General features: G+C 53.4%; 59 protein-coding genes and 3 pseudogenes (1 of these 62 running past the window's edge). 19 read left to right on the top strand and 43 right to left on the bottom strand.

From position 1 onward, the window contains the following. From KO497_RS10370 to KO497_RS10340, 7 genes are all read left to right on the top strand, one after another. Window positions 1-771 carry the 3' portion of a LysR family transcriptional regulator gene (locus KO497_RS10370; RefSeq protein ID WP_215943900.1) on the top strand. It extends 105 nt beyond the left edge of the window, so 771 of the gene's 876 nt are visible here — the last part of the coding sequence; its start codon lies off the left edge, out of view; it ends in the stop codon at window positions 769-771. A gap of 218 nt (window positions 772-989) precedes the next feature. After that, window positions 990-1,859, top strand: coding sequence for a PhnD/SsuA/transferrin family substrate-binding protein (locus KO497_RS10365; protein WP_252729611.1), 870 nt, complete (start codon window positions 990-992; stop codon window positions 1,857-1,859). Window positions 1,860-1,863: 4 nt separating this feature from the next. After that, a complete protein-coding gene (locus KO497_RS10360; protein WP_215943898.1) occupies window positions 1,864-2,679 on the top strand; it encodes a phosphonate ABC transporter ATP-binding protein in 816 nt (271 codons plus the stop codon). Continuing rightward, window positions 2,672-3,478, top strand: a complete 807-nt coding sequence (gene phnE, locus KO497_RS10355; RefSeq protein WP_215943897.1) for a phosphonate ABC transporter, permease protein PhnE — start codon at window positions 2,672-2,674, stop codon at window positions 3,476-3,478. The genes KO497_RS10360 and phnE (KO497_RS10355) overlap by 8 nt, the downstream gene beginning before the upstream one ends. 52 nt (window positions 3,479-3,530) lie before the next feature. Beyond that, a complete protein-coding gene (locus KO497_RS10350) occupies window positions 3,531-4,742 on the top strand; it encodes an alpha-D-ribose 1-methylphosphonate 5-triphosphate diphosphatase (protein ID WP_215943896.1) in 1,212 nt (403 codons plus the stop codon). Then, window positions 4,736-5,941 carry an MFS transporter gene (locus KO497_RS10345; protein ID WP_215943895.1) on the top strand — a complete coding sequence of 402 codons (1,206 nt, stop codon included), beginning with the start codon at window positions 4,736-4,738 and terminating at the stop codon, window positions 5,939-5,941. Before KO497_RS10350 ends, KO497_RS10345 begins: the two co-directional genes overlap by 7 nt. Beyond that, window positions 5,928-6,743, top strand: a complete 816-nt coding sequence (locus KO497_RS10340) for a sugar phosphate isomerase/epimerase family protein (RefSeq protein ID WP_215943894.1) — start codon at window positions 5,928-5,930, stop codon at window positions 6,741-6,743. The genes KO497_RS10345 and KO497_RS10340 overlap by 14 nt, the downstream gene beginning before the upstream one ends. Window positions 6,744-6,797: 54 nt before the next feature. Here KO497_RS10340 and KO497_RS10335 read toward each other — a convergent pair whose 3' ends face one another. From KO497_RS10335 to KO497_RS10220, 24 genes are all read right to left on the bottom strand, one after another. Next, window positions 6,798-7,427, bottom strand: coding sequence for a DapH/DapD/GlmU-related protein (locus tag KO497_RS10335; RefSeq protein WP_215943893.1), 630 nt, complete (start codon window positions 7,425-7,427; stop codon window positions 6,798-6,800). Between the two features lie 64 nt (window positions 7,428-7,491). Next, complete coding sequence (gene phnE, locus KO497_RS10330) at window positions 7,492-8,349, bottom strand: phosphonate ABC transporter, permease protein PhnE (protein WP_215943892.1); 858 nt, start codon at window positions 8,347-8,349, stop codon at window positions 7,492-7,494. Further along, window positions 8,346-9,287, bottom strand: a complete 942-nt coding sequence (gene phnE / locus KO497_RS10325) for a phosphonate ABC transporter, permease protein PhnE (RefSeq protein ID WP_215943891.1) — start codon at window positions 9,285-9,287, stop codon at window positions 8,346-8,348. Before phnE (KO497_RS10325) ends, phnE (KO497_RS10330) begins: the two co-directional genes overlap by 4 nt. 62 nt (window positions 9,288-9,349) lie before the next feature. Continuing rightward, on the bottom strand, window positions 9,350-10,255 hold the full coding sequence (gene phnD, locus KO497_RS10320) for a phosphonate ABC transporter substrate-binding protein (RefSeq protein WP_215943890.1): 906 nt from the start codon (window positions 10,253-10,255) through the stop codon (window positions 9,350-9,352). A gap of 30 nt (window positions 10,256-10,285) precedes the next feature. Then, complete coding sequence (gene phnC / locus KO497_RS10315; RefSeq protein ID WP_215943889.1) at window positions 10,286-11,089, bottom strand: phosphonate ABC transporter ATP-binding protein; 804 nt, start codon at window positions 11,087-11,089, stop codon at window positions 10,286-10,288. Between the two features lie 132 nt (window positions 11,090-11,221). Then, window positions 11,222-12,403 (bottom strand): alpha-D-ribose 1-methylphosphonate 5-triphosphate diphosphatase, encoded by a 1,182-nt coding sequence (locus tag KO497_RS10310; protein ID WP_215943888.1) that lies wholly within the window; start codon window positions 12,401-12,403, stop codon window positions 11,222-11,224. Then, window positions 12,390-13,109, bottom strand: a complete 720-nt coding sequence (locus KO497_RS10305) for a phosphonate C-P lyase system protein PhnL (protein WP_215943887.1) — start codon at window positions 13,107-13,109, stop codon at window positions 12,390-12,392. The genes KO497_RS10310 and KO497_RS10305 overlap by 14 nt, the downstream gene beginning before the upstream one ends. Next, window positions 13,106-13,903 (bottom strand): ATP-binding cassette domain-containing protein, encoded by a 798-nt coding sequence (locus tag KO497_RS10300; protein WP_215943886.1) that lies wholly within the window; start codon window positions 13,901-13,903, stop codon window positions 13,106-13,108. The genes KO497_RS10305 and KO497_RS10300 overlap by 4 nt, the downstream gene beginning before the upstream one ends. Further along, the gene (locus KO497_RS10295) at window positions 13,900-14,814 is read right to left on the bottom strand and encodes an alpha-D-ribose 1-methylphosphonate 5-phosphate C-P-lyase PhnJ (RefSeq protein WP_215943885.1); all 915 of its coding nucleotides are present in this window, start codon (window positions 14,812-14,814) and stop codon (window positions 13,900-13,902) included. Before KO497_RS10295 ends, KO497_RS10300 begins: the two co-directional genes overlap by 4 nt. Beyond that, entirely contained in the window at window positions 14,811-15,866 is a 1,056-nt protein-coding gene (locus tag KO497_RS10290) for a carbon-phosphorus lyase complex subunit PhnI (RefSeq protein WP_215943884.1), read from the bottom strand. Before KO497_RS10290 ends, KO497_RS10295 begins: the two co-directional genes overlap by 4 nt. Beyond that, window positions 15,866-16,402, bottom strand: a complete 537-nt coding sequence (gene phnH / locus KO497_RS10285) for a phosphonate C-P lyase system protein PhnH (RefSeq protein WP_215943883.1) — start codon at window positions 16,400-16,402, stop codon at window positions 15,866-15,868. Before phnH ends, KO497_RS10290 begins: the two co-directional genes overlap by 1 nt. Beyond that, window positions 16,402-16,836 (bottom strand): phosphonate C-P lyase system protein PhnG, encoded by a 435-nt coding sequence (locus tag KO497_RS10280; protein ID WP_215943882.1) that lies wholly within the window; start codon window positions 16,834-16,836, stop codon window positions 16,402-16,404. Before KO497_RS10280 ends, phnH begins: the two co-directional genes overlap by 1 nt. A gap of 3 nt (window positions 16,837-16,839) precedes the next feature. After that, window positions 16,840-17,553, bottom strand: a complete 714-nt coding sequence (gene phnF, locus KO497_RS10275; protein WP_215943881.1) for a phosphonate metabolism transcriptional regulator PhnF — start codon at window positions 17,551-17,553, stop codon at window positions 16,840-16,842. Between the two features lie 647 nt (window positions 17,554-18,200). Then, the gene (locus tag KO497_RS10270) at window positions 18,201-18,899 is read right to left on the bottom strand and encodes a FadR/GntR family transcriptional regulator (protein ID WP_215943880.1); all 699 of its coding nucleotides are present in this window, start codon (window positions 18,897-18,899) and stop codon (window positions 18,201-18,203) included. A gap of 69 nt (window positions 18,900-18,968) precedes the next feature. Further along, window positions 18,969-20,498, bottom strand: a complete 1,530-nt coding sequence (locus KO497_RS10265; protein WP_215943879.1) for a tripartite tricarboxylate transporter permease — start codon at window positions 20,496-20,498, stop codon at window positions 18,969-18,971. 3 nt (window positions 20,499-20,501) lie between these two features. Further along, the gene (locus KO497_RS10260) at window positions 20,502-20,951 is read right to left on the bottom strand and encodes a tripartite tricarboxylate transporter TctB family protein (RefSeq protein ID WP_215943878.1); all 450 of its coding nucleotides are present in this window, start codon (window positions 20,949-20,951) and stop codon (window positions 20,502-20,504) included. A 191-nt stretch (window positions 20,952-21,142) separates the two neighbouring features. Further along, on the bottom strand, window positions 21,143-22,108 hold the full coding sequence (locus tag KO497_RS10255) for a Bug family tripartite tricarboxylate transporter substrate binding protein (protein WP_215943877.1): 966 nt from the start codon (window positions 22,106-22,108) through the stop codon (window positions 21,143-21,145). A gap of 617 nt (window positions 22,109-22,725) precedes the next feature. Beyond that, complete coding sequence (locus KO497_RS10250) at window positions 22,726-24,246, bottom strand: aldehyde dehydrogenase (NADP(+)) (protein ID WP_215943934.1); 1,521 nt, start codon at window positions 24,244-24,246, stop codon at window positions 22,726-22,728. Window positions 24,247-24,248: 2 nt separating this feature from the next. Then, window positions 24,249-24,974, bottom strand: coding sequence for a ribonuclease activity regulator RraA (locus tag KO497_RS10245; protein WP_215943876.1), 726 nt, complete (start codon window positions 24,972-24,974; stop codon window positions 24,249-24,251). Window positions 24,975-25,744: 770 nt separating this feature from the next. Then, window positions 25,745-26,614, bottom strand: a complete 870-nt coding sequence (locus KO497_RS10240; protein WP_215943875.1) for an ABC transporter permease — start codon at window positions 26,612-26,614, stop codon at window positions 25,745-25,747. After that, window positions 26,615-27,541 carry an ABC transporter permease gene (locus KO497_RS10235; RefSeq protein WP_215943874.1) on the bottom strand — a complete coding sequence of 309 codons (927 nt, stop codon included), beginning with the start codon at window positions 27,539-27,541 and terminating at the stop codon, window positions 26,615-26,617. 67 nt (window positions 27,542-27,608) lie between these two features. Then, window positions 27,609-29,147 carry an ABC transporter substrate-binding protein gene (locus KO497_RS10230; protein WP_215943873.1) on the bottom strand — a complete coding sequence of 513 codons (1,539 nt, stop codon included), beginning with the start codon at window positions 29,145-29,147 and terminating at the stop codon, window positions 27,609-27,611. An 83-nt stretch (window positions 29,148-29,230) separates the two neighbouring features. Continuing rightward, on the bottom strand, window positions 29,231-31,078 hold the full coding sequence (locus KO497_RS10225; RefSeq protein WP_215943872.1) for an ABC transporter ATP-binding protein: 1,848 nt from the start codon (window positions 31,076-31,078) through the stop codon (window positions 29,231-29,233). A 12-nt stretch (window positions 31,079-31,090) separates the two neighbouring features. Next, window positions 31,091-31,747 (bottom strand): hypothetical protein, encoded by a 657-nt coding sequence (locus KO497_RS10220; RefSeq protein WP_215943871.1) that lies wholly within the window; start codon window positions 31,745-31,747, stop codon window positions 31,091-31,093. Between the two features lie 113 nt (window positions 31,748-31,860). Between KO497_RS10220 and KO497_RS10215 the strand changes: the two genes are divergently transcribed. Both KO497_RS10215 and KO497_RS10210 read left to right on the top strand, forming a co-directional pair. Beyond that, complete coding sequence (locus tag KO497_RS10215) at window positions 31,861-32,805, top strand: LysR family transcriptional regulator (RefSeq protein ID WP_215943870.1); 945 nt, start codon at window positions 31,861-31,863, stop codon at window positions 32,803-32,805. 66 nt (window positions 32,806-32,871) lie between these two features. After that, complete coding sequence (locus KO497_RS10210) at window positions 32,872-33,393, top strand: winged helix DNA-binding protein (RefSeq protein WP_215943869.1); 522 nt, start codon at window positions 32,872-32,874, stop codon at window positions 33,391-33,393. A 32-nt stretch (window positions 33,394-33,425) separates the two neighbouring features. Here KO497_RS10210 and KO497_RS10205 read toward each other — a convergent pair. Further along, window positions 33,426-33,701: pseudogene (locus tag KO497_RS10205) on the bottom strand (TRAP transporter large permease subunit); the annotation flags it as partial. A gap of 134 nt (window positions 33,702-33,835) precedes the next feature. Between KO497_RS10205 and KO497_RS10200 the strand changes: the two are divergent. Then, on the top strand, window positions 33,836-37,435 hold the full coding sequence (locus KO497_RS10200; protein ID WP_215943868.1) for a hydantoinase B/oxoprolinase family protein: 3,600 nt from the start codon (window positions 33,836-33,838) through the stop codon (window positions 37,433-37,435). 471 nt (window positions 37,436-37,906) lie between these two features. Here KO497_RS10200 and KO497_RS10195 read toward each other — a convergent pair whose 3' ends face one another. The 5 genes from KO497_RS10195 to map form a co-directional block, all read right to left on the bottom strand. Further along, a complete protein-coding gene (locus KO497_RS10195) occupies window positions 37,907-38,152 on the bottom strand; it encodes a transposase (protein ID WP_215943867.1) in 246 nt (81 codons plus the stop codon). Between the two features lie 116 nt (window positions 38,153-38,268). Next, complete coding sequence (locus tag KO497_RS10190; RefSeq protein ID WP_215943866.1) at window positions 38,269-38,949, bottom strand: class I SAM-dependent methyltransferase; 681 nt, start codon at window positions 38,947-38,949, stop codon at window positions 38,269-38,271. 11 nt (window positions 38,950-38,960) lie between these two features. Then, a complete protein-coding gene (locus tag KO497_RS10185) occupies window positions 38,961-39,857 on the bottom strand; it encodes an NAD(P)/FAD-dependent oxidoreductase (protein ID WP_215943865.1) in 897 nt (298 codons plus the stop codon). Beyond that, entirely contained in the window at window positions 39,858-40,304 is a 447-nt protein-coding gene (locus tag KO497_RS10180) for an RrF2 family transcriptional regulator (protein WP_215943864.1), read from the bottom strand. Window positions 40,305-40,407: 103 nt separating this feature from the next. Then, entirely contained in the window at window positions 40,408-41,259 is an 852-nt protein-coding gene (gene map / locus KO497_RS10175; protein ID WP_215943863.1) for a type I methionyl aminopeptidase, read from the bottom strand. 118 nt (window positions 41,260-41,377) lie between these two features. Between map and KO497_RS10170 the strand changes: the two genes are divergently transcribed. Continuing rightward, the gene (locus KO497_RS10170) at window positions 41,378-41,584 is read left to right on the top strand and encodes a ParD-like family protein (protein ID WP_215943862.1); all 207 of its coding nucleotides are present in this window, start codon (window positions 41,378-41,380) and stop codon (window positions 41,582-41,584) included. A gap of 269 nt (window positions 41,585-41,853) precedes the next feature. Here the strand turns inward: KO497_RS10170 and KO497_RS10165 are convergent, their stop codons facing one another. The 5 genes from KO497_RS10165 to KO497_RS10145 all read right to left on the bottom strand — a co-directional run bounded on the left by KO497_RS10165 (window position 41,854) and on the right by KO497_RS10145 (window position 44,140). Continuing rightward, window positions 41,854-42,264, bottom strand: coding sequence for a GFA family protein (locus KO497_RS10165; RefSeq protein ID WP_215943861.1), 411 nt, complete (start codon window positions 42,262-42,264; stop codon window positions 41,854-41,856). A 76-nt stretch (window positions 42,265-42,340) separates the two neighbouring features. Next, on the bottom strand, window positions 42,341-42,823 hold the full coding sequence (locus tag KO497_RS10160) for a VOC family protein (protein WP_215943860.1): 483 nt from the start codon (window positions 42,821-42,823) through the stop codon (window positions 42,341-42,343). 11 nt (window positions 42,824-42,834) lie between these two features. Continuing rightward, window positions 42,835-43,239: a VOC family protein gene (locus tag KO497_RS10155; RefSeq protein ID WP_215943859.1), complete on the bottom strand. Its 405-nt coding sequence runs from the start codon at window positions 43,237-43,239 to the stop codon at window positions 42,835-42,837. 95 nt (window positions 43,240-43,334) lie between these two features. Beyond that, entirely contained in the window at window positions 43,335-43,802 is a 468-nt protein-coding gene (locus KO497_RS10150) for an SRPBCC family protein (protein WP_215943858.1), read from the bottom strand. Next, window positions 43,799-44,140, bottom strand: coding sequence for an ArsR/SmtB family transcription factor (locus tag KO497_RS10145; RefSeq protein ID WP_215943857.1), 342 nt, complete (start codon window positions 44,138-44,140; stop codon window positions 43,799-43,801). Before KO497_RS10145 ends, KO497_RS10150 begins: the two co-directional genes overlap by 4 nt. Window positions 44,141-44,256: 116 nt before the next feature. Between KO497_RS10145 and KO497_RS19140 the strand changes: the two are divergent. Further along, window positions 44,257-44,430, top strand: a pseudogene (locus KO497_RS19140) (integrase); the annotation flags it as partial. 10 nt (window positions 44,431-44,440) lie between these two features. On the opposite strand, the gene KO497_RS10140 reads toward KO497_RS19140, so the two are convergent. The 8 genes from KO497_RS10140 to KO497_RS10110 form a co-directional block, all read right to left on the bottom strand. Beyond that, window positions 44,441-44,920: a hypothetical protein gene (locus KO497_RS10140; RefSeq protein WP_252729616.1), complete on the bottom strand. Its 480-nt coding sequence runs from the start codon at window positions 44,918-44,920 to the stop codon at window positions 44,441-44,443. A gap of 21 nt (window positions 44,921-44,941) precedes the next feature. Further along, window positions 44,942-45,427, bottom strand: coding sequence for a DUF4386 domain-containing protein (locus KO497_RS10135; RefSeq protein WP_252729610.1), 486 nt, complete (start codon window positions 45,425-45,427; stop codon window positions 44,942-44,944). Window positions 45,428-45,434: 7 nt separating this feature from the next. Then, window positions 45,435-45,653 (bottom strand): DUF4386 family protein, encoded by a 219-nt coding sequence (locus KO497_RS19135; RefSeq protein ID WP_252729609.1) that lies wholly within the window; start codon window positions 45,651-45,653, stop codon window positions 45,435-45,437. A gap of 56 nt (window positions 45,654-45,709) precedes the next feature. Continuing rightward, on the bottom strand, window positions 45,710-46,579 hold the full coding sequence (locus KO497_RS10130; RefSeq protein ID WP_215943856.1) for an EamA family transporter: 870 nt from the start codon (window positions 46,577-46,579) through the stop codon (window positions 45,710-45,712). A gap of 74 nt (window positions 46,580-46,653) precedes the next feature. Next, complete coding sequence (locus tag KO497_RS10125) at window positions 46,654-47,163, bottom strand: AAA family ATPase (RefSeq protein WP_215943855.1); 510 nt, start codon at window positions 47,161-47,163, stop codon at window positions 46,654-46,656. Continuing rightward, window positions 47,163-47,786 (bottom strand): NAD(P)H:quinone oxidoreductase, encoded by a 624-nt coding sequence (gene wrbA / locus KO497_RS10120; protein WP_215943854.1) that lies wholly within the window; start codon window positions 47,784-47,786, stop codon window positions 47,163-47,165. Before wrbA ends, KO497_RS10125 begins: the two co-directional genes overlap by 1 nt. Before the next feature lie 107 nt (window positions 47,787-47,893). Further along, a complete protein-coding gene (locus KO497_RS10115) occupies window positions 47,894-48,781 on the bottom strand; it encodes a LysR family transcriptional regulator (protein WP_215943853.1) in 888 nt (295 codons plus the stop codon). Between the two features lie 353 nt (window positions 48,782-49,134). Next, the gene (locus tag KO497_RS10110; protein WP_215943852.1) at window positions 49,135-50,019 is read right to left on the bottom strand and encodes a LysR substrate-binding domain-containing protein; all 885 of its coding nucleotides are present in this window, start codon (window positions 50,017-50,019) and stop codon (window positions 49,135-49,137) included. Between the two features lie 111 nt (window positions 50,020-50,130). On the opposite strand from KO497_RS10110, the gene KO497_RS10105 reads away from it, so the two are divergent. The 7 genes and pseudogenes from KO497_RS10105 to KO497_RS10075 all read left to right on the top strand — a co-directional run. Further along, window positions 50,131-51,117 carry a YncE family protein gene (locus KO497_RS10105; protein ID WP_215943851.1) on the top strand — a complete coding sequence of 329 codons (987 nt, stop codon included), beginning with the start codon at window positions 50,131-50,133 and terminating at the stop codon, window positions 51,115-51,117. 37 nt (window positions 51,118-51,154) lie between these two features. Then, window positions 51,155-52,123 (top strand): Bug family tripartite tricarboxylate transporter substrate binding protein, encoded by a 969-nt coding sequence (locus KO497_RS10100; RefSeq protein WP_215943850.1) that lies wholly within the window; start codon window positions 51,155-51,157, stop codon window positions 52,121-52,123. A 75-nt stretch (window positions 52,124-52,198) separates the two neighbouring features. Continuing rightward, window positions 52,199-52,642, top strand: coding sequence for a tripartite tricarboxylate transporter TctB family protein (locus KO497_RS10095; protein ID WP_215943849.1), 444 nt, complete (start codon window positions 52,199-52,201; stop codon window positions 52,640-52,642). An 11-nt stretch (window positions 52,643-52,653) separates the two neighbouring features. Then, window positions 52,654-54,159, top strand: a complete 1,506-nt coding sequence (locus KO497_RS10090; protein ID WP_215943848.1) for a tripartite tricarboxylate transporter permease — start codon at window positions 52,654-52,656, stop codon at window positions 54,157-54,159. A gap of 32 nt (window positions 54,160-54,191) precedes the next feature. Further along, entirely contained in the window at window positions 54,192-55,058 is an 867-nt protein-coding gene (locus KO497_RS10085) for a dioxygenase (RefSeq protein WP_215943847.1), read from the top strand. Window positions 55,059-55,067: 9 nt separating this feature from the next. Beyond that, the gene (locus KO497_RS10080) at window positions 55,068-56,117 is read left to right on the top strand and encodes a DUF475 domain-containing protein (RefSeq protein WP_215943846.1); all 1,050 of its coding nucleotides are present in this window, start codon (window positions 55,068-55,070) and stop codon (window positions 56,115-56,117) included. Between the two features lie 254 nt (window positions 56,118-56,371). After that, window positions 56,372-56,593: pseudogene (locus KO497_RS10075) on the top strand (TRAP transporter substrate-binding protein); the annotation flags it as partial. Window positions 56,594-56,702: the final 109 nt, after the last annotated feature.

Here is a 56,702-nt window from a genome sequence, read left to right as displayed (position 1 = left end):
GTCAGCCAGCAGATCAAGTTGTTAGAAGAAACTCTGGAAATGAAGCTGTTCAAACGGCTGCCCAAAGGCGTTGAGCTGACAGACATCGGTCAAGCCTATGCCCAGCCTGTGCGCGCCTCATTTCATGATTTAAAAACCGCCACAGATGACCTGTTCAAACCCAAGACGAAAACCAGCCTGCGCGTGCGAGCCTCGATCTCTTTTGGCGTGCTTGTCTTGGCACCGCGTCTGCACGAATTTCGCGCCTTGCATCCTGAAATCGACATCGTCTTGTCAACCATCGTCTGGTCTGATCGCATGAGCGACGCGACGATTGACGTCGACATTCGCTATGGCGCAGGGGACTGGCCCGAACAAGACATTCGGCCGTTGGGCAAAGGGCAAGCGACCCTTGTGTGCAATCCCAGCGATGCGGCTTTATTTTATCGCGATCCAACGAGCCTGAAAGATGCCGACATCGTCCCGATCATTGGCTCGGAAAATGACTGGCCGCTTATGTTCCAAGAACTAGGATTGAGCTGCGCCGTCCCGCACCCTTGGATGCCCGTGGATTCGTCATTGTTGGCTTTGGAAAGTATCGCGACAGGGCGTGGCGTGGCCATTGTGAACAAGATGTTTTCGAAGGGTCACATCAAGCGCGGCTTGCTGACAGCGCCTTTTGAACAAACTCTTAAAACTCAAAACGGGTTCTATTTTGTCGCACAATCAGAGCCCAAAAAACAGCCCCAGATCAGCCTTTTCTATGACTGGCTCACATCTATAATCGCGTAACGGATGTTCGGGACACGACAGCGGTCAGCCTTGATGGCATTATATATTCTTGGGTAAGCGTTCAGACCGCGAGTAGGTCGACATGGACTGTTCACGTCCCACAGACCAATGGTATCATTCAACACGCTTTCCCCCTGTCATAAATATTTCGCATCTTCGACACGCGATGTTCGCGTCCAAATGGAATTCATCCGCATGAATTTCATTTGGAGCGTATCATGAAAATCAAATCAATCCTTCTCGGTCTCGGCCTTGCAACGGTATCCACATTCTCTGCTGCGGCAGATACATTCAAACTTGCTGTCACGGATGTTGAAGGCATGGAGCGTCTCCTTGTCGAATGGGGTCCATTCAAAGATGCCCTTGAAACAGCAACGGGCGATAGTTTTGAATTTTATGCCGTACCATCACGCACCGCTGCGGCAGAAGCCCTACGCGGAGAGAACGTTGATTTCGTTGTCACGGGGCCTGCAGAATATGTCGTGATCAATAAGCTGACGAAAGCGACGCCATTGATCGGTTTGGGTCGCCCTGATTATCACTGTGCAATCGTTGTGCGCGCCGACAGCGGCATCAATGTACCAGCTGACCTAAAAGGCAAAAAAGTGGCCTTTGGCGACATCGGCTCCACGTCAAACATGTTGTGCCCGATGCAAGTGTTGGCCGATCACGGCGTTGACCCCGTCAATGATATCGACAAGATCCATACAGAACGCAACATCGCACATGAGGCCCTGAAAGCGGGCGACGTAGATGCCATCGGCACCAACGCGGGCAGCTGGTTGCAAGTGCGCAATAAAGAAACAGACCTGCCATACGGGTTCTTCAAAATGATTGCCCGTTCAGGCGATTTGCCCAACGACATGATCATGGTTGGCGCACATGTTCCGACTGATAAAGCTGAAGCTGTGAAACGCGCTATCTTGGAAAACAAAGAAGCGGTTATCGCCGGTATCGTGGCCCATGAAGAGAATGAAAAATACTCTGGTATGGATTTGGTGGCGATCGATGACACGGCCTATGATTACGTGCGCTCAATGTATTCCAACGCGGGATACCCACAATTCGACAGCTTCATCGGTGAGTGATCCAATGACACTACAGCCAGACGCCAAACGGCGTTCGGTCACAGCCGGGGTGCATCGCACTCCGGCTTCACCTGTGCCTTTGGGCCATGACGTCACCGTTCAGGGCCTCACGAAATCATTCGGCACAACACCTATTTTTCAAGACGTCAGCTTTCGCTTGGCAACGGGCGAATCCATGGCGCTTGTGGGGGCCAATGGAACCGGAAAATCAACGTTATTACGGTGCATTGTGGGATTGATCCCAGTGAGCGGTGGTACGGTTGAAGTGTTGGGACAACATGTGAACGAAGCCACGTCGCGCGACATGCGCAGGTTACGGGCACAAACGGGATTGGTGGCGCAAAAGCACAATTTGGTGCCGCGCCTCTCGGTTTTAACCAATGTCCTGCACGGTTTTTTGGGTCAGCATTCTGGGCCGCGCTATTGGTCACAATCCTTTGCGCCAGCTGCCGCGCGACGTGCCGCTCTTGCCGCATTGGACAAGGTGGGTTTGGCACATTTGGCAGATCGCCGCGCGGATCGGTTGTCCGGCGGACAATCTCAACGGGTGGCCATCGCCCGTGCCTTGGTTGCGAAACCAAAACTTTTGATCGCGGATGAACCCTGCGCCTCGCTTGACCCGTCTGCGGGCGAAGAGGTGATGGATTTGTTTTTTCGCTTGATGCGCGAAGACGGCGTAACAGTGATTTTCACATCGCACCATATGGAACACGCTTTGAGCTATGGCGACCGCGTGCTCGGCTTGGCTGGTGGCAAAGTGCGACTGGATGCGACAGCCCAATCGTTGAGCGTCAAAGACCTGAGGGGGCTTTATGACTGATACATCTTTGCCGCAGAGGCTAGAGCGCCCCACGGCCTTGTCTTTTTTGATCTATGCTGCCGTCATCATCGTGATGCTCTGGTCCTTTCAAGGCGCCGGATTTTCCGTGGATAAGATCCTAAGCTCTCCGCCTCGTTTTGCCGACTTCGTGTCACGGGCTTTTCCGCCCAATGTAGAGCCCAAAGTTCTATTGCGCCTGTTTTGGAAAATGGTTGAAACGCTTCAAATCGCCTTTGCTGGCGCGATTATTGGCATCGTTTTATCCGTGCCCATCGCACTCTTCGCCGCGCGCGGTCTGATTGCAGGGCAAGTGGTCAACACCAGTGTACGCAACATATTAGGGTTCATTCGATCGGTGCCCGATTTAGCTTGGGCCTTGGTGTTTGTCGTCGCTGTGGGGCTTGGTCCGTTTGCTGGCACATTGGCCATCGCCATTGATACCATCGGCTTTTGCGGCAGGTTCTTCGCAGACGACATGGAAGCCATCGACAAAGGTCCGTCCGAGGCGCTGACGGCCACGGGAGCGACCCGCATTGACATCGCAGCCTGCGCCACCGTGCCCGCATCCATGCCCGCATTTGTATCCACAGCACTTTATGCGCTTGAAAAAGCGGTGCGATCATCGACAGTGCTGGGGCTTGTGGGCGCTGGCGGCATTGGTATTGAGCTTAAGGTCGGGTTCGATCTTTTTGATTATCCAACAGCGATGACTGTGATTGTGATGATCGCAGTTGTGGTGCTGGGGATCGAAGCCTTTAGCACTTGGGCGCGCAAAAAAATTATAGGAGAGCAGCGATGATTACCCTCCCGACCGCCGCCACGACACCACATCTAAGCTTGGAGACACTGAAATGACCTATACGTTTGTGGGAGCAAAAGTATTTTTGCCTGACGGTATCGTTGAAACCGCTGTGACTGTTTCAGACGGGACGATTGTCGAAATCGGCGGGGCTGAAGTCGGCGAGATTATCGACGCCAAAGGGCAATATCTTGCACCTGCACTTATCGATGTGCATGGCGATGCTTTCGAGCGCCAATTGATGCCGCGTCCTGACGTGTTTTTCCCAACGCAAACGGCTTTATTGGACACAGATCGCCAATTGGCCTCCAACGGGATCGCCACGGCTTTTCACGCTATCACTTTGGGGTGGGAACCGGGATTGCGCGACGTGCAGCGCGGGCGTGAATTGATGCAGGCAATGATTGATCTGGCGCCACGTTTGACCGTGGAAAACCGTGTGCAACTGCGCTGGGAAACCTTCGCGTTTGAAGCGCTGGACACCATCGAATGGGCGCTGCAATCGCCATTGAAGCCATCTATTGCTTTCAATGATCACACCTCGATGACGATGCGCGCCTATGATGTTGCCATTCAGGATCGGGCCTTTGAATTGTCACCCGATTTTTCAATCGCCGCACTGGACGACGCGCGCATGATCAAACGCACGGCCTCTAAGGCGCGGCGTGCGGGGCTGAGCGACGAGGCCTATATCGCGCTTTTGAGCAAGGTTTGGGACCGTCGTCCCGATGTGGAAAACGCAGTGCGCAAGATTGCTGAACTTGGCCGTAACGCGGGCGTGCCGATGCTCAGCCACGACGACACCCGCAGCGAGACCCGCAGCTATTTTCGCGATTTAGGCGCGAAGGTCGCAGAGTTTCCGATGGTTATGGAAGCCGTGCAAGCGGCGCGTGACAACGGCGATTTGATCGTCTTCGGCTCGCCCAACGCGGCACGCGGAGGCAGTCATATCGGATCGCTTGGCGCAGGCGACATGGTTGAAGCGGGGCTCTGTGATGTCTTGGCCTCGGACTATTTCTATCCCGCAATGCTTGCTGCCGTCGCCCGCCTTGATATGGAACGCCGCGCTGATCGCAGCACGCTTTGGTCGCTTATCTCCAGCGGGCCGGCGCGCGCCATGAACCTGACGGACAGAGGCGATATTGAGATCGGTAAACGGGCTGATTTGGTCTTGGTGGATTGGCCAGACAGGCAAGCGCCAGCCATTTTGGGCACCTGGGTCGCAGGCCGTTGCGCGTATCGCGGGCAACCTGCCGCATGCTAAAGCATCTAGGCCCTTACATACCAGCCATCGGATTGGGCGTGACCCAAATCATGGGCTACGGGACGTTGATGTACGCCTATGCGGTCCTATTGCCGCATATGGCGGAGGATTTGTCTTTGACGCTTTCGACTGTGTTCGGCGTTTTATCACTAGGCTTATTTTTCGGCGGCTTGGCGTCACCTGTTGCGGGGATGTTAGTAGATCGATTTGGCGGACGTTATGTCATGACTATCGGTTCAATCGTAGCCGCGGTGGGATTGACGTCACTATCTCTTGTCGAAGGTGTCATTGGGTTGTTTTTGGCAATCCTCTTGGTCGAGGGCGCGGGCAGGTTCGTTTTGTACAACGTAGCCTTTGCCAGCGTGGCACGTCTGGACAATCCAGTACCCGCGAAAAAATCAATCTCGATTATCACGCTGTTTGGCGGTGTGGCGTCGACTATTTTCTGGCCGCTAACCTTGGCGCTCTACAACGGATTGGGCTGGCAGAGCACTTGGGTGGTGATGGGCGTGGCCTTGGGCGTCGTCTGCGTCCCGATCCATTTTTGGGCCTTGCGCGGCCCGCAAAAAGATCATGACGCGCCCCAAAGTCGCAACGATGACGATTGGCCAGAATTGACAGGACAGGCGCGAATGCGTGGCATGCTATGGATGGTGCTGTCTTTTGTTTTTACAGGTTACATCATGGGCGCAATAATGAGCCTTTGGGTGGTCAATGTTCAAGATTTGGGTCACAGCGCAGGAATAGCCGCTTTGGCAGGGGCGGTGATTGGCCCGTTTAAAACCGTTGGCCGTGGGTTTGAGATGCTGGTCAGCCGAAATATGTATCCGCTGTTCACGTATTTTTTAAGCCTCGCTTTGATGTTTTCGGGCTTTGCTGTGTTGCTGATTTTAGGTTTCACCCTGCCCGGCGTCATCATCGCAGCCGCACTTTATGGCATGGGCGACGGGATCAAAACAATCGCAGGCGGCACATTACCGCTGGCGCTGTTTGGCGCAAAAGGCTACGGCGCACGGCTGGGTTGGATTTCTTTCGTCCAATTGGGCGTGAACGCCTCTGCGCCCTTCGTCTTTGCATGGATCACGCAAGTCTATGGCGGCTGGTATTCCTTTGCCGCTATGACCCTGTGCCTGTTGGCCGGTCTGTTCACCTATTTCTTTATTCCCGACCCAAGGAGACACTCCATTGCCCCCGCTTAAGATCGGCGCATGTCTGCGCCACAGTGAGATTTTGGAACATCGCGATTGGCTTTTTGATGCCGCTCGAGACATCGAATTGCAAGACTTTATGAGTCATGCTGCGCTGACACAGGACAGGCAAGATTTGATTACGGCTGCGAAATTGGCTTTGCAAGGCCACGATGGTCGCGTGGGTATTCATGGGCCCTTTGAAGGACTTGATATCGACAACAAAGACGCCGAATTGCGCCCGCTGATCACAGCGCGATTCTTGAAAGCACTTGAGGCCGCGGCCGCCATTGGCGCGCGCCAAATGGTGCTGCATTCGCCCTATACGCTTTGGTATCAAAACAACCTCCACAGCGCAAAAGACTACTGCGCCAGCAAACTGGGTCGTATCCATGACGTGCTTGGGCCCGTTGTAAAACAAGCTGAAATCGAAGGCATCACTTTGGTGATCGAGAACATCCAAGACGTTGACCCTGCCACGCGACGCGCCATGGTCGACAGCTTTGGCAGCGATGCTATCGCGCTGTCTATCGATACAGGCCACGCGCATTTGGCCCGCAAGATGTCCGGTGCGCCGCCCGTTGATTACTTTGTGCGCGATGCAGGGCATCAGTTGCAGCATATGCATTTGCAAGACCTTGATGGATATGCAGATCGCCACTGGGCGCCAGGGGATGGCGAAATTGAATGGCCCGCCGTCTTTGGTGCGCTATCGACATGTGAAAGCGCACCGCATCTGGTGTTAGAGCTGCGCGATAAAGCCGAAATTCCCAAAGGCTTCGCTTATCTCAAAGATTTGGGGCTGGTCTGTTAGCGGATTATGCGCTTTGCCATGCAAGCCGAAATAGGCGCATGGCAAAGCGGTCTGCTATGGACGATATTTTTCAATGAACGCATCTATATTTAAAGCGCGGATATCAGGTAGAGCCGTTTTGTATTTTGCGCGGGGCCAATCCCACACAGCGATCTCTTGTAGAGCCTCGGATTGCGCCTCAGAAAACCGCCGCTTGATCAGGCGCGCGGGCACGCCGCCAACAATCGTATAGGGGGCGACATCACGCGACACGACGGCGCCTGCGCCAATGACAGCGCCGTTGCCGATGGTCACTCCTGCGGTCACAGTCACCCCGTGACCTATCCAAACATCATGACCGATGGTGACCCAGTGATCTTTGCGCCACTCGAAAAACTCATGGTCGTCTTCGCCCAGATCGTAAGCTTCGGCGCGGTAAACGGAATGGTGCTGCATCGCGCGCCATGTCGGATGATTGCCCGGATTGATCCGTGCTGCATTTGCGATGGAACAGAACTTACCGATGGTGGTCCAAACCACATGACCGTTTTGAGTGATGTACGAATAATCGCCCATCTGCGAAGATTTCATCACCGTGCCTTTGCCCACCTCAGTCCAAGCGCCAAGCTCGCAGTCAGTCACTTGGGCCTCGGGGTGAATGGTTGGGGCCTCGCTTAGTTTTGGTTTCGATCCAGCGCCGCTCATATTAGGCCCTCCGATGTTTGAGAAAATTTAACCTCATGCGCACGGCTGATGCGTTCATCAACAGTCATTTCGCACCGTCCCACGTGCCGATGATGCGCTGGCGGATCAAGTCGGACAGATAATCGATGACATAGACCATGGCGATAATCAAAAAGATGATCGACCATGCTTCATCCCATCTATAAGCGCTGATGCGGTCTGACAAAATAAACCCGATGCCGCCTGCCCCAACGATGCCCAAAATCGTGCCCGATCGTACGTTGGATTCAAAGTTGTACAACAAGATCGACAAGATGACGGGGTTGACCTGCGGCGCGATGCCAAAACGGATTTGTTGCAGGCGTGACCCGCCCGAAGACTTCACGCCCTCCACAGGTTTGTCAGAGGTATTTTCAGTGGCCTCCGAGAACATTTTCGCGAAGGTGCCGATCTCGCTGACGGCTATTGCCAAAATACCTGCCAATGGCCCAAGCCCAAAAGCGCGGATGAAAATCAACGCAAGGATCAAAGTTTCAAACGCGCGGATAACATCAAAGCCGCGCCGTGCAGTTTGGCGCAGAAAGGTAAAACGATTGATGTTTTTTGCGCCCAAAAATGACAAGGGATAACCGATGATCGCACCCAAAAGCGTGCCCATGAAGGCAATAGACAGTGTCTCGCCCAAACCCTTTAAAATTTCCGATACTTCGAACCAATTGTCCCAGATATGCGGTGGGAACATAAAGCCCAAGACAGTGCCCAAACGGCCCAATCCCGTCCAGATGCGAGCAGGGCTAAAATCAAAAGCCCACAGGCAGTAGCAAAACAATCCAATAAAGCCGACCCAAAGTGCGGCGCGGCGCAATCGCACCTGCAATGGCGCTTTAAACGCTAGCGGAACACGGGCTTTGGCGGCGTTGATGTCGTCGATGGTCAGGCTCATGACTGTGCCTCCATTCCAATCACGCGGTGGCGTAGTTTTTCTGATCCGTAATCGATGATGACGACGGTGACGAAAATGATGACAAAAAGCGCGGACAAATCTGCATATTCTTGAAACGACATCGCCGTGCGGAACTCTTGCCCCAGCCCCCCTGCGCCGACGTAACCGATGATCGAACTAGAGCGCACGTTGATTTCAAACCGCAGCAAAGTGTAGCTGACAATATTAGGCAAGACCTGTGGCACCGCGCCAAAACGAATTTGATCAAACCATGTTCCCCCTGACGCTTTGACACCTTCAAGAGGACGCATATCGATGTTTTCATTCACTTCGGAATACAACTTGCCCAGCGCACCCGTGGCATGAAGTCCGATGGCCAGAACGCCCGCCAAGGGGCCAACCGAGAAACAGAAGACGAAAATCAAAGCCCAAACAAGTTCAGGTACGGTGCGCGCAATCTCTAAATAACGCCGCGCCGCCCAAAGCACCCATTTGTTTGGAGACAAGTTTCTAGCGGCCGGAAAAGACAAAACAAAGCCGCCGATGACACCCAAGACCGTGCCCACAAAGGCGATCAATAAGGTTTCAAGCAGCAACCACCCCCAAATTTGCCAACGCCAAAACCATTCAGCGAAATCGCTACCCAAACTGTTCCAGCGTAGGGTCGGAATGGTCAGTGAAATATATTCCCCAAGGCGCGGAATACCCGCCGGAATAATCCACCGCCATTCGCGTGAACCATCTGGAAGACTGACTTGGGTGTATTTGAAAAAGTCCCCCATCCAACTTGTCAAAGCAAAGAGCCCCAAAAACAAGACACTGCCGATGATCCAAGCACGCTTTGAGCGCTGACGTTTGGAAGCGAAGTCTTGCTCAAAGGTGTGAAACCTATCGATTGGCGCAGGTCTTTGGGAAGGAATTTCGGCCGTCAGGGTCATAGTGCGATGCCTTCAAAAAACGAAAAGGAGGGCACGGCGGCCCTCCTTTTATGTGATCAAACTCAGTTGGCTTTGCGGCGCTCTTCTTTGATCCATTCGCGCATCTCAACGATCCACTGATAGCGCTCTTGATCAACTTCGATCCATGCTTTCTGCGTGGAATCTTCGCCACCAGACATTTCTTTGAAAGCCACAGGATCTTTCTCAGGAAGTTCCATCATTGCAGAGGTCATCGCGTCCATAAGAGCTTCTGGCAGATGGGAACGTGCCGTCAATGGACCCGATGTGATTTCAGGAGACCGCCAGATTTCGCAAGCCTCGCCGTCTTTAATCATGCCCTTGGTCACCATCTTCTGTACGACACCGCTGATTTCATTGGTTGTGTACGTGGCTGCCGCATCAAAGGTTCCGTTGACAACGGCTTGAACGCCCGCCTCATGTGATCCTGAAAATGGGATAGCTGAGAAGTATGTTTTCGGGTCTACTTCTTTGGACAGGTTGAAATATGGCACAGCGTAGCCAGATGTGGAATCCGGATCAGCAAAGGCCAGAACTTTGCCCTCAAGCGAGGCCAAATCATTCAGGCCACTGTCACACCGTGTGACGATAACAGAATAATAGCCAGTAGATCCGTCATTTTGCAGACGTGAAACCAATGGCGTCACACCGCCGTTGGTGGCTGTGTAGGCGGCCGCATAAGCGGAGGACCCCAAGAACGCAAATTCGATTTGGTCGGCGGCCATGGCTTGGATCACGCCATCATAGTTGCCAGCCGTAAAGATTTCGACCTCAACGCCAAGCTCTTTTTCAAGATACTGTTCAAACGGCGTGTAGCGCGCGATGCGATCTTTTTCGTTTTCACCGGACAAGATACCGAATTTGATCACTTGGTAGTCATCTTTCCAACCTTCGGCCAAGGCTGGAACTGCGATGAGAGCGGCGAGTGCTGTGGCTGTAATAAAACGCATGTGGATATCCCCTTGTGAGCGTTTGAATAATTAAGCAGGCATGGGTGTTCGGATCGTGGTCGACGTGATGTCGGCGTTGAAGTCTTTCAGGCCCTCAAGACCATAGATGTCGCGCACAACGCCATCAGTAAGCTGTGCAGCAACCCCATCAAAAAACACGCGCCCTTGGCGCATCGCGATGATGCGGTCGCAGTAAGCGCGCGCCGTATCGAGCGTGTGCAAATTGACCAAAACGGTGATGCCATCCTCGCGGTTTATCCTTCGCAAACTTTCCATCACCAATGAGGCATTGGCCGGATCAAGCGAGGCGATTGGTTCATCCGCCAACATGATTTTCGGTTTTTGGACCAAGGCTTTGGCAATCGCGACACGTTGCTGTTGCCCGCCTGAAAGCGTGCCTGCGCGCTGCAAGGCTTGGGGCACCAAATCCAGACGATCCAAAGCCTGAATCGCCATAGCGCGCTCTTCATCAGAGAAACGCATCGCCATCGATGATAAAAACCCGTGCTCTGCCAAACGGCCGATCAACACATTGGTCAGTACATCCAAACGGTCAACCAGATTGAACTGTTGAAAGATCATCGCGCAATCGCGTCGCCATTGACGCAGTGCCTTGCCTTTCAGCGATGTGACATCAAGCTCTCCAAAAGAAATCGACCCCGAAGTGGGATCGATAAGACGATTGATCAAGCGTAACATTGTGGACTTGCCAGCACCGGAGCGACCAATGACACCCACAAACTGGCCCGGCTCAATCGACAGGTTCGCGCGATCCACCGCATGGGTGTCACCGAATTGGCGCGAGACTTGGCTCAAGGTCAGGATCGAACTCATTGTGCGGCACTCCCAAAAAAATTCATTCGAACGTTTCAAGAGAGTGATACCCAAGGAAAATGACCCTGAATCTACAATTGCATGACAAGTTGCCCAAGGCTTTGTAACGCCTTGGTGACTTGCCCCTAGGTCTTAGGCCACGGCGGGCTGAGCGATCAATGTGTTCGGCAATTGACCAATGGAGTGGACAAATTTTCCATCGCGTAACGTCGCGATGACCCGTGTGAGTGCATGTGTCTCAACGATGGCAAGGTCCGCTTTCAAACCAACCGCCAGTTGTCCACGATCTGTCAATCCAAGCGCGCGTGCTGGATTGGACGTCACAAGGGCTGCCGCTCCTGCCAGACCGTTTGGATCTGATTTCGCCAGTTCCAACACGGCGGGCAACATCGCGCCCGGATGATAATCCGACGCCAAAATATGCAACAATCCTTGCGCATGTGCCGCACGCGCTGACAGATTGCCGGAATAGCTTTGCCCGCGCATCGCATTTGGCGCGCCCATTGCTGAAAGCATTCCGCGTTCGGCTGCGATTTTTGCTGCCTCAAACGTGACGGGGAACTCGGAAATAACTGCGCCGACATCAGCCATCAATTGCGCTTTGTCGCGCGTATCGTCATCGTGACTGGCCAAAGCAACCCCGTGTGCTTTGCACAAAGCAGACACTTGCTGCAAATTGTTCAAAATGGCACTTTCAGGGCGGCTGCGTTCGGCAATGCGCGTCGCCACATCTTGGCGCGCTTGTATAAGCGAAATACCCTCGCGCGCGGCCACCAAAGTGATATGGCGTTCGATATCGCGGTACTGGCCCTGGCCTGGCGTGTGATCCATGACCGACACAAGATCGACCAAATTATCGCAAATGAGGTCTTCGAGCACAGCCACAGCATTGTCGAATGTGATGTCAAACCGCGCGTGAATGCGGTGATCAATTTGGCAATGCTGTCGCAACGCATTGAGCGCGCGGATCGTATGGCTTGTATGTTCAAACGAACGCTGCTCACCGCTGCGCGCTCCTTTTGAAAAACTGACCGCCGCATAGGCAGTGGTGATCCCTGAGGCCGCCAAGCGATTGTCCAAATGGCTCAGCGCCACCTCCATCGGAAAATCGACCAGCGCACGTGGCTCCAGCTCCATCTCAATCATATCGCCATGCATATCAATGAAGCCTGGGAAAATCAGCGCGCCACCACAATCAAGACCAACATCAACAGGCTGTTCTGCGATGGCGGCAATCCGGCCGTTTTCAAGTCTCATCGCACCTTTTTCAACAACGCGGTCAGGCAGCACCAGTTTTGCATTAGTAAGCCACATCTTCTCTGTCCTCTGGGTTGGAAGTATTGGGGGTGAGGTCGATAACGCGATCGATCAAATGCGACACGTCATCAGGGTGGTGAAAGACACCAATCATAGCTGTGCCTTGAGATTTCAACTCGGCCAACCGCGCCACCAAAGCGGTGCGGGCTTGGACATCCAGTGATGCCGTTGGCTCGTCCAGCAGCAATAGTTTTTGCGGTAAAATCAATGCACGGGCAAGATTGACTTTTTGCTGTTCTCCACCAGAAAACGTCGTCGGGTAGGCCCGCCACAACTCTTCTTTGACGCCAAAAGCACTGAGCCAACGGCGCGCTTCATCCAGTGCCGCATCAGCCGAATGTCCGGCTTGGCGCAAAGGTTCCGCCACCAAGGCCTGCGCACTAACGCGCGGGCGGGCCACAAGGAACTGGGTGACAAAGCCGATTTCGCTACGCCGCAAATGGGTGATATCCACATCTGCGGCACGCATCAAATCGATCACGCCATGCGAGGACTGGAATAACGCAGCCCCACTTTGCGCCAAGTAGCTGCGATACAGCGTGCGCAACAACGTCGATTTACCCGCGCCGTTTGTGCCTTTGAGCAAAAGAAACTCACCTGAGTGCAGGCCAAAGGAAATATCGTTAAAAGCCGCCATTTGCGTGTTCAAATGGTGCATCGTGAAGCCTTTGGTCAGGCTTTGAACATCCAATACAAGTGTCATAACTTTGCGTGCACCAATTGTTGTGTATAGGGGTGTTGAGGGTCTTGAAATATCTGATCGGCCAAGCCGGATTCGACGATTTCACCACGGCGCATGACAATGACACGGTCCGCCATCGTGCGGATCACGCCCAAGTCATGAGACACGATCACCATGGTGATCTGCCGGTCTTGTTGCAGTCGCTTCAATGTATCAAGCACCAGAGCCTGCACACTGACGTCCAAACCCGTGGTCGGTTCATCCAACAACAAAAGTGCAGGCTCCAAGGCGATGGCCTTGGCCAATTGCACCCGTTGCTGCATACCGCCGGACAATTCAATCGGCGGGGCGTCCAAACGTTCCAACGGAAACTCTGACGCTTCTAGGGCGATTTGGGCCTTGTCACGCAGCACCGAAAACCGTCGTTCGCCCGCCACCAAAAGCCGTTCGGCGACATTACCAGAGCTGGAATGGTTCATCAAAAGTCCCAGATGCGGATTTTGATACACAATACCGATTTTCGTGGCGCAAAGCATCCGGCGCGCAAACCTATCCAGTTCAAACAGGTTGCCCTGCACATCGGGCAGGTCGAGCGTATAGCTGCCCGTGTCTGGCGTGTCTTCGAGGTTCATCATCCGCAACAACGTGGATTTGCCCGATCCACTTTCGCCGACGATGCCCATGACTTCGCCAGGGAACACCTCGACTGAGGCGTCGCGCACAGCGCGCACATCACCATACGATTTCGAGACATTTTTCAATGTCATCAAGGGGTGCGCTGTGACAATGCGCGGTGCGTCCAAAGTGATGGTCATGACGACATCTCTCCATTTTCATACCATGTTTTGCCCAGCACGGTGTCATCGCCATCGGCACGGCGAATGACTTTCACACCATACTCACTGTCGGACACCTCATGGGTTGAACTGCCATCCTCTTGTGGAATTTCGTTCATAAAGAGCCCCCGCACGCCCGATCTGTAACACGTTAAATTGGCATGATCTTCGACCTTGTAGGGCACATCATCAAAGACCAAGGGTTCGACCCGTGTAAAGGGCGGCACAGCGAAAATACGTTTCTCGCGTCCGGCTGAAAGAATCGTCAAATGCTTGGCCATATTCAATTTTGGTACATCCCAACGCGGGATCGGCGAAGGCGTCATCACATGGCGTCCATTGACCATCGATGGGTAAGACGCCCCTTGCATGATCCGACCCGAGCGCACAATTTGTTCGTAAAGTTGCAACCACATCCGCCCGTAATCCGCATCTGCATGCATCTGGCGCGCGATGGACATATTGGGTTGAACGGATCGCAAAGGTTCAGGATTGGGCACTTGCAGGACGAGCACCTGATCTTCGCGCAACACCTCTTCTGGAATGCGGTGACGTGACTGAATGAGGTCTGCTTTCAGCGTATCGAGCGTTGTCGGCGCACCGGAAACCTTTGCGAGAAAAGACCGAATTGACGCGGCATTGACGCTGTCGTCAGCGCCTTGATCGATCACTTTCACGCAAGTCTTCGGATTGATCAGTGTCAAGGACACTTGCAAACCGCCCGTGCCCCAACCGCGCGCCATGGGCACTTCGCGGCTGGCATAGGGCATCTGGCATCCGGGCACTGCCACAGCTTTGAGCATCTTGCGGCGCAGCTCGCGTTTGGCGGAGGCATCCAAGAAACCATAGCTCATCGGTTCCCAATCGCGGGTGAGGGTTTTCAGGCTCATTGCGCTGTTTCCTTTTGCTGCGCTGAGCGCGCTTTTGCATCGCGCATGGCGTCCAAGGACGACTGAAACGTGACGTAATGTGGCAGTTTGAAATGGATGCAAAAGCCCGAGCTTTCGACGCCTTCGGTGTGGTACAAAAAGAACTCTTCTTCCGTCGCAGCGCCTTTGGGCGCGCCTGCGCTGTTCAAATCCAGAGTGGCAGCGGCGATGACTTTGACCTCATTCCAGCCCAGAGTGGCGGCAAATCCAAGCTCTAGCTTTTCTCCCTTTTTCGATAGCACCTCGGCTTGAGAGACTTTGACGCGACCTGCGGAAAACTTAGTGCCCTTGGGATGGGTCACAACGATCTCTGCCTCGGCCAAGCGCAGCTCATTTACGGTTGGATGGGCCTGCCCGTACCCACGCATCGCGGCATACCCCAAGGCCAAAACTCCCCCCGTTTCCCCGCGCGCAAGGCTTTGCAATGTATGCGCGCGTTTGGACGGGAACAGCAAAGGCTCGCGGGTAATGTCAGGGATATCGTCAGGCCGTGTGGTGTCATCATCGGGTAAATCGACCAAATCGTTGGCGGCTTGCCAAGCACTCACAGACGGCTGATGTGCGGGCGCGGGAGTGGCGGCAGGATCAACAGGCACGGGGTCGAACGCCTCGCCGGTCAAAACTTGCGTGGCCAACAAACGGTGCGAATAGTCCAAGGTCGGCCCCAACAGCTGCCCCCCCGGAATGTCTTTGAACGCAGCAGACAGGCGGCGGTGGGTGAAGAGCGCATCTTGATCAATGGGTTCGGCCACACTTAAACGCGGCTGCGTTGTGCGCCACGCGCGCAAAACCAGCACCGCCTCATACAATTCACCGCCAGTTTGCGCCAATGCCAAGGCCGCGATGTCTTCGTCATATAAGGACGCTTCCCCCATCACGCGGTCCACCAAATAGGGCATGGCAGCTTTGATCTCGTTGATCCTTTCGGGCGTGATTGTGCCCATTTCGGCACGAAATAATCGTTCAGCTTGTTCAATCGCGCGTTCACCACCGCGGGTCGCAACATATGCCATCAGAGCACCTCGATTTGTGTAGAGCGCGGCAGGCCGATGACGCGGCCTCCGTCGATCAAAAATATGTCAAACCCCATTGGGTAGCGCAGGCAATCGGCGCGTTTGGTCCAGAATCCTTGGGGTAATCCGTCGATGTTGATCTGAAGAGACCCATCAATACCCGGGCCGCTTATGCGCAAAAGCTGCCCCGCGCCGATCTGCGCATTGGCCACAACAGTCGCGCCATCGTCGGGGTAAAGATCGGTCCCAGCCCTAAGATATTCCAAGACGTTGACATCTATGAGCTTGCCAAGAAACGCGTGATCCGCCGTTGTCGGATCAGAAAGGAGCGCCCCCGCTTTTAAAATATGCGGCATCAACACAGGGTCGGCGCAATAGACTTTGCATTCGCGGTCGATCAGTGCATCGATTATGGCAACTTCGGCGTCAGGCGCTATGTCACGCGGCATACCGGGGCGACTGAGCGCCCAAAGTAAAGCGTCAAAGGTTTGATTGGCACGGGTTTCTGCCGCGTTGGCTGTGGGTACAGTAAGCATCAAAACGTCTCCATATCTACGCGGGTGGCTTCAATACGGCGCAGAGTTTCGGTGTCTGCATCGCGGTGTTGCGCATCAGATTTGCGTAAAAAGTCGCGACACATCTCAACATATGTGCCGCTCGCCAAAGCAATATCGACCAGCGCCATGGCCATGCTTGCCTCAAGATCAATCCCTTTGCGTAGGCCGTAGCCCTCATGTGTTCCGTGACGAATATGCGCTTCACTCACCAGCACTTCGCCCAAGTGAAAAGCTGTGCCTTGGGCCGTGTCACGCATCGGCAGCATCACCAGCCCCGTTCGGCTGTGCACCACTTCGACATCTGGAAAGCCAATTGCCAGATCTTCACCAAGCGCCTTGAGCGCTGCTGCATCCGCACGTGCCAATATAGACAAGGCGTCTTCGTGAGAAAATTCTTGTGCAGGTTTAGGCATGGTCTAATCCTCGTTTGTCATCGTGAATTTGACCCGCGAGGCGGCCCAAATCACTTCGCTGAAGCTGATCGGAGTGCCGTCCAGCAATTGATCTATGGCCCGCACAACCATCACAGCTGTCTGCGGGTGCAACTTAAGTGTCTTGGCCTCATGCGCCTGCGCCAGACGTGCGTGCATGGTTGTCTGGGCGCGCAGATAATCGTCAATTCCGTATGTTTTATACGCCTCGGTGGCCGACCCCAGAACATCGCGTCGTGCAACGAAATCGGGAAAACGGTTGGGGCAATGAAAGGCGCGACCAAAGGCCAGCGGCACGCCATCACCAAAGGTGATCCGCTGACTTTGAAGAACTTGAGCGCCCTCAACCAAATTCAATGCGCGCGCGACCTCTGCGCTGGCTGTGATGATTTGCGCGTCCAAAAGTTCGCCGTGAATATCGATGCCTTGAGACAAAAGGTTTTTACGCAAACGGGTGCGCTGTCCGATGGCATATTCAAGCAACGGGCCGCTTTCAACAAAGGTTCCACGCCCCTGTTCGACGCTCACTTTACCGGCCTTCGCCAGCTCTGCGATGGCGCGCCTTACCGAATGCCTGCCAACGCCGAACTGAGCAGCCAGCTCTGGCTCTGTCGGCAATTTGTCACCAGGTGGATACTGCCCTGACGAGATAGCCATTTCGATTCCGTCGCAGACAATGGACCATTTATTTCTATTCATACCGCACCAATCATTCGAATGAATTTTGGATAAGCGCTCTGCGTGACACAGCTATGACAGATAGATAAATCTCTGATGACGACGCGCACCACTGTGCACTCGCGGCCTGTGCGCGCCCTCAACTGCCTCCTAAGGCGTACCACGGTCCCAAATATCGCGATCAGTTCGAAGCAAGAAACCACCACATAGATGCTGCGCACATACGCCCCATTTACTTCGTCATAACTTTCAACCAACAACACTGTGGTCGCGACATGTCACACACTTGACCACGATTGAGTTACAGTTTTTGATTGGTCGACCAAATCGCCGAAAACGGCCCCAACCAACTCATTTTGATACTGTTGTTTCTTGGGATTGCCTGATCAGATCTTTTAATAGCAAAGACTTGGCGCAATGATCTGATTTGCTCTGGCCGGTGCGCCGCCGAAGATACCGCTGCCCGCTGTTTGCGATCGTTAGCCGAGACCAGACACTTGCCGTGACCAATTGGCAGTGCGGAACAACGGGCCTGAGGGCAGCATAACACGACTTAAATTTTTCCCAAAACCGTCACAACTGATGTCAGGCGGGGCTTTGCGACAGGTTGATCGTCTTTTTGCAGGCTTTGAAAACCTGTCAACCTGAACGGCACCTCACAGTGCTGTTCAGTCCTGTGTACCAACGAACATGCGGTCTTTCGCTGCTGTTATATGATAGCGCATGGTCGCGGACGCGACCTCTGGCTGTTTTAGCCGGATTGCCTCTAACACGGCTCGATGTTCTGCCAACACGAGTTCTTGACGCGCGGGCGTATCCAAAAGCGTTAAAGACCGAGACAATTTGACTCCAAAGGCGATCTGTTGGCCCAAGGATTCAAGTACGGAAGAAAAGAACGGGTTCTTTGATGCCCGCGCCACAGCGAGGTGCAGCATCTGATCTGCATCTACAGCGAGTTCATTTTCTTGGTACGCTTGCTCCATAACGGTATAAGCATGTTCCATCGCAGCAAGATCTTCATCGTCTCTACGTTTTGCGGCCCATGCGGCGGCCGAGCCTTCTACGTCGATACGAAATTCATAACACCGCTGCACATCCGAAATTGATTCAAGAGGAACAAAGCTAATCAATTGCCGATCTGGGCGACGCAAAATATAACTGCCAGACCCACGGCGGGACTGAACGATCCCATCATCGCGCAATCGCGAAAGGGCCGCGCGCACAATGGGCCGAGAGACACCGAACCCTTGCGCAAGGACATCCTCAGCCGGAAGCCGACTGTGCACGGGATATTCTTCTTCAAGAATGTTCACCAGCAACTTGTCGTAAACTTGATCAGCCAATGAGGGGCGTTGCGTCTCTGACACCAATATCTCCTTTGAAACAAATTTACCGGCCCTGTTTATACAATCACAGGGCCGGCTTATCAATAACGGCTACGACGCGGAGCGGTCCGCCGGAGATTTTGTCGCTGGTTTTCTAATGACAAGAAAGTAGACAAAGACGAGCGTCAGCAAGACAAAGAACAAGCTGTCCAGATTTGTCACAAAGGTGGTTGGATCGCCATTCGACAAAGACAGAGACCGACGCAAGAATTCCTCAAGGTTCGGGCCTAGAATATATCCAAGCAACATGGTGATCACAGGGAACCCATTGCGTCGCAGGTAGAAGGCAAGGATACCCATGCCCAGAGCCATAAACATCTGGAATGTCGAGTAAGTCGCCACGAAGCTGCCGACAATCGCCAAAAGCGCAATCACCGCATAGAGAACATCCTTACGGATGGACACGATCTTGATGAAATATGGCCCGATCAAGTACAGTGTCAAAGGAATAAGAACCACAGCACTGAACAGCAAAGCCGCCAACATCGGTGCGATCATACCCGCTTGATCCGACATAAGTTGCGGACCGGGTTGTACGCCGTTGATCACCAGCACCCCAAGCATAATCGCCGTAATGGGATCCCCTGGAATACCGAAGGTCAGCATGGGAACCATAGCTCCGCCACACACCGCGTTATTGGCGCTTTCCGAGGCGACGATGCCTTTGGGGTTACCTTTACCAAAAGTCTCTGGTTCGTCAGACGTCCGAACAGTTTCAGTATAGGCTAGGAATGACCCCATAGACCCACCCGCCCCCGGCAGTGTTCCGACGAAATACCCGATCAGGCAGGATTTGAAATAGCACATAAAGCCGATTTTGCGGATGTCAGACCACGGAGGAATGAAGTCGCGACGACGAATTTTAACCTTGCTCGCAGCCGCTTTGGTGGCCGCGTCATCAGTTGGTTCGTAGGCTTGCATCAAAACTTCGGCGATGGCGAATGTCCCGATAATCACTGGCATCAGGGCAATTCCCGCCGTCAGGTTGCTATCGCCATAGGTAAAGCGCGTGATCGGCTCCATCGCATCCAAACCGACAGTCGCCAACATCAAACCGATACAGGCGGCCAATCCAGCTTGTGGAATACGTCCACGCTGCGCAATAACCACCACGATGATCGCGAATGCGAGCAAGGAAAACTTACCGGTGGTTTTGACAAGCAACGATAGCTCGGCCACGAAAGGGGCGACCGCGATCAAAAGCAAAGCGCCGACAGCACCCCCGAACATTGACCCTAAAGCTGCGTGCCCAAGCGCCAAGGCGCCTTTGCCTTGCTGCTGCATTGGGTATCCATCCAACGCGGTCATCATTGACGATGGCGCGCCCGGAATATTAATTGTGGTCGCCGTAATACTGCCACCACACATGCCAGCCATATAGATACTGGCACAAGCCATAAGCGCGGTTTCAACGCTCAAGGTGTAAGTCAACGGCAACAACAAGGCCATGGCCAAGGTCGCAGTCAACCCCGGAATGGCCGCAAAAATGGTGCCGATCAAAAACCCAAGAACAACATAAGTCAGGTTGAACGGGTCCATCAGCAAAGAAAAGCTGTTAAAAACGAGAAGTATAAAATCCATGGTTCAACCCCACAGTGTCGGGAGGCGGACCCCGAACAGTTTCTGGAACATGACATAGCAGATCGCGACAACCAGCACCGAAATCCCTGCTTTGAACAAAAGCTTCTCAACACGAGAGAAAATCAAGATCAGCGCAAAGACGAACAGTGTTGAGGAAATGAAGTACCCTATCTGACGAAATGCGACGATGTAGACAAAGATGGCTGCGATAACCAACAGGTGCGTATAGGTGCGTGGCTCATCTGCCTTGGTGTTTTCTACGGGAGTCCGCAGGCTTTGTACGATGAGCATCGTAGAGAAAAGGATCGCCGCAGCCCCAACAAGGATAGGAAAGAACGACGGCGTCAAACCGTTATCGACGATAGGGGCGCCGAGGCTTACCGCCGAAATAAGATATCCGACAGACACGACGAGTATGACGTAAAGAAATGAGTTTTGCCTGTTTATGAACATCGTTTTCTCCCGATATGAGGCTGGGTCACTAACGCAAGTGAAAGATAAAAAGACTTTATCTGATTTTCTGTGCGCTGGTCGTTTGGGAAGGCTTTTTGTAAAGCCTAACAATTTTAGGCCATTCAAGCCCATTGAGAAGACAATGTCCCCGACGATACGCCGGAGACATGTTTGTTTTGTAGAGGATCTGATTACAGGTCCAGATCATCCATAAGAGAGAATGTCTTATCCTGAAGCGCATCAACCCAGCCGTTGACTTCGTCAGAGCCGAGCCAATCAGGTGTCACACCGATTTGTGCAAGCCAATCTTGGAACTCTGCGCTGTCATAAGCTGTTTTGAATGCAGTCTCGATCACGTCGATTGCTTCATCCGGTGTGTTTTTCGGAGCAGCAAGAACAATAAAGCTACCTGTTTGCAGATCAAAGCCTTTTGAGCTGATTGTCGGCACGTCTGTGTATGTCAAGTTCTGCACAGATGTCAGTTCGATCACACCTTTTGCATCACCGGATTCAATGATCCCGCTGAAATCGCCAAGGCTTGAAATCGCTGCGTCCAACTCACCAGACAAAAGCGCTTCAGCTTCAGCGCTAGAAGATCCCGCGTAAGTGATCACGTTGAAATCAACGTCCAATAGGGTTTCAAGCTGGATTGCAGACAAGTACGGACCAGAGCCTTTTGGTGCCACACCGACACGGACTTGACCTGGGTTTTCCTTGGCTTTTGCGACCAATTCTTCAAAGCTGTTGATGCCAGAGTGCTTAGACACAACGATCGCGTCAGCTTCACTGGTGATGCGCGCGATCAAAGACATGTTTTCCAGCCCATAGCCAGGAACCATTTGACCGCGTGGCAAGGTGATAACACTATCATATGTCAAAACGCCAACAGTGTGGCCGTCTGGACGTGCGCTGGTCATCTGGATCAGACCCGTTGCAGTCACCGCACCAGCGATATTTTCTACGTAGATCGATTTTGGAAGATCTTGCTCAGCAAGATTACTAATCTTACGCGAGATGGCATCAGCACCACCGCCAGCAGGCCACGGAACGATAAGACGGATGTCGCGTGTCGGGAAATCAGCCGCAGCAACGGCTGTACCCACGACACAAGCGCCGAGCGCCAAAATGATGCTTTTCTTCAAGCCTTTAGAAAACATAAATTATTCCTCCTTTTTGAACTTCGTAACGTCTATCCAGAAACATCTGGCAGATCGCATGACCATGCTTGTCCAGCAAAGCCGTATCTTAAACCAACTTAGGACAAGGGGTATTTCGTTGAGCAAAAGTAGCGCTTAAAGGCACCTCGAACGACATATGAGCCAAACCATTAAGGCCATATGACATCGAGATCAAAAGCGTACAATCATCTCGCAAAATATGCATTTTTCTTGATGCATCACACATGCGCACTTTGTACGCACATATAAATCCCCCTCATTTCGAGCCGAAGCTCCCCCATCCATTTGTGCAGATTTTGGCACTCATGAACCCTAACTCACTCTACAAGACTGCACTTACAAATCAACAACTAAAATTACCCATTATTACGAATTATGCGTAAATTAGTCATGTTATTTACAATAATAAGTTAATTACTTGCCAAATTACAGTCCAAATATCGATATTTGCAAAAATAAGTAAAATTCAGCCCACAATCAACATAGGCGATTCCATTCGAACAGAGCGCAGCTGTCGCCATAGAGCCCCCTCAAAGAAAAAGCCCGCCGTCACGATAAAACGCAACAGCGGACCAAGCGCAGGATCAAAGCAACCGTTAGGCAGTCAAGAAATCCTTAGGGAGGAGCGCTTCAGGTAGGTTCTGATAGCAAACAGGGCGCAAGAAACGGCGGATCGACAATGTGCCGACAGAGGTCGCACCAAAGTTCGTGCTGGCAGGATAAGGCCCGCCGTGCACCATCGCGTCACAGACCTCAACACCTGTCGCAAAGCCGTTGACCAACACTCGTCCGGCCATGCGCTCAAGCACAGGCAGGAGCGTCCGACCAAGCTCCGTATCACCATCGTCCATTTGCAAGGTTGCAGTCAGCTGCCCTTTGAAACTTTCAGCAACCTCTTGCATCTGCGCCGCATCTTTTACGCGGACGACAAGGCCAAGCGGGCCAAAGACTTCTTCAGATAGAACCTCATCTGCCAACCAGTCAGCGGCAGAAACTTCAAACAAGTAAGGCGCCCCATCGCGACCTTCGCAAGCGGTGGTCAACAAAGCTTTGACCCCTACCCCTTCGCCCACGCGGCGCGCGCCATCGCGGTAAGCATCAGCCATGCCGTCAGTCAACATAGGCTGCGCCGCAACAGCACCAAGACCTTGCGTTGCGGCCTCAACAAAGCGATCGGCTTCAGGACCGTCTATCACAACCGCAATACCAGGATTGGTGCAGAACTGACCAACACCCATCGTCAGGCTTCCCGCCCAACCTGTACCGATGTCAGCGCCTCTTGCAGAAGTCGCTTCAGGCAAAACAAACATAGGGTTCACACTGCCAAGCTCACCGAAAAACGGAATCGGCTCAGGGCGCGCGGCGCAAAGGTTGTAAAGCGCGCGACCACCCCCAAGACTGCCCGTAAAGCCAACAGCTTTGATCCGTGGGTCCGTAACGAGCGCTTCGCCAACCGCACGTGTGCCACCTTGAACGAGGCTAAAAATACCCGCATCCATATTGCAGGCTTTTACCGCAGCTGTGATGGCATCGGCGACAAGCTCACCGGTACCGGGGTGGGCGCCGTGGCCCTTAACCACAACAGGGCAACCGGCAGCCAAAGCCGCAGCCGTATCACCACCTGCAACCGAGAAAGCCAAAGGAAAGTTTGACGCGCCGAACACAGCTATAGGCCCAATAGGGCGCTGCATCATGCGCAAATCGGGCCGCGCAAGAGGCTGACGATCAGGCAAGGCCTTGTCGTGACGACAGTCAAGATAGTCACCCTTGCGGATATGCGTTGCGAACAAGCGCAACTGTCCCGTTGTGCGACCACGTTCGCCGACAAGACGTCCTTCAGGCAGTCCTGTTTCCGCACTACCTACCTCTGTGATTGCGTCGCCGCGCGCGTCGATCTCGTCAGCAATTGTTTCCAAAAGCACAGCACGCTCTTCGCGGGATGTTGCGGAAAATCCTGCGAAAGCTTTTTGCGCTGCGACACAAGCCTGCGCGACTAGTTCTGGCGTTCCTGTAGAAAATTCAAAAGCTTGACCTGTTGCGGGCGCGGAAGAGAACTTTGTCTCAGTCCCGATTTTTTCGCCTGCAATCAGGTGGTGTCCATGTGGAGTATAGCTCATCATCATCGGCCCTTCTGTTCGCGCCATGCGTTGTATTTCACGACATTTTCTTCGTCCGTGGCTGGGTACAATCCAATGATGCCAGCGCCCTCATTGACTTGTTCCAAAACGAAATCCTCGTAGGATTCCATTCCTGTGCATTCCTCTGCGATTTCATCAGCGAGATGCGCAGGAATGACCATAACGCCATCGCCATCACCCAACATCACATCACCAGGAAAGACCGCAGCATCACCGCAAGAAATAGGCACATTGATATCAATCGCCTCATGCAGCGTCAGGTTTGTGGGTGCAGATGGACGTGCGAAATAGGAGGGCATGTCGAGTGCGCCAATGCCAGCTGCATCCCGCACACCGCCATCAGAAACAACACCCGCCACGCCACGTTTGGCAAGCCGCGTCACAAGGATTGAACCGGCAGTGGCTGCACGGCTGTCTTTGCGCGCATCCATCACCAAGACATGCCCTTCAGGACAGGTCTCTACGGCCACGCGCTGCTTGTGGTCACGCTCGCGAAATACAGTGATCGGATTGCGATCCTCACGGGCTGGAATGTAACGCAATGTGAAAGCCTGACCAACCATTGTGACAGGCTTAGAACCAATCGGAACCACACCCTGCACAAACTGATTGCGCAACCCACGCTTGTAGAGCGCTGTGGCAACAGAAGCCGTAGAAACACGCATCAGTTTTTCACGCACTTCGTTCGATAAAATGTAATCGCTCATAATTTTTTCCTCACGTAGGCCCCTACTCGGCCGCTAATGTCCTACATCAAGCTTTCTCTCAGAAAGCCTAACTCAAAGCATTTCATTGCTTGCTTATTACGAGGGGTCCAGTTGATGACCAGCCAGAAGGGCACAGGGCCCAGTCAAGTGGCTCAACACATCAGATCCTCCCAAACTCCATTGCTGGCGTTGAAATAATTGGTAACTTGATTTCTTATATTTGTCCATAGTTGTAAATTTATATTGTAAAAAATGGCAACTTTCGGCATTTTTTAGGATATTTTCGATACAGAATTTACAAATATATAGATAGGTATGCCCATCCCCACATATTCCAAGACTAGCCTTGGGGCTTCGCCCCTTAAGCAAACAGGCAAGATCGAATCATTTTTCTGCATTGTGAATGTACTTGTCGATGGGGAAACTCGGTAAGGTGTCTCCTCATGTCAGTAACCGTTATATCCGCCCGTGATGGCCCGTTCCCACTTGTTTTGACACAGTTCTTGGGGACAGCATGGAAACGATACATCTGACGACAACGTACTTTAGGATAAGGCTGACCAATTGGATGCGACACGGTGCATCCCGCATGTTTTAAAAATTCGTCAGCATAAGTGTTTACTGACGCTCAGCCTTTGATGGCGCTCGCCTGCGAATGAAAGATTTGGCACCACCCAATCCCATAGATGGTGCCATCCTTATTGGCTTAACGTTGATGACCGCCTCCGCGCGTCACGTCAGACTGATGCAGCGCGGTACCAGCCGTCTTTCTATCGCGTATGACCTAATGGGTCCAATTCATCGCGCAACCAATCTCCCAGAAGGTTCAGCCCTAAGACTGTCAACATGATCGCTATGCCTGGGAAAACGGTCACCCACCATGCTGTTTGGACATAGTTGCGCCCTTCCGACAGCATCCCCCCCCAGCTTGGGGTTTGTGGATCAGCGCCAAGCCCCAAGAATGTCAGCGAACTTTCGAGAAGAATGTTATTTGCGACATTCAAGGTGAGCAGAATAATCAGCGGCCCCATCGCGTTAGGAAGAATGTGACTGAAGATGATCTTGGTGTTTGACAAACCGTAACTACGGGCCGCTTGTACAAATTCTCGTTCGCGCAAACTCAGCACCGCGCCTCGAACCAGTCGGGCGTATTGAACCCATTGAGACACAATCATCAAGATGATGATCCGATCCGTGCCCGGCCCGACGATGGCGATGATCGTGATAGCCAACAGAATAAATGGCAAAGCAAGCTGGATGTCAGCAAACCGCATGACAAAAGTATCAAGCCAACCGCGATAATACCCGGCGTAAAGGCCAACCACAGTGCCAACAACAACCGCCCCCAAGGCAGACAGAAGGCCGACCAACAAGGAAATCTTTCCGCCATGTACAATCCGCGCCAGAATATCACGCCCCAAAGGATCGGTTCCAAGGAAAAACTCGCTGGACTGAAAGGGTTCTGTCAATCGAGCCGCCAAGTTTACTTTTGTGGCCCCGTCGGGAAACAGAATACTCGCAAATAATACGAGCAACACCAAGGTGACCGTCAAAAACGTTCCAACGATAAATTCAAAACTCGCATAGCGGCTGATAAAAAAGCGGAGGAACCAACTGGTTTTAGGTTTTATATCTGACATTTAGGCCACCCGAATTCGAGGATCAATGAGGCCGTAGACCAGATCTACTGCCAAGTTTACCGCGACAATCATGATCGCGAGGATTGAGACTGTTGCTTGCAACAATGGATAATCACGCTGGGAAATAGCTTCGATAGACAACGTCCCCATGCCGGGCCAGTTGAAAACCAGTTCAATGATCACGAGGCCACCAATCAAGTTACCGAACTGTAAACCCAGAAAGGTGATGATCGAAATCGCAGCATTTCTCAGCGCATGTTTATAAATCACCGAGGCCTCGCTCAGCCCCTTTGCGCGCGCGACCATTACATATTGAGCAGACAGCGTTTCCAACATCTGGGTCCGCACCAAACGCACATTGGTCGCCGTCAGGATGATACCAATTGTTGTGGCCGGCAAAATGAGGGATTGTCCTGTCGCAAAACCGGATGCAGGCAAAATTGGGAAGGTGATTGAAAAGAGTAACACCAGCATAATACCCAACCAAAAGTTGGGAAACGACAAGCCTACCAAAGACAGCACGCGAATGATCTGATCAGAAATTCCACCTTTATGCAGGGCTGAATGGATGCCCAGAGGCAATGAAATCATAATAGACACAGCCATCGACGCCAGTGCCAAAAGCAATGTTGACGGAAGCGCAATCGCGATCAGGTCACGCACAGATCCGCGGAAAAAGGATTCGCCAAAATCAAGCGTCACAAGAGTCTTCATAAAATCCCAATATTGCACCAAAAATGGCTGATTTAACCCCAACGCCTCGCGAATACGCGCAAGATCGTCCTCAGTAACACCACTTGAATCCCCTGCCAGCATAATTGCGGGGTCGCCGGTCAATCGAATTGCAAAGGAGACAAAAAGCGTGACCGCGACGGTGACAAGGATCGCTTGCAACAAACGTTGAAAAACAAAACGAAATATGGGCATGGATTACGCCTTTATGAGATCAAGATGGGGCCGGCCTAAACCAAACCAGTTCAGGCCGACAAATGAGTTACTTCACAGTGACGTTCATATAGCGGGCGCGATCATCCGGCGCGGGGACAAACCCCTCTACCCGTGTGCTCACACCGTAAAGGGTTGCCTCATTATAAAGCGGCAAATCCAGTGTGTTTTCATAGGAATAACGTGCCACATCTTGCAAAGCTTTACGACGTACGTCTGTATCATATGTTGTGCGCTGGGATTCCAATAATGCGTCAAGTTTTTCATCCGAGATATATGCGTTTTGGCGCTCGCCAGTGTGGTAAAGCAGATAGGCTGTATTATCGAAATCAAAAGTCCAGCCACCCCAACCGAAATAATATAGCTCGCCGGTTTTGCCGTTGGGTTGAATGTCGTTGTAGTAGACGCTGTTTTCATGCGGGCGAACATTTAGTTTCAACCCCACCATATCGAGATAGGCTGCCAATACCTGAGACACTTCACGGAACGTGTCATAGTTGCCTGGGAAATCAAGTGTGATCTCGGTACCGGGCGCTATGCCCGCTTCAGCTAGCAGAGCGCGGGCTTGCTCTGGGTCATAGGCATAGGGAGTTAAATCAGGCGCATTGCCAAAGGATTTTTCACCTTGGGCGCTGGAAATCGGACTGGCAAGACCACCCAGCAGCGATTCAATAATAGCGTCTGTGTCAATCGCAAGCGCGATAGCGCGGCGCACCCGTGGATCTTGTGTAATACCGGTTTCGGTATTGAAACGGGTGATGACAACTGTGGGGCCATCCACCGCCACGAGATCAACCCGTTCATTTTCACGGATTGTTTCAACCGACGGCTTTGGGATGTTCAATGCAATGTCAACTCCGCCAGACAACAGCTCTGCTATGCGTGTCGCGTCTTCTGAGATGAAGCGGATGTTTACGGCATCAACCTTGGCCTCACCATTCCAATAGGTGTCGGATTTTGCGAGTTTCGCTCCGACTGTCGGCGTATATTCAGCCACTTCAAACGGACCCGTTCCAACCGGTTTCAAGTCGAAAGCTTCTTCGCCCACTTCTTCAATGTATTTCGGTGGTACGATCATCGCTCCATATCCAGCGAGCTTGGTGATCAACACCGGATCGGGACGCTCCATAAGGAAGTCAACGGTATGTGCGTCAACGACGACAACCTCTTTGATTGAGGTATAATTTGAGCGCTGCGGGCCCTTTTCGCCTTCTGCACCGAGCAATCGATCAAAGGTGTATTTGACCGCATCTGCATTGAAAGGCTCACCGTTATGAAACGCCACGCCTTTACGCAGATTGAACCGGATACGAGTTTCGTTATCCAGAAATTCCCAAGACGTCGCCAGACCAGGTTGCAGTTGCAAATCTTCGCCGCGGAAAACTAGGCCCTCAAAAATATTACTAGCGATGGAGCCCCAAGACAGACTGAATGTATCAATCGGGTCAAGGTTTTGCGGATCTTGACGTTGAGCAACATTCAAAGTGGTTTGCGCAAAGGAAACGGCTGGCATCAACACGGTCAAAGCCGAGGCAAGCAGAGTGGCGCACACGGCCCCTCGAGAAAATGAATTTAATTTATAAGACATAATGTCCTCCAGTCTGTTGAGTCTGAGCAATTTTGCTCATTATTTGACGCGAGAAATGTGCCCTTTCGCGCGATATTATGAGGCTACTGTTGCGCGTGACCGACGAAATGGCCTTCGCTGATTTGTTTCAAAACGATCGGTTCTGGTTCATCCCCGACGGCACGCAGCGCACTTGGAATTTCACCCTCAAGCGGTGCCCGTGTGGGGCGATGCCCTGGATCAAGCACGGGAACAGCCGCCAAAAGCCGTTTCGTGTAAGGATGTTGTGGATTTTCAAAAATTTGCTGACGACTACCGATTTCAACGATCTGACCGAGATACATCACGGCCACACGGTGACTGATACGTTCAACAACAGCCATGTCATGGGTGATGAAAAGATAAGACAAATTCTGCTTCGCCTGTAGTTCCATCATCAGATTCACCACTTGCGCTTGAACCGATACGTCCAGTGCAGACACCGCCTCATCAGCGATGATTAAGCTGGGATCACACGCCAAGGCTCGTGCAATACAAAGACGCTGACGTTGACCACCTGAGAACTGATGCGGATAGCGAGTTGCGTAATCGGCAGGAAGATCGACTTTCTCAAGCAGATCAGCCGCCATGTCGCGTGCTTGTACCTTGTTTGTGACAAGACCATGCACCCATGCTGGCTCGACAAGACTTTCCCCAACAGATTTGCGCGGATTCATTGATCCATATGGATCTTGAAACACATATTGGGTTTGCTTTTGAAAGGCTTTGCGCTCGGCTGATGGCAGTGAAAAAATATCACGCCCATGATAGCGCATCGCACCTGAAACAGGTTCGACAAGCTGCTGAATGGTCTTGCCGACTGTGGATTTACCGCTACCGGACTCGCCCACCAATGCCAAAGTTTCGCCAGGGTAGATTTTGAACGAGACTTTCTCGGCAGCATGCACACGGTGAGTGATTTTGTTTAAAAATCCACCGCGAATATCATAGCGCGTGGTCAGATCTTCGACTTCGAGGACTGGGACACTCTCAGGCGCCGCCACAGGAGCAATGGCTGACACCTGCGCGTCACCTGTCACGCCGGGAATGTCGAACAGTTGTGGCGCGCTGGTGCCCGTCATGCTTCCGATTTTTGGCACTGCAGCCAACAAAGCCCTTGTATAGGCCTCTTTCGGCGCGCCCAGAACATCACGCACAGTGCCTGTTTCAACGAATTTACTGGCTTTCATAACCAGCACGTCGTCCGCCATTTCGGAAACAACGCCCATGTCATGACTAATAAAAATGACGGATGTGCCCATTTCGGCCTGCAATTCGCGGATAATATGCAAGATTTGAGCCTGAATAGTCACATCCAACGCTGTTGTCGGCTCATCTGCGATTAGAATTTTGGGCTGGCAACACAAGGCCATCGCAATCATCACACGTTGGCGCATTCCGCCAGACAATTGATGCGGAAAGTTGTCCAACAAGCGTTTCGCATTAGGCAGGCGCACGAGATCAAGAAACTCGAGTGCTTTTGTGCGGGTGTCTTTCTTGTTCAAGTTTTGATGAACCGCAAGTGTTTCGCCCATTTGCGACCCAATGGTGAACACCGGATTGAGTGAGGTCATCGGTTCTTGAAAAATCATAGCAATTTCGTTGCCACGAATTTTGCGCAGCACCGGTTCAGGGGCTTGCACCAAATCTATGGTCTTCCCCAAGAGTGAACTTTGAAACGCGATACTGCCTGATGTGATTTTACCGCCAATATGTTTGAGCAACCCAAGCAAAGCCAATGACGAAATGGATTTGCCAGATCCCGACTCTCCTACAATCGCCAAGGTCTTATTTGCGTGTAAATCAAACGAAAGACTGTCGACTGCCCGCACAGCGGCGTCACTAACACCGAATTCTACGATCATATCGCGAACCGATAGAATGGGTGATGCCTGATCACTAGACGTTGTCATCAAAAAATCCTCTCAAGCGCAATTGCGTTGACGGTGGCGCGCAATATAACCAGCCGTGACCTCTATACATTGAACCAGCGCCGAACTGCTCAACGAGAGAGGCATTGATGATTTTGAGGATCCCGCGCTCGCGAATTCCAAAACATTCTCAGGTGTGCTTGGCACATGAATAAAACCGTTCAGTGTCGCCGCTCCCCGCTGCTCAATGAGCCGCGCGGATGTATACAGCATCTGATTGCATAAATGCGTGCCCGCGTAAAAAGACAGCGCTGCAGGTATGCCAGCTTGTTTGATCGCCTCTACAATCTCAGCATTTGGGAGCGTTGCATTGTATGCAGCAAGCCCTTGCGCGGCGATGGGGGTCGCCTTGATGGTCTGACCATTCACGTCCGGCACATCGAAATCGCGCCAATTCACACCGACCATCTCAGCTTGTATGATCGCAGCTGAAGACACACCAACACCAATCCAAGCATCAGGGGCGTGTAAATCCAGCAGGCGATCAATCTCGCCTGTAATCGCGGTACTGTCCACGGGGATGCCAATGCCTATAACATCACATGTCTCCCAATGGCGCGCTCCCATGGCCAAGGCGATAGCTTCGGCTGGGTTTGCATGGGCTTTTGCCCAGCTTCCATATCCCGCAACAAGGAGTTTTGGCTTTTTCATTCTGTCTCAATCCCTAGCAATGTAACAAAAGAAAAACAGAGCCCAAGAATTACATCAAGTCATTTAAGCTGATAGGCTAATGCCTAAACCTTATACCTAGATGGAAGCCTCAAATGAAACATCGCCAGCTCGAAGCCTTTCGAAACGTCATGAAAACAGGGACCACAGCCAAGGCTGCAAACTTGATGTGCATCACGCAACCAGCAGTCAGCCGCTTGATCGGTGAGCTTGAAATTCACTTAGATTTCAAACTCTTTGACCGCAACAAAGGACGGCTTATCCCGACCCCAGAGGCGCTGAAATTTTTCAGCGGTGTCGAGCGTTTTTTCATTGGCGTGGACAGTCTAGAAAATGCTGCCAAGCAGATTCGGGAACAAGGCGGCGGCGCGTTAAGAGTCAGCGCAACGCCCGCACTTTCGACGGGTGTTTTGCCCAAGGCTATCGCTGAGTTCCACAAAACGCACAGCAAAGCATCAATTGAAATAGAAACTGCCTCTTTTTCACAAATCGCATTGAGCTTGCAAACCTTTCAAACAGACCTGGGAATCGCTCATGCCTTTCCAAACCTTCCCGGAATAGAGCAGCTTTTGATGGCAAAGGTTCCTCATATATGCGCAATGCACGAGACACACCCTTTGGCGCAAAAGGATGTCATCGGACCTCAGGATCTCACGAATGAAAACGTGTTGCGTATTTTGCCAGAAGGCAACGTGAACTGGGATGACACTAAAACTGTTCTGGACAAGGCTGCCATTCAATTCCGGTCTGACTTTGGCACCCAAAGCTCACACACGGGCTATGCGATGATTGCTGAAAATTTAGCGATTGGGTTGATTGAACCATTCGCGGCCCCATCGTGGCGCCTCAATGGCGTGATAACGCGACGATTTGAACCGAACATCAGCTACGACTACGTCGTGGCCTTGCCCGAAGACCAAGCTTTGTCGCGCATGGCCAAAGACTTTATTGAGATTTTGCGGGTCCATATGGGTGCATTCGAAAAAAACGGTGCAGAGCAGAATCGCATACACCGATACCTAGCAACAAATCCCGACTGACTAAGGTGCTTTTAAAGAGTGCTCGCTTGCACTATCTTATCAAAACACCTGCAAATGGATGATAAAATGACCCAGAGTACAGATCCCAAACGCCGTATTGTTTCATCGCGTCACCTGGCTGAAGGCGATGGTTGGGAAGCATCCGAAGTCGAATACGGCATGATCATCGCCTATAACGCCTTCTCGCGCTGGATGACACGTTGCATGTCTGCGGCAGGAAACACAGATCTGACGCCGTTGGAAATTCTTGTGTTGCACAATATCAATCATCGCGGGCGTGACAAACGCCTGACTGACATCTGCTTTCTACTCAACATCGAAGATACGCACACCGTCAATTACGCGCTTCGCAAGCTCATGAAGATGGAGCTACTGTCGTCACAAAAGCGTGGCAAAGAGGTGTTCTATAGCGCCTCCGAAGCTGGCACAGCGCTATGCGAAGCTTACCGCCAAGTGCGTGATCATTGCTTTTTAGACGGGCTGTCCCATCTCGATATGACAGGTGATGAAATGCGTATGATGGCGGCCAGCTTACGTGCCCTATCTGGGCAATATGATCAAGCCAGCCGCGCCGCTACGTCGCTCTAGTTGCGCATCAGCTTGGGCTAAATGGTCACAATCTACGGGAAGACCGTAATCAGTACCGCGTCTAACGAAATCAACAGAAAGAACGGAAAAGCAGCCTTAGCAATGCGCAGTATGTCGATGTCCGTCAAACCTCGAAACCCGAACAGGTTGAAACCCACAGGCGGTGTGATCTGGCGTATCTCGACGATGATCACCAAATAGATGCCGAACCAAAGCGGGCCTATGCCCACGGCGGTGATCATCGGCATGATAATGGATGTGATCAGCACGATGACTGGAATTCCGTCCCCAAAACATCCCAAAACGATTCAACCTTCGTTTCATATCATCGCCTGTGTTGCGTTAACGTTGTCCGAGTATCTGGAATCTTCCCTTGTATAACGTTGACAAATTATCAACGTTATATCAACAAGGAGGCAGAATTTTGATTCGAGGGTAGATCATGGAAAACGTATGCACAAAAAAATGGCAGTTCTGGGTGGACCGTGGAGGGACCTTCACTGATATCGTCGCGCGCCAGCCGAACGGTACGTTGAAAACCCATAAACTTTTGTCAGAGAACCCCGAAGTTTATCCCGACGCTGCCGTCTACGGCATCAAGTCGCTTCTTGGCCTCGACAGCACTGAAGAAATTCCGCAAGGACAGATTTCAGCCGTAAAAATGGGAACGACAGTGGCAACCAACGCTTTGTTGGAGCGCAAAGGAGAACGCACCCTTTTGCTCATCACGAAAGGTTTTGGCGACTTGTTACGGATTGGCTATCAGAACCGTCCAAACTTGTTTGACTTGGAAATCAAGTTGCCAGAGCTTCTGTATGAAGATGTGATTGAAGTTGATGAACGCTTGGGCGCGCAGGGTGAAATCGTTACTCCGCTGAATTTGCAGGCAGCGCGCGACGCATTATCCCGTGCCTTCGAGCAAGGATACCGGTCAGTGGCAATCGCATTGATGCATGGCTACCGCTTTACGGACCACGAAAAGACGTTGGGCAAAATGGCGCGCCAGATCGGTTTTACGCAAGTCTCGCTTAGCCATGAGGCCAGCCCCTTGATCAAGCTTGTGTCCCGTGGGGATACTGCAGTTGTAGATGCCTATCTGTCCCCTATTTTGCGCCGCTACGTCGATCAAGTGGCCACGGCATTGAACTCTGCCTCTGGTGGCTGTGACAGCCTGATGTTCATGCAATCCAACGGCGGTTTAACAGACGCACGCCTGTTCCAAGGTAAAGATGCAATCCTCTCCGGCCCAGCAGGTGGCGTGGTCGGCATGGTCCGTACCGCGGCCGATCAAGGCTTTGATAAGTTGATTGGCTTCGATATGGGGGGCACATCTACAGATGTATGCCACTACGCTGGCGAATTTGAACGGTCCTTTGAAACCGAAGTGGCCGGCGTTCGTATGCGCGCGCCAATGATGTCCATTCACACTGTCGCAGCAGGTGGCGGGTCCATCTTGTCATATGCCGATGGGCGCATGCAAGTAGGGCCAGAAAGCGCAGGCGCCAATCCTGGGCCTGCCGCTTATCGCCGCGGCGGGCCTTTAACGGTAACCGATTGCAACGTCCTGTTAGGCAAACTTCAACCTAGCCAGTTTCCGCCAGTGTTCGGGCCGAATGCTGACCAACCACTTGATGTCGATGTTGTTCGCCGCAAGTTTGACGCCTTGGCGAAAGAGATCGACAGCGGCAAAACAGTTGAAGAAATTGCCGAAGGTTTCTTACGCATCGCTGTTGAAAATATGGCCAATGCGATCAAAAAAATCTCTGTGCAGCGCGGCTATGATGTGACCAAATACACGATGAACTGCTTTGGTGGCGCGGGCGGACAACATGCCTGTTTGGTGGCAGACGCCTTGGGCATGGAAAGCATTTTCATCCATCCTTTTGCCGGCGTTCTGTCTGCTTTCGGCATGGGCTTAGCCGATGTGCGCGCGATTAAAGAACATCAATTTGCAGCCTCGATAGACAAGATCACAGACGCGCAGCGCGAAATGGACGCGTTGTCCCGCTTGGCGCGCAGCGAGGTTACAGCGCAAGGCATCGACGCGGCCAACGTGCAGGTGGTCCAAACAGCTCATATCCGCACCGACGGCGCACATCAAACATTGGAAATTCCATTCGACACAGTCAGCGAAATGCGTAAAGCCTTTGAAGCGGCACACCAACAGCGGTTCGGTTTCATACCAGATTATGCGAGCCTAATCATTGATCTGCTCACAGCCGAGGCCATTGGATCAACAGGCGAAAACGTGACCTTGCCCAATGCACAAGACCAGTCCAGATCAGACCAAGTCGCCCGCATGTACAGTCAAGGCCAATGGATCGACGTGCCTTTGGTTGATCGGACAACACTGGCTGCAGGTGAAATCGTTGATGGTCCCGCGATCTTAACCGAACCGACCGGCACCAATATTTTGGAGCATGGCTGGCAAGCGGAATGCACGCAAAGTGGCAATTTGATCCTGCGACGCGTCGTGCCACTTGTCCGCTCTGAAGCCATTGGCACCTCGGTCGATCCGGTCATGCTAGAGGTCTTTAACAATCTTTATATGTCCATCGCCGAACAGATGGGCGCGACACTGGCCAACACGGCCTATTCAGTGAACATCAAAGAACGTTATGATTTCTCATGTGCGATTTTCGATGCGCAGGGCGATTTGGTGGCCAACGCACCCCACGTTCCCGTGCACCTTGGGTCCATGTCTGACAGCGTGCGGTCGATCTTGCGCCAAAATGCCGGCCAAATCCGCCCAGGTGATGTGTTCATGATGAACAACCCCTATAATGGCGGAACGCATTTGCCAGATGTCACCGTGATCACACCTGTGTTTGATAACGATGGGACCAACATCATTTACACCGTCGCATCCCGCGGGCACCATGCCGACATTGGCGGCACAACCCCTGGTTCCGCCCCACCCGACAGCCGTCACATCGATGAAGAAGGTGTGTTGATCGACAACTTTTTGCTGGTCAAACAAGGTGTCCTGCAAGATCAAAACGCGCGCGATCTGCTTTCGTCAGGTAAATATCCATGCCGCAATGTAGATCAAAACATGGCAGACCTTGCCGCACAGATCGCAGCAAACGCCACAGGCGTCCAAGAGTTGACCAAGATCACGCGTCAATTTGGCATCGACGTGATTCACGCCTATATGGGCCACGTTCAGGACAACGCTGAAGAAAGTGTACGTCGTGTGCTGGATGTCCTGCATGACAGCACCTTTACCTATCCGCTCGACAGTGGCGCACAGATCAAGGTGGCTATTTCCGTGAACAAATCGGCCCGCGAAGCCACTGTGGACTTCACCGGCACCTCCCCACAAGATCCGTTCAACTACAATGCTCCCAAAGCCATCTGTCATGCGGTCGTACTTTACGTATTCCGCACACTGGTAGGATCGAACATCCCGATGAACGAAGGCTGCCTAAAGCCGCTCAAACTGATCATTCCCGAAGGATCGATGATCAATCCCAAGGCCCCCGCAGCCGTGATTTCGGGCAACACCGAGGTCAGTCAAGCCATCGCGGACGCGCTTTACGGTGCCTTAGGTGTGATCGCCGGAAGCCAAGGCACGATGAACAACTTTGTTTACGGCAATGATGTTTTTCAAAATTATGAAACCATCTGCGGCGGAACAGGTGCGGGCGACGGATTTCATGGTGCAAGCGCAGTGCACAGCCACATGACCAACACCCGCATGACTGATCCCGAAGTGTTGGAAACGCGGTTCCCATTGCGTGTGGACGAATTTTCAATCCGGCACGGTTCAGGCGGCGCAGGCGCTTACAAAGGTGGTGACGGGATCGTTCGCAAATTGCGGTTCTTAGAACCTATGACCGCAACGGTTCTATCATCTCATCGCGAAACTGCCCCCCATGGCGCATCCGCAGGACAGGCTGGTTCTACAGGAGAAAACTCCATCAATCGCGCGGACGGCACTGTCGAATATTTGAAAGGCAATGACGTTGCACAAATGGAGGTGGACGATGTGTTTGTTCTCAAATCTCCTGGCGGTGGCGGTTACGGGGAACCTGTTTAAGAAATCATCTACGCCGATATCCATGTGCCTCTAAGAACAAGGAATAGCGTCGTGCGAATGCGCATAAAAAGTTGGAACCGCATCACTTATTGCCTCAGCATCGACTTGTAATGTCGGAACCAAAACCAAGGGCGTCACTATTGTGACGCCCTTCAAATTGTCCCCCAACGAAGCTTACTTCAAATAGTTCAACTGCGAGCCCAACGTGGGCGTCGGCATGTGTTGAAGCACATACCTGTACAAATTAGATCTACAACGCTTTGTGCCGCCCCAAGTGCTCGTTTAAGCCACTTTCCTTTCGAAAGCGTCGGGACTTTTCCAGCCCAATGCTAGAATGGCGGCTCATTTGGCCAATCGAGCCATACGGTTCGGGCAACACATCTCGCTCAGATCACAATAATAATCATGCAACTTGCGCCTCTTGGGACATTGCTTTGCAATGCCCTGCCGGTCAGTGCGCGGCGGCCTTTATCAGTTTAGAATATCGCGGCCCTCAGAGACGCAGGCCAATTCTTTCTTCAACCGCCTGATCTCTGCGGCCTGTTCTGTAGTCTCGTTGATCTGTTGGCATGGCTGCGAAAACTGGGCGCGCCACGTGTAAAGTGACTTGGTACTAATCTCTAACCGTTCCGAAACTTCCGCAACTGAGTTTCCGCTATCCACAACCTGTGCGACCGCGCCACGTTTGAACTCATCTGTAATGCTAGTCCCTGACATCACTGTCTCCTTGCTTCCAAAGTTACCGAACAAAGCGTCTACAAATCTAGGGGCTAGTCATCATGCCCTGTGATGCTTTTTCGGGTTACCTGTGTCAGCCCAGCGGATAAAACCATTCATGCCGATGAATGCCGATAGCCGACCCACCCCTTAAATGTGAACGCGGCATAGAACAGCTGAATATCTGTGAGCCCAGCCTCTTCTAATAGGGCCATGTCTTCTCGCGGCGTCAGGATTGGCAGGCGCGTTTTGAATGTCTCGATGCTCTTTTGCGCTTGTTCGGAAGGTATTCCATGGGACATCATCAATGCAGCGTTCCTGCGTAGCCAGACGTCTCGTTCCGCGCCCTCCGGCATACTATGATGCATCACGATCAGCGGTGCGCCTGGGTGCAAGCGCCGCGCTATCTCTTGCAACGTGTGCAGGCGCTCTTCGCGCGGCAGGAAGTGTAGCGTCAGCAAGCAGGTTGCGCCATCGAAGGGACCCATCGGCGCATCATCGATATAGCCTTGGGTGAATGACACACGATCAGCCTGATCGCCCAACGTCCGGTGGGCTTGATCGATCATCTCGGCTGAGGGGTCGATGCCGTCAAAATGCCAGTCGGGTTGCATCTCAATAAAGATTTTTAGCTCAAGGCCACCACCAGCACCCAAGACCATCACGCGACCAGAGGCAGGCACTTGTTCGGCCAGCAAAATCCCAGCCATACGATACATATCTTGCAGGCCGGGAACAAGACGTGCAGTCCTTGCCGCGTATCCGGGGGCATCCCGCGTGAATGTGCGATTGCTCATGCCTCTCTCCTTTACGCATGCATGTCTGGCCAAACCAGAGAGCGATGAAGTTGCAGGCCAGCCATGGCGCCATCACCAACGGCAAGAGATACTGAATGCGGCATTTGGGCGACATCACCGCAGGCGTATACGCCGCGCACCGTGGTTTCTTTCGCCCCGTCCACAGCGATCATCTGACCCATCGGTCCCTCTACAATGGTGCACCCCAGTTTGGTTGGCAAAGTGGTCGAGGGCGTGACCGTCGGCGCAACAAAGAGCCCCGCAAATGACAGCGTCCGGCCATCAGCCAGCTGCACGTCGGCCTCGCCCGTAAGCGCGAGAACGGCGGTGTTTTCGATCATAACGCCCCTCTGCTCCAGAACCTGCTGGGCGGCGGGGTCCAGCGAAAGGACACTATTGATGAAGAACGTGACTGCGCCCCATTCCGTCAACAGCTCGGCTTGATGCATTGACATCGGACCAGACGCGATGACGCCGATACGGCCCTGATCAAGCTCGTAGCCATGGCAATATGGGCAATGAAAGACGGACCGCCCCCACCGTTCCGCCAGCCCGTCGATCTGGGGCAGCTGGTCCGTTACGCCAGTCGCAAACAGGATACGGCGAGTGTGGTAGGTCTGATCACCCACGGTTTCCACGACAAACGCATCACGTTTTCCAGTGACAGAGGCGGCTTCCCCTTCGACCCAAGTCAGGGTCGGATAGGCCTCCAACTGGTTGCGGGCATCGCGGGCGATGACGGCGGGGTCTACGCCGTCCTGCCCCAGAAACCCATGAGAATGACTTGCGGTGCGGTTGCGCCGTTGTCCGGCGTCAATGACCAACACTGAGCGACGGGCACGCAGAAGCTGAAGGGAAGCTGCCATGCCAGCATAGCTTCCCCCGATGACGATGACATCATGGATCATTTATAAGTCTTTCTGTTTGAGCCGTGCCGCGTATCGCACCGCAAAATCCGCCGCGAGGTCGGCTAGGGTGATTTCTCCAAAACGCGCCAACAGCAAGGCCTCAGCCTCGGCAAAACTTTGGTCAAGCGCCGCATTTACAGCCTGTTCGACAAGACAGTCGGGGGCCTCATTGCGATTGCCAACGGCGAATAACGCGGGTTCCCCCAAGGCATCATGCAGGTGGCGAAGCGTAACCACAGACAGGTCAGCCGTGATGCGCCAGCCACCCGCATGCCCCCGATCCGAGGTGACAATACCCGCATCCCGCAGGAACCCCATAGTCCGCCGAACAACGACAGGGTTTGTGGTCAAGCACTTTGCGAGTGCGTCAGATGTCATGGGGCCATCACGTTCTGCCATATGGAGCAGCGCATGGAGGACGGAGGAGAGGCGACTATCACGTTTCATGTAACTTCAATAGTTATGATTCGTGTATTTTGTCAAGCAATGCCCTTATTGACATACGTGGATGGGTGAATATGGGCGCATGTTTGCCTTGTGGCAAAGCTCGCTACGGAGCGGTCAAAACCTCAACCTTGGGTGCATGGAGGCCCGCGGGAGAGCCTGTGAAAATCTCGAAACCATCGGATGTCACACCAATCGAATGCTCAAATTGCGCCGAAAGGGACTTGTCTCGCGTCACGGCGGTCCAGTCGTCCGCCAGCACTTTCACGTCCGCGCGCCCCAGATTAACCATCGGCTCAACCGTGAAAATCATCCCCTCGCGCAGCTCAGGGCCGGTGCCCGCTTTCCCAAAGTTCAACACATCGGGGGAATCGTGAAAAACCTGACCGATGCCGTGCCCGCAAAACTCGCGCACCACAGAACAGCGTTGAGAATGGGCGTAGCTCTGGATGGCGTGACCGATATCACCCAATCGCGCCCCTGGCCGCACCGTCCTGATGCCTTGCATCATCGCCTCATGAGCGACCTGAATCAGGCGTTCAGCCGCGCGTTTCGGTTTTCCCACCACATACATGCGGCTTGAATCGCCATACCATCCGTCAAGGATCAGCGTCACGTCGACATTCACAATATCGCCGTTACGCAGCTTTTTCTCGGTCGGAAAACCGTGACAGACAATATGGTTTACCGATGTGCAACAGGCGTATTGATAGCCGTTGTACCCAAGCGTTGCGGGCGTTGCATTATGGGCGGCGGCGAAATCGAGGACGAAGGTATTGATCTGCGCCAAAGCAGTGCCGTCGCAAATAAGATCGTACACACCGTCAAGGCATTGGGCGGTCAAAGCGCCTGCGCGGCGCATACCCTCAAAGGCGTTTGGCCCATAGAGCTTGATGCTTTCGGTTCTGCGGGCATTCTGCGCTTTTGATGTGACGGGCACGTCGATATAGTTAACCATCGTTTATTCTCTCTAGATATCCTACGCTGCGGCGATCAAGGTTATATTGACTGACAGCTAACTACGCATGTATACGAATCATATATAAAGCGTATATTTTAAATTAGGAGACAGGTCGATGGGCATCGTAAAAATAGGGGACGATCTGCATGAAGAACTCCGCAAGGCCAGTTCGGTCATGTGCCGTTCAATCAATGCGCAGGCCGAATTCTGGATGAAGGTCGGTATGCTTGCCGAGGCAAACCCGACCTTGCCTTATACGGAAATTATGGCACAGCAACTCAAGAACGCCGACGTACAGGTGCCGCAGATCGAAGCAGCTTGAAACCTGACGCGCCCTTTGCATACCAACAATTTGGGTAAAGAAGGCGTCTGTTTGGTAGAATTGCGCGGCAGGTCCGTTCGGCAAAACGGTTCTGGGAACACACTCAGCGCAGATCGTCATTTTGAATTGCCACAATGCGGTCCGCCATTGCGGCCATTCGCGCATCACGCAGCATCTCTGTCCCTCGAATGACAACAGAGCCAGACAACGCCGATGGCCGTGCCCCTATCGTCTGACTATTATCTAAGATGCATCATCAGCGGGACCGTTCAGCCGGGAAGTCCGTCGATCCTTTCGATGGAGGCCAGCGCTTCGTCCCAGTTCGCGCGACTGGACCAGCAGATATGCGCGTTGGGTCGAATGTCGATTGGGCTGTCAAGCGACCCTGCGGGCACCACAAGCGAACCAATATCCGGCTGGGAAATAGGCAGTGCGGACCCGCAGGTGGCGCAAAAGCTCTTCATGTGGCGTGATCTGGGGAGACGGAACGTCTTTATGTTTGCCTCGCCTGACACCCATGTGATTTTGGCAGTGGACGAAAACAGGTTTGCCGAATGGGCCGAGCCGCTGTCCTTTCGGCAGCGGGAACAGTGGCACAGGAAAAAGCTCTCGAACTGTCCTGATATGCGGAATTTCACAGCGCCACAAAGGCATTGTCCCGTTGTCAGTTTGTAGCCCATTCACACTCCTCGCGACTGGCAAGCTCTGTCGCCAGTCGAATGCATTTCATTAATCCCTTGTATCCGCGTGCTGGAGCTACTGGTTCCACAACGCTTCTTCAATTGTTGCCACGTCAATCTTGCCCATCTGCATCATCACCTCAAACGCACGTCGTGCCGGGTCCCCGCAAGCGGCCAAAGCATCAATCAATACACGAGGCGTAATTTGCCAGGAAACACCCCATTTGTCCTTGCACCAGCCGCAGGCACTTGCTTGCCCGTCGTTGTCGACGATTGCATCCCAGTAGCGGTCAGTTTCGGCCTGATCGTCAGTGGCTATCTGAAATGAAAACGCCTCATCCTGTTTAAATGCCGACCCGCCGTTCAGGCCGATACAGGGTACTCCCGCGACGGTGAACTGAACGGTCAAAACGTCACCAGCCTTGCCCGAAGGATAGTCGGTAGGCGCGAAATTCACCGCCATGACTTCGCTGTCTGGGAAAACAGTGGCGTAAAACCTTGCGGCGGCTTCGGCGTCTTTGTCATACCAAATGCAAACGGTGTTTTTGGCGGTCGTCATGATATTGCCTCCTATGCGCCGGCCGCAGCCATATCCATCCACATGCATTCCCATACATGCCCGTCCGGATCGGCAAAGCTGCGGCTATACATCCATCCGTAATCCTGTTTGGCGTTGATATCTGGTGCGCCGTCAAATGCCGCTGCGGCGTCCAGTATTGTATCAACGGCAGCTATATCATCGAAAGAAATCGCTAAAAGCACTTCGCTTGAAGTTGCAGGCGGTATTGGGCGCTTGGTGAACGTGCGCCATTTGTCATGGGTCAGCAACATTACAAAGATTGCCTCGCTCCAAACCATACAAGCCGCTGTATCATCGGTAAATTGCGGATTATTCTCAAACCCGATAGCTTGATAGAATGCCATCGCTTTTGGCAAATCGGTTACCGGCAGATTTACGAAAATCTTCTTTGGCATTGTAGCGTCCTTTCCGTGCAGCCGAATACGGAGCTGCTGTTAGCGTACCTCGGTTTAGCGACCAAAGTTGTTTTAGATGCGATGTCCGCTGTCAGTCATTTGAGAGACTGGGCGTATTCTTCGAGCTGCGTCGCGACTGTGCCCCAGCCATTATAGAAGCCCATGTCTTCGTGGCTCTGGCGTGCTTCGGGCGAGCGGTGACGGGCGGTCGCCGTGTAGATTGTGCCACCCTTCCCATCATCTACGAATTCGACAATCGCCGTCATGAACGGATCAGCGGCAGGCTTCCAGCCTTCGCTGTAAGTGTCCGTGAAAACAAGGCGCTCGCCTTCAATGACTTCCAGAATGACACCCTCATTTTCCATGAGATTGCCTTCGACATTCATCGTCGTGTTGAACTTGCCGCCAACGCGCAGGTCGATTTCACAAGTGTCGATGCTATGCGGCTTGGGCACAAAGAAATTCTTGATGTGCTTTGGCGTTGTCCAGCACTCCCAAAGCAGATCTTTGGGTGCGTTGATCTTGCGGGTAAAGGTCAGATCGGTTGTCGGATCAAGTTTCATTTTTGGCGTTCCTGCATGAGGTTTTTGACATAGTCATCAAAGCGGTCCAGTCGCCCTTCCCAAGTCTCGCTTTGCTCGCTCAACCAATCTTTGGCAGGAGCAAAAGCGTCGGGTGCCAGTTCACAGGTTCGCGTTCGCCCCTGCTTTTTGGATGTAACGAGGCCAGCCGCTTCCAGCTTTTTCAGATGTTCCATGAAGGACGGCAACGCCATGTCGTGCGGCTCAGCCAATTCGCTGACACTTGCCTCGCCTCTTGCAAGACGTTGAAGGATCAAGCGCCGCGTCGGATCACCAAGAGCCGAAAAGCACTGGTCGAGTTTGGGGTCATACTTAGACATATACCTAAGTAACGCCACAGACTGGAACTGTCAACAAGACTTAGGAAACATCCTAACCATTGCCATTCGAGGGCAAAAACAGACATTTGCTGCGCGCTGACGAACGAACCGTCTGAGTGATCAGAGTGCGGCTGGAGCTCGCCGAAAACCATCGAGATCTGGCCATCGACAGAAAGCTGCGCGGCTGCGACTTAGTGAAGATGAAGGTGGTCGATATCATGACGTCAGGCCAAATCAAGGCGCGCACGTCTGTTCTGCAGAGCAAGACGCAGAAACCAGTACTTTTCGAATCCTTCACGCTCACCGTATCCAATCGTTAGAAATTTTGACATCATGTGCTCCTTTCGGTTTTGGTTTTCGAGTGTTCCGCGACGAGTTCAACAGAGTTGCCGTCCGGATCCTTGGTGGATCCCCCGCGTCCGCCAATCCAAGAGAACCTCTCAACATGATATTCCCTCTTCGGCGTCTAACACCATGCGATGCCCCCCAAAGAAAATTGAGAGCCCGACGGTGGAGCGACGAGCCAGGGCCAGTAGCCGGAGGTTCGTCACCAGCCCTCGTGTTCCCTGCACCTTCGACATCATTCCGGAACAGGGCAAGCACCTGAGTATGATCAGCAAAGCCCTCGGCGATCCGCAAGAACACGAAATCGCCATTCTTCGGATCGTTCATTGACTTCAGACCGACCACATCGCGATAAAATTCGACCATCGCTTCAAGATCGATACAACGGATGGCGATTTCGCCAAGGGCGCGGACGGAAAATCTTCTTTGGGACATGGACCCTCTCCAGTTTGTCTATCAAACGGCATTTTTACGCAGTCGAAAATCCTCATGATCAGTGCTGCGCTGGAGAAGCAATCGCAGGCAAAATGCCGTTTCGGTCAAAATCGTTAGTGCGTAGGCTGGTGCGAATGCCGAAGCCAGTTCGGGGGCGAAGAAGCGCAAGCCACTACCGCACAGGTAGACCAGACCGGCCATGGCAAGTCCGGCGCCAAACATCCTCGCAAAGAGGCCCGACCGCCAGACCAGCAATCCCATAATCAAGCTGTTGATGCCGAAGAACACAAGGCCAAGATCGTATCCGTGGGCGTGAAGATCGAAAAATACCAAGGCGAGCGCGGGCGCATCGGCCAGAACATCCGCCCGTGTTAACAGCAACCACCCAGTGAGCAGACTCATGAGACTGGCGACAATCACCACAGTCTGAATCAGCCGAAAGACCATCGCCGATAGGGCCAGCCCCCGCGCCATTGGGCTGAAAATCAGGTATAGCAGTACTGCCAACCCTGCATCACTGATGCGCCATCACGATATCGGCAGCGATGGCAAGACGGAATTGCCCCGGTGCCGCGAGGACAGCAGCGGCCGTGGCGTCAGCATTCCCGAGATCAATCAACGGAGCGCGCAGACCAATTTCGGCACCCAAGCCCGTGATAATGATCACGAGGTAAAGTAATCCGGCGAACCGCGTATTACGCGCGAAATTCGGGTGTGGGGTAAGAGCAGGCATGAGAACGGTCCTTTCTTTCGGTGTGATCAGATATTTCTTGCGAGCGACGATGTCCGCTAGTCGTACGTGGCAATTGAACTGGTCTGGTTGACCCTCTGACCAGCCCATACAGAGGCAAGGACGACCATTGCCCCCAAGCACTGTAGGGGCGAGAGAGATTGCCCCAGTATAACCCAGCCAAGCAGTGCCGCTGTTACTGGGCTCATCATGCCAAGCAATGAGACGGTTCCTGGTTCGATTCGAGCAACCCCCCGAAACCAGAGCGCATAGGTCGCCGCCGCTCCGATCAGGCCAAGCCAAACCAGCCCAACGATGTTCGTCGCTGAAAGCAGCGGCAAGGGGGGCTCAGTGATCAAAGCGAACGGCAACAGGATGAGACCTCCGGCGGTTAGCTGCCAAGCGGTGAAGCTCAGGGCCGAAACCGGTGGTTGCCACTTTCGGCTCAGCACGGTGCCCGCCGCCATAGAGGCGGCTCCGCCCAAACCGGCAGCGACACCGATAGGATCGAGCGCAGCCTCGGGACCGATCAACAAAAGTGCCACGCCAAGGACTCCCACTGCAGCCGCAGCAATCGCTCCTGTCTGGATCGGTGTGCCGAGCCAGCCGCGCGCCATGACGATGACAATCATCGCCTGCAATGCCCCCAGTGTTGCCGCGACCCCGCCGGGAAGCCGGTATGCCGCCACGAAGAGCAGCACCCAGAACAGCGCGAAGTTGAAGCTCCCTAGCAAAAACACACGGCCAAGCCACGTCCGCGGTGGCAGGCAACGTGTCAGGGCAAGCAGCAACACCCCCGCTGGCAGGGCTCGAAGCGCGGCAAGGGTCACGGGATAGCCTGCCGGCAGCGCCTCGGTGGTGACAAGATAGGTGCTGCCCCAGACCGCGGGAGCGAGCGCCGTAAGCAGAATATCGGTGGTGCGTGACATGGCGTGTCTCGTTTTTTGAGGGACTTGAGAAGGGGCAGGTAATCGCGGACCTGGCAACGGCTGGAATTGTCTGGTCACCCGCATGCCTCATGCCTGACGACATTGAAGCCCTCCCCCAGTAAGGGCGCTTGAAAGTGACTGGAAAACTGGCGGAACTGGGCCTCGGTTACCGCGAACGGATGGTCGCCTTGGCAATTGCGTTCGTGTAGCCTAGCGAGGCAGGCCTCGTCAGGCACGTCCAGAAAATGAAGCTGATGCGCGGCAGTCGTTTTCTCGAGGATGCCACGGCTCCAAGCACGCTGCTCGACAGTGTTCGCTGGAAAATCGAGAACGGCCGAGACTCCTGCGTTCAGCAACGCAGCGACATGGGGCGCCATGATCCCTCCCAACTTCGAGGAGCACCGGACGTAGTCAGGCATTGAAACCAGCTCGTCGGCAAAGAGCACATTCAGCCAGTCATCCTCAGTGATCAAGACGGTCTGAGGCGAGCGAGCAAGATTGGCCGCTAAAGTCGATTTTCCAGAAGCAATCTTTCCGCACAGCAAGTGCAGAACTGGAAGTTGTTCGGGGATGGGAGAAACCATCACGCAGCCTCCTCGCCCAGATCGGCTCCCGCAAGGCGCGCGGCAATTCGCGCGACATGGGCACCCTGGAACCGCGCGCCGGCGAGGTCTGTCTCGTTGGGTTCACGGGAACCGTCGGCTCCAGCGATTGTGCCCGCGCCATAGGGGGCGCCGCCGATGATGCCGTCGGCTGTCGTCTGGCCCGCGAAGCTGTAGGGCATACCCGCGATCAGCATTCCGAAATGCTGGAGCGGGATCTGGGTCGAGAGCAGCGTCGCCTCGTGCCCGCCATGCTGTGAGCCCGTGGAAGCGAAGACCGCAGCGACCTTGCCAACCAGCGCGTTGCGCGCCCAAAGCCCGCCGGCCTGATCCAAAAAGGTTTTCATCTGTCCGGCCATCATGCCAAAGCGTGTCGGCGTCCCGAAAATGATGGCGTCATAGTTTTCAAGGTCCGCAGGTGAGGCGATCGCTGTGTCATCCGTGACGAATCCGGCCTTATGCCGAATCTCCTGGGAAACGGTTTCTGGAACGCGGCGCATATCGACATGGGTGCCGGGTACGCTGCGGGCACCTTCAACCTCGGCCTGCGCGAGCGCGCGGACATGGCCATAGCTGGAATAGTAAAGAACAAGAATACGGGTCATGGGAACCTCTCATGGATGTGAATTTCATTACCAGAGAAGATCGGGGATAGGACGGTTCAGAAAAACCGGCCCGCTTTGACTTCACTCTTTACGTGGATTGAAGAATGTCAGGGGCGCAGCGCCACGCACAGATGATCGAGAAACGCCGTGACCTTCGCATCCATGCCAAGTCGCGAGGCTGTCACGGCGTAGATTTCCGGCGCGGGCAGCTCCCAATCGGGCAGCACGCGGACCAGCTCACCGCGCGCGACAGCATCCCTCGAAACGAAATCCGGCAAGGTACCGATGCCCTGACCGGCAACCAGAAGATCGCGCAGGACAAGACTGTTGCCAACGCGGACGGGAGGATCAAGGTCCACGGATACTGTTTCGGATGGACCATGAAGAGCCCAAGTGGTGAGATGGTCGGCAATCAAAAAACCAATGATACGGTGATTGGCAACGTCTTGCGGCGTTTCCGGGGCGCCGACGCTATCCAGATAGGACGGTGCGGCAAAGACCTGTTGCCGCATCGTCCCTAGCTTGCGCGCCACGAGTGCGGAGTCAGACAGGGCTGAACTGATCCGGATAGAAACATCGAAGCCGCCCTCCACCATGTCTATCACCCGATCATCCATCGACAGCGTCAGGCGCAGGTCGGGATAGGCGTCGAAAAACCTTGGCAGGATCGGAGCAATAACGGTCTGTCCGAAGGAACTGGACGCATTCACCTTGAGATGACCTCGTATCGCACCGGCTCCGTCACGGATACGCGCCTCGATTTGAGACACAGCATCGAGGATGCCCAATGCTTCGTCGTAGAAGAGCTGCCCGGCATCGGTGAGTGACATCGAACGTGTCGTGCGGGTAAGTAACACCGTGCTCAGGCTTTCCTCCAAAAGCTTGATCTCGCGGCTGAGAAGGGCGGGCGAAACACCGAGATCCTCCGCCGCCCGCGCGAAGCTTCCGCGCTCGACAATGCGGCGAAAGGCATTCATGACGGAGAGCTTGTCCATTTTATCTTTCGATCAATCCAAGTCAAAAATCGCATTATGCGAGTGGTCGAATCGAGAAATACCATAAATGCGGCTTTCGGGCGAACCGGTTGCGAGGCAGTCTAGCCGCCCCTTCGCCACCTGCGAAGTCTGGAAAGCAAAAGACTATGGTAAAATGGCTCCGTTGGAAAATACCCCTGCCGCTCATATAGGTTATGGTATTGGTCAAAGTGCAGCTCTGCGGACCAAAGCGGATCTCGAGTTTTTGCTCCTTTTCTACCCCTGCACTCCTTGCCGATTGCCGCAAAAACGTCGCCGCGTTGCAGCTTATGTCGCCAAACCGGCCGTTCAAACGAATATTTGCCAAACAGATTCTAAAAACTTGCCTTTAAATACTCAACAAACTTTGTTTGCATCGCGATACGGTAGGTGTCCTTGAGCCTGAGCGCGGCGATGCGAACAGGTGGAAAGATGTCGGACACGTCCCGCAACACCAAAGGCGCGTCGCGCACAGGGTGAAACGTCGGCGTGGCGATAATCGCCACACCCAATCCCAATTCGGCATATGCTTTCATCACCTCGGGATTGCTGGTGGTCAAAGTCGTATTGGTCGCCAAACCTTTTTGATCAAACGTATCCTGCAAAGAAATCATCGGCGTCTGAAACGCAATGAGAGGCTCTGACGCAATGTTTTCCAGCGTCAGTTTGCGGCCGTCGAACAATGGACAGTCCGGAAGTCCGATCAAGGACCGTGACCATTCTGTTAGCGGAGTGACATCAAGTTCGGACATGGGAATTTTTCCCGTCGGGACGATGGCCAGATCGCACCGCCCCTGCTTCAGGATGTCGACAGCTTTATCAGATTCCTCGACCAAAATATTCAGTTCGACCTGCGAATGTGATTGGATAAACTTCTTGACCGTATCAGCTAAAAGATAACGCGCCAGCGTTGGTGTCGTGACCAGAGACAGGTTTTCGCGCTCGGTCGTGCTCATTTCACGACCGATTTTGTCGATGCTGTCATGATCGCGGATAATGCGTTCTGCGAATTGCAGCACCTTTTCACCCTCAGGTGTCAGACCAACCAAACGTTTTCCGGTTCTGCGAAATACTTTCGCCGAGAAATTGTCTTCGAACGATTTCAGGTGTTTACTGATGACTGACTGAGACGAATGAAGCCGTGCTGCAGCTTTGGACACATGAAACCCGCAACGTGAAACCTCTACAATGGCCTGAATTTGGGCAAGAGAGTAACGCATCTATATCTCCTTTCGATATATATCATGCCATTTATATGTTTGTTTAAACATTAAGGTTTCGGCAAGATTACGCAACAAGACAGACATTGTTACCTGGGAGGAGGTCACATCATGTGTTCTGAAAATGGCCTATGGGCCCAAAATAATCCAACCGGCACTGACGGCCTAATTGGCATCGACAAATTGGGTGATGCCATCCGTTTCTTCGATCCGGTCAGCTTGGAGGAACTGAAGTGCATCCCGTCCAAGAACCACCACGAAGTCACGGTATCCCCGGATCACACACGCGCCTATGCGTCCGAATTTGGTAAATTCGGTGCGGGAAAGTTCATTGAATCCGGCGCGCATATTTCGGTGCTTGATCTGAAAAGCCAGACGGTTGTTCACCGAATTTCAACCGGACCTTTCAAAGGGCCGCATGCGATGCGCATTGACCTAGAGGGCAACCTTTGGGTGATCTTTGAGGAAACCGGAGAACTGGGTGTCATCGATACTGAAACACTGGAGCTGGTTCAAACCTACGAAATTGGCGCAGAAAATGGCCGCCCTCCGTTTATCGAGATCACACCAGATGGCCGCAAGATTTATGTTTCTTGCAAGTTGGGCGACATCATCGTGTTTGGCATTAAAGAGCGCAAAGTGCTGGCCCGTATTTCAGTGCCAAAGGGCACAGAAGGAATTGCGATCAGCCCCAAGGGCGACCAGCTCATAGCCGCAGAAAATAAAAAGCAAGATTTGTTGGTGATTGATACGGCAACGGATCAAATCATTGAATCGGTTGCGCTGAAGGGAGCTGTTATGAGCAACCCGAAAACCAGTCGTTTGATCCGCCTGCGTTATTCACCTGACGGCAAGTATCTGGTCAGCACAAATTATGCCTCTGGTGTCATGCACATTCACGACGCGAAAAATATTGCCGATCATATCCTGATCCCGATCGCAAAAGGGCCACAGGGCATTGCATTTACGGCGGATGGAAAGGACACACTGGTATCCAATCATGATTGCGGCTTGTTTACACGTGTCGATCTTGCTTCGGGAAAAACAATCGAATGTGTTACCGCCGGTAAGGGAATCGAGGCACTAACGTACTACTAAATACACAATAATTCACTTAACATGGGGAGGAGAGACCATGGAGAAGACTAAAGGTATCAGCCGGAGACTGATCTGTACGGCGGCAATGGCTGTTGGACTTGGCGCGCTGCCATTTATGGCGGCCGCACAGTCATACCCGGAAAAGCCGATCACAATCATCGCGCCGACAGGGCCAGGCAGTCTGGTCGATATTCTGGCGCGTCTTATCGCTGACGGTATGAGCGAAGAGTGGGGCCAGCAGGTGATCGTCAAAAACGCTGCGGGTGCCGGTGGTGCCATCGGCCTTGGGCAACTGCACGACGCGGATGCGGATGGTTACACACTCGGATTTGTTCCGGCGAACCTGACCACGGTTCCCTATCTTTATGACATTGAATTTGATGTGGCAGAAGATTTCGTGCCTGTCGTCCAGATCGCGGGCGCGTCGATGGTACACTACGTCAGCAACGAGACGGGCATCACCACGGAGACCGAATTCCTTGAAGCCGCCCGCAGCAATCCGGGCGAACTGACATTCGCCACCGCAGGCGCGGGCAGCATCGCCAACTTGGCGGCGGAACTGTACCAGACCATGGCGGACGTTGAGATGACCGCGATTCCATACGAAAGCCTGAACCTTGGCGTTCTGGATGTTGTGGCAGGACGTGTTTCGACTGTGTTTGTATCCGCAGGCCAAGGCATGCAATTCGTCAATGACGGCCAACTCACAGCACTTGGTGTGACCGGACTGACAACAAACCCTGGCGCACCCGACTTGCAGCCGATCGCAGAGCTCGGAGTCGAAGGGTTCGAGATTAACTCATGGTTTGGCATCATCGCCCCGACTGGTACACCAGCCGAGATCGTTGCGCAGCTTCAAGCTGAAGTCGTGCGTCAGTCGCAGACACCGGAATTCCAAGACGCACTATCCAGTGCCGGACTGGAACCGCTTGTCGGCACGTCGGACGATTTTGCCGCTGTTATCGCCGCTGAACTGGACAATTGGTCCGGTATCCTCGGGAATTAATCGTAAAACTTGGGAGTGCCTGCTGAAACGTGTCAGGCGCTCCCGACTTCATAGCTACCTGTGGGAGGGACGCGGATGAAACACATCTACGATAAGGACGTGGCCGCTGGCTTGATGTTTCTGGTCATCGGCCTTTTCAGTTTAATGTTGTCAGTGCAGTTTGACTTTGGTTCGACTGCGCGTCCGGGTCCGGGATTCTTTCCCACCGTTCTTTCCGTCTTGCTGACCATTATTGGATTAGGTGTGGCGGGCATCAGTTTACGCAGCCCAATCGTACACTACACGCAATTTGTTTGGCGGCCTTTTGTGTTTATCACGCTAGGGGTTATCACGTTCGCACTGATAATAGGCACGTTCGGCCTTATGCCTGCAGTTTTCGCGGCCACTCTGATCGCCAGTCTAGCAAAGCCTGATTTCGGAATATTGCCACGGTTCGTCACGGCACTTTTCCTCGCTGCGTTCAGCGCATTCCTGTTCATCCTGTGCCTCGGTTTACCCATCGCACTCTGGTCTTTTTAAGGAGCCGCGAAATGGAGCTTATAAACAATCTAGGGCTGGGCTTTACGACCGTCCTGACCTTTCAAAATCTGGTCTATTCTTTCTTCGGTGTACTGCTTGGCACGTTGATCGGGGTGCTTCCGGGGCTCGGGCCACTCGTGGCCATCGCGGTTCTGTTGCCCTTCACATTTGTGCTCGATCCGGTTTCGTCAATGATTATGCTCGCCGGTATCTTTTACGGTGCGCAATATGGCGGCTCCACTACGGCAATCCTGATAAACCTTCCGGGCGAAGCGTCGTCGATCGTGACCACCCTTGATGGACACGAAATGGCTAAGCAAGGCAATGCGGGCAAAGCGTTGGCCACAGCCGCTATCGCCTCCTTCTTTGCAGGATGCGTTGCGACGGTGATCATCGGCGTCTTTGCCCCGCCTTTGGCTAAGCTGGCGTTTCAGTTCGGACCGGCTGAATATTTCTCGCTTATGGTTTGCGGGTTAATCGTCTCCGTCGTGCTGGCAAGCGGATCGTTGATCAAGGCGCTTGGCATGATGGTGTTGGGGTTATTGTTGGGCATCATCGGGACCGACGGGCAGACTGGAATTCAGCGTTTCACTTTCGGTGTACCTGAACTTGCTGACGGTTTGAATGTGGCCGCCATTGCAATGGGCCTGTTTGGACTTGGTGAAATCATCCGTAATCTCGAAGGGCCAACAGGCGGCGCAATGCAGGTCTCCAAAGTGACAAGCCTGATGCCGACCCGGGCCGATCTGAAAGCGATCTTTGCTCCCATGGTTCGGGGCACATTTTTGGGGTCATTGCTGGGTGTTTTGCCAGGCGGCGGCGCGTTGCTGGCCTCGTTCTCGGCCTATGCGCTTGAAAAGAAAATTTCTCCGACACCGGAAAAATTCGGGAAAGGCGCTATTCAAGGTGTTGCTGCACCCGAAGCGGCCAACAACGCCGGAGCGCAGACATCTTTCATCCCGATGCTAACACTCGGCATCCCGTCCAATCCGGTGATGGCGCTGATGATCAGCGCGCTGGTCATTCAAGGCATCGAACCCGGCCCAGCCGTCATAACCCAACACCCTGAACTTTTCTGGGGCGTCATTGCTTCTATGTGGGTCGGCAACCTGATGCTTCTGGTGTTGAACCTACCGCTTGTCGGGCTTTGGGTGAAACTTGTATCGATTCCATACAAATACCTGTTTCCGACCGTGATCGTCTTCGCCTGTATCGGTGTTTATAGCATTTCCAACAGCGCCATCGCGGTTGTGACAATGGCTGGCTTCGGGATGTTTGGATACGTCTTGCGCAAACTGGAATGTGAGGCAGCTCCGATGATCCTTGGCTTTATTCTTGGACCGATGATGGAGGGCCACATGCAACGCGCCCTGTTGATCGGACGCGGCGATCCCACCGTGTTCCTGCGCGAACCAATCAGCGCAGGTCTGCTCATTCTGGCGGCCACCGCTCTTGCTTTAGTGCTGCTGCCCTCGTTCCGAAGAACCCGTAAATTGGCGCTGGTCGATGACGACTAATTCCGCCGCCCCTCTCGAGTAAGGAAACCCCCATGCGTAACGTCACCAAAGACAACATCACTGATGTATTCAAAAGCTATATGTCTGCCGACATGGCACCGCGCACCCGCGAATTGTTGGAAGGGCTGGTCGAGCATATGCATGCCTTTGCCCGCGAAAAGAACCTGACACATGACGAATGGCGCCAAGGCATCGCGTTTCTCGAAGGCTGCGCCGCCATCGAATCCGAGGACCGCCACGAGTTCGTTCTGGCGTCTGATGTGCTGGGCCTGTCCTCGCTGGTCGATATGCTGCACTCTGATCCGGCCTCGACATCATCGTCAGTGCTTGGGCCGTTTCACGTCTCTGGTGCCCCACCTTTGGCAGTAGGAGGCGATATGAAACGCGACTTCGGCGGCCCGATCTTGCTCGCCGAAGGTGTCATTCGCGACACGGACGGCAACCCGATCCCGAACGCCGAAATTGACATTTGGCAAACCGCGCCCAACGGGCTGTACGCAAGTCAGGACGACGATCAGGACACCTTTTCGTTCCACGGGTTGATGACTGTCGGTGAGGATGGGCGCTATGCGTTCACCACCGCGAAACCGGCGGAATATACCGTCCCCTCCGACGGCCCCGTCGGAGCGATCCTGAACGCTTGCGGCAGACACCCTTGGCGGCCCTCACATCTGCATTACATCGTAAAAGCAGAAGGGTTTCGCACCCTTGTGACAGAGGTCTTCCCGGAGGATGATCCATACCTCGATCAAGACACCGTCTTTGGCGTGCGCAACGATCTGGTGATGCGGTATGTTGAAAAGGCCGCCGACGAATTCCCCGATGGCATGGCCATTTCCGGCAAAGTGCAAGAGCGGTTCCTACACGTCAATTTTGATGTCACCCTTGCAAAGGATTGAGCAATCAATATGAACATCAGCAGTCAACGATCCACTCTATCTTATCTGTTCTGGCCCTTTGTTATCACCGCTTTGGGGCTTGCAATCGGGGCGTTCTTGGGGTGGCAGGCCGAGGGCACGCTTTCAGCAGTTCTTAGCTATTTCCTGATCTGCGCGATCCTCGCGGTTCTAGAAATTTCGCTGTCCTTTGACAATGCCATTGTAAATGCCAACAAACTGAAATCCATGACACCTCTCTGGCGTAAACGGTTCCTGACGTGGGGGATTGTGATCGCGGTCTTTGGAATGCGGATCGTGTTTCCGCTGTTGATCGTTGTAATCGCCGCAAAAGTCGGGCCGTTAGAGGCTGTCAAACTGGCCGCCAGTCAGCCAGAAGAATACGCCCGCATCATGCAGGACGCCCATGTGTCGATCGCGGCCTTCGGCGGGACATTCTTGATGATGGTTGCACTCGGCTTTTTCTGCGATCCGGAAAAGGACCTCCACTGGATCAACTGGATCGAGGTGCGAATGGCATCGTCGGCGACGATCAAGGGCATAGAGGTTGCTTTGGTTCTTATCCTCTTAATCGCGTTCGCGTCATTTCTGCCGACAGAGGAATCCAACACCTTTATCCGCGCGGGCTTGTACGGGTTGCTGACCTATCTGATAGTCGATACCCTTGGCGCCGTTCTGGACCGCACCAGTGCAGCAACGAAGACAGCGGCGCAGGGGGGGCTTGGTGCCTTCCTTTATCTCGAAGTCCTTGATGCGTCGTTCTCGTTTGATGGTGTTATCGGGGCTTTTGCGTTGAGCCAGAACCTATTCATCATCGCGATCGGGCTTGGAATCGGGGCGATGTATGTGCGCGCCATGACCATCATGCTGGTCGAACGGGGCACTCTGTCGCAATATCGCTATCTGGAGCACGGGGCATTCTATGCCATCCTGATCTTGTCCGTCATCATGTACACGCAGACATTGGTTCACATTCCCGAAACCATCACAGGATTGGGCGGGGCCACGCTAATCGGCATTGCACTTTTGTCCTCTTGCAGATGGAATAAAGCAAATGCCTGACCGTTCAACGCCCGTGTCCCTCGTTCAAAACCAATGAACCACTTAGCTGCCTGCATGAATGGGCCGCGTCCCCGCGCCATGGCAGCAAAGTGTCATTCGTTTCGCAGTATTCCGAATTCCGCGAGAGCATGGTCATGTCAGAGGAATGCTAACATGCTGTAATGGCCTCCACGACCAACATCCTAGCCCGCACAAATCTTTCTCCAATCAGCGAGTGACGGGTCACGCAAAATCTTGAAATTGGGGGCTAGACAGCACTTTCGGCGGACGAGGCCCGCGCGATGGTCGACGCTGCACGTCCAATGGTTAGCGACATTTTTCGGGACCGCTTCAACAGTCACGTTCTGGCGATCGCGCCCTACCCACCACAGGTCGTATTCTGTAATGGTGACATGAACTCCCTTGCGGACCTCGAAGGCTTAAAGGTCCGTGCCTCTGGGCGTATGACCGCCAAGTTCCTCGAAGCCCTTGGAGCGGTGTCTTAGCCCCCTAAAACTGTGCCACTATTTGTTGACGACAGGAGTTTAGAGACATGGCCCGCAAACGTTATTCTGATGAAGACGCACTGAGGTTGTTGCGCGAAAT

It is taken from the genome of Pacificibacter marinus (assembly GCF_018860665.1).
In the GTDB taxonomy this organism is placed as follows: domain Bacteria; phylum Pseudomonadota; class Alphaproteobacteria; order Rhodobacterales; family Rhodobacteraceae; genus Celeribacter; species Celeribacter marinus_A.
Note: the sequence above shows the minus strand (reverse complement) of the source record. Positions and strands in the feature narration are given on the sequence as shown.

Excerpts from the sequence above, each read along its gene's own strand:
- phnF (WP_215943881.1), bottom strand. The coding sequence starts at position 17,553 with ATGAATAGAAATAAATGGTCCATTGTCTGCGACGGAATCGAAATGGCT.
- KO497_RS10125 (WP_215943855.1), bottom strand. The coding sequence starts at position 47,163 with ATGGTTTCTCCCATCCCCGAACAACTTCCAGTTCTGCACTTGCTGTGC.
- wrbA (WP_215943854.1), bottom strand. The coding sequence starts at position 47,786 with ATGACCCGTATTCTTGTTCTTTACTATTCCAGCTATGGCCATGTCCGC.
- KO497_RS10335 (WP_215943893.1), bottom strand. The coding sequence starts at position 7,427 with ATGAGCGGCGCTGGATCGAAACCAAAACTAAGCGAGGCCCCAACCATT.
- KO497_RS10165 (WP_215943861.1), bottom strand. The coding sequence starts at position 42,264 with ATGGGCTACAAACTGACAACGGGACAATGCCTTTGTGGCGCTGTGAAA.
- KO497_RS10265 (WP_215943879.1), bottom strand. The coding sequence starts at position 20,498 with ATGGATTTTATACTTCTCGTTTTTAACAGCTTTTCTTTGCTGATGGAC.
- KO497_RS10230 (WP_215943873.1), bottom strand. The coding sequence starts at position 29,147 with ATGTCTTATAAATTAAATTCATTTTCTCGAGGGGCCGTGTGCGCCACT.
- KO497_RS10190 (WP_215943866.1), bottom strand. The coding sequence starts at position 38,949 with ATGAGCAATCGCACATTCACGCGGGATGCCCCCGGATACGCGGCAAGG.
- KO497_RS10140 (WP_252729616.1), bottom strand. The coding sequence starts at position 44,920 with ATGTCCCAAAGAAGATTTTCCGTCCGCGCCCTTGGCGAAATCGCCATC.
- phnE (WP_215943892.1), bottom strand. The coding sequence starts at position 8,349 with ATGAGCCTGACCATCGACGACATCAACGCCGCCAAAGCCCGTGTTCCG.
- KO497_RS10295 (WP_215943885.1), bottom strand. The coding sequence starts at position 14,814 with ATGAGCCTGAAAACCCTCACCCGCGATTGGGAACCGATGAGCTATGGT.
- KO497_RS10160 (WP_215943860.1), bottom strand. The coding sequence starts at position 42,823 with ATGACGACCGCCAAAAACACCGTTTGCATTTGGTATGACAAAGACGCC.
- KO497_RS10350 (WP_215943896.1), top strand. The coding sequence starts at position 3,531 with ATGACCTATACGTTTGTGGGAGCAAAAGTATTTTTGCCTGACGGTATC.
- KO497_RS10245 (WP_215943876.1), bottom strand. The coding sequence starts at position 24,974 with ATGAGCGATTACATTTTATCGAACGAAGTGCGTGAAAAACTGATGCGT.
- KO497_RS10185 (WP_215943865.1), bottom strand. The coding sequence starts at position 39,857 with ATGATCCATGATGTCATCGTCATCGGGGGAAGCTATGCTGGCATGGCA.
- KO497_RS10360 (WP_215943898.1), top strand. The coding sequence starts at position 1,864 with ATGACACTACAGCCAGACGCCAAACGGCGTTCGGTCACAGCCGGGGTG.
- KO497_RS10310 (WP_215943888.1), bottom strand. The coding sequence starts at position 12,403 with ATGTGGCTTACTAATGCAAAACTGGTGCTGCCTGACCGCGTTGTTGAA.
- map (WP_215943863.1), bottom strand. The coding sequence starts at position 41,259 with ATGGTTAACTATATCGACGTGCCCGTCACATCAAAAGCGCAGAATGCC.
- KO497_RS10300 (WP_215943886.1), bottom strand. The coding sequence starts at position 13,903 with ATGACCATCACTTTGGACGCACCGCGCATTGTCACAGCGCACCCCTTG.
- KO497_RS10240 (WP_215943875.1), bottom strand. The coding sequence starts at position 26,614 with ATGTCAGATATAAAACCTAAAACCAGTTGGTTCCTCCGCTTTTTTATC.
- phnE (WP_215943897.1), top strand. The coding sequence starts at position 2,672 with ATGACTGATACATCTTTGCCGCAGAGGCTAGAGCGCCCCACGGCCTTG.
- KO497_RS10180 (WP_215943864.1), bottom strand. The coding sequence starts at position 40,304 with ATGAAACGTGATAGTCGCCTCTCCTCCGTCCTCCATGCGCTGCTCCAT.
- KO497_RS19135 (WP_252729609.1), bottom strand. The coding sequence starts at position 45,653 with ATGCCTGCTCTTACCCCACACCCGAATTTCGCGCGTAATACGCGGTTC.
- KO497_RS10100 (WP_215943850.1), top strand. The coding sequence starts at position 51,155 with ATGGAGAAGACTAAAGGTATCAGCCGGAGACTGATCTGTACGGCGGCA.
- KO497_RS10210 (WP_215943869.1), top strand. The coding sequence starts at position 32,872 with ATGACCCAGAGTACAGATCCCAAACGCCGTATTGTTTCATCGCGTCAC.
- KO497_RS10225 (WP_215943872.1), bottom strand. The coding sequence starts at position 31,078 with ATGACAACGTCTAGTGATCAGGCATCACCCATTCTATCGGTTCGCGAT.
- phnH (WP_215943883.1), bottom strand. The coding sequence starts at position 16,402 with ATGCTTACTGTACCCACAGCCAACGCGGCAGAAACCCGTGCCAATCAA.
- KO497_RS10155 (WP_215943859.1), bottom strand. The coding sequence starts at position 43,239 with ATGCCAAAGAAGATTTTCGTAAATCTGCCGGTAACCGATTTGCCAAAA.
- KO497_RS10080 (WP_215943846.1), top strand. The coding sequence starts at position 55,068 with ATGAACATCAGCAGTCAACGATCCACTCTATCTTATCTGTTCTGGCCC.
- KO497_RS10110 (WP_215943852.1), bottom strand. The coding sequence starts at position 50,019 with ATGCGTTACTCTCTTGCCCAAATTCAGGCCATTGTAGAGGTTTCACGT.
- KO497_RS10095 (WP_215943849.1), top strand. The coding sequence starts at position 52,199 with ATGAAACACATCTACGATAAGGACGTGGCCGCTGGCTTGATGTTTCTG.
- KO497_RS10220 (WP_215943871.1), bottom strand. The coding sequence starts at position 31,747 with ATGAAAAAGCCAAAACTCCTTGTTGCGGGATATGGAAGCTGGGCAAAA.
- KO497_RS10085 (WP_215943847.1), top strand. The coding sequence starts at position 54,192 with ATGCGTAACGTCACCAAAGACAACATCACTGATGTATTCAAAAGCTAT.
- KO497_RS10105 (WP_215943851.1), top strand. The coding sequence starts at position 50,131 with ATGTGTTCTGAAAATGGCCTATGGGCCCAAAATAATCCAACCGGCACT.
- phnD (WP_215943890.1), bottom strand. The coding sequence starts at position 10,255 with ATGCGTTTTATTACAGCCACAGCACTCGCCGCTCTCATCGCAGTTCCA.
- KO497_RS10305 (WP_215943887.1), bottom strand. The coding sequence starts at position 13,109 with ATGACACTTGTATTGGATGTTCAAAGCCTGACCAAAGGCTTCACGATG.
- KO497_RS10280 (WP_215943882.1), bottom strand. The coding sequence starts at position 16,836 with ATGCCTAAACCTGCACAAGAATTTTCTCACGAAGACGCCTTGTCTATA.
- KO497_RS10345 (WP_215943895.1), top strand. The coding sequence starts at position 4,736 with ATGCTAAAGCATCTAGGCCCTTACATACCAGCCATCGGATTGGGCGTG.
- KO497_RS10200 (WP_215943868.1), top strand. The coding sequence starts at position 33,836 with ATGGAAAACGTATGCACAAAAAAATGGCAGTTCTGGGTGGACCGTGGA.
- phnE (WP_215943891.1), bottom strand. The coding sequence starts at position 9,287 with ATGACCCTGACGGCCGAAATTCCTTCCCAAAGACCTGCGCCAATCGAT.
- KO497_RS10215 (WP_215943870.1), top strand. The coding sequence starts at position 31,861 with ATGAAACATCGCCAGCTCGAAGCCTTTCGAAACGTCATGAAAACAGGG.
- KO497_RS10195 (WP_215943867.1), bottom strand. The coding sequence starts at position 38,152 with ATGTCAGGGACTAGCATTACAGATGAGTTCAAACGTGGCGCGGTCGCA.
- KO497_RS10255 (WP_215943877.1), bottom strand. The coding sequence starts at position 22,108 with ATGTTTTCTAAAGGCTTGAAGAAAAGCATCATTTTGGCGCTCGGCGCT.
- KO497_RS10150 (WP_215943858.1), bottom strand. The coding sequence starts at position 43,802 with ATGAAACTTGATCCGACAACCGATCTGACCTTTACCCGCAAGATCAAC.
- KO497_RS10260 (WP_215943878.1), bottom strand. The coding sequence starts at position 20,951 with ATGTTCATAAACAGGCAAAACTCATTTCTTTACGTCATACTCGTCGTG.
- KO497_RS10170 (WP_215943862.1), top strand. The coding sequence starts at position 41,378 with ATGGGCATCGTAAAAATAGGGGACGATCTGCATGAAGAACTCCGCAAG.
- KO497_RS10130 (WP_215943856.1), bottom strand. The coding sequence starts at position 46,579 with ATGTCACGCACCACCGATATTCTGCTTACGGCGCTCGCTCCCGCGGTC.
- KO497_RS10250 (WP_215943934.1), bottom strand. The coding sequence starts at position 24,246 with ATGAGCTATACTCCACATGGACACCACCTGATTGCAGGCGAAAAAATC.
- KO497_RS10090 (WP_215943848.1), top strand. The coding sequence starts at position 52,654 with ATGGAGCTTATAAACAATCTAGGGCTGGGCTTTACGACCGTCCTGACC.
- KO497_RS10365 (WP_252729611.1), top strand. The coding sequence starts at position 990 with ATGAAAATCAAATCAATCCTTCTCGGTCTCGGCCTTGCAACGGTATCC.
- KO497_RS10145 (WP_215943857.1), bottom strand. The coding sequence starts at position 44,140 with ATGTCTAAGTATGACCCCAAACTCGACCAGTGCTTTTCGGCTCTTGGT.
- KO497_RS10235 (WP_215943874.1), bottom strand. The coding sequence starts at position 27,541 with ATGCCCATATTTCGTTTTGTTTTTCAACGTTTGTTGCAAGCGATCCTT.
- KO497_RS10290 (WP_215943884.1), bottom strand. The coding sequence starts at position 15,866 with ATGGCATATGTTGCGACCCGCGGTGGTGAACGCGCGATTGAACAAGCT.
- KO497_RS10115 (WP_215943853.1), bottom strand. The coding sequence starts at position 48,781 with ATGGACAAGCTCTCCGTCATGAATGCCTTTCGCCGCATTGTCGAGCGC.
- phnC (WP_215943889.1), bottom strand. The coding sequence starts at position 11,089 with ATGAGTTCGATCCTGACCTTGAGCCAAGTCTCGCGCCAATTCGGTGAC.